Raw genomic sequence first — 57,273 nt, forward strand, 5'->3', positions numbered from 1 at the left:
CTGCTGGACTTTGACTCAGGTGGTTATGAATACCGCCCCGATTTGTCAGAAGAAAACAAACCAGTCTTCGTGCGCCCCTATCAGGCCTGATCCAACATAGATGGGTCATAAGCGACCAGTTCGACCGTATTGCCTTCGGGGTCTTCGGTGAAGATGCCGCGCCAGCCGATCCATCCGAACTGCTCGACGCGGTAGGGCTGGCCAAGGTGGTCATACCATCGCATCACAGCGTCTTGTTCGTCGAATGGCAGCGACAAAGCGATGTGATGCAGAGACGACGCTCCACCCGTCACCGGTTTTTGCGATCCGGTAGGATGCAGCCATGGTCGCGGGGCGGCGGTGTGGTGAAACAGGGCCAGGACCTGCGTATGGCCACCATATCCGGGCGCAATCTGGAAAAAGGTGATCGCGCTGTTGTGGTCACCGCTGAGACGCTTTAATCCGATCACGTTTTCATAAAACGCGACCATGGCGGCCATATCCGCGCAGCGGATGGCAATCTCACCCAGCGCGCGGGGCTGAAATCCACGATCTTCAGACATGTGTTCAATCTAGTCAGCCCGGATTTCCTCTGCAACAACCGGGCAACAATCATCCGGCCTATGGGTCAGAACCATCTGGTGAATCGTCTGCTTTTGCAGCGGTTTGGTCAGGTAGTGATCCAGCCCGGCAGATAAGATTCCCTGATCGTCACCAGCCATCGCATGAGCCGTAAGGGCGACAATAGGAACATGACGGCCAGTCTCAATCTCACGGCGCCGGATTTCGGCTGTGGCCTGTTTGCCGTCCATTTTAGGCATCGAGATATCCATAAAGATAAGGTCTGGGTCAAACTCCTGATACGCCTGCACCGCTTCGATCCCGTTGCCGGCAAAGCGGAGGTCGATGTTCAGATCTTTGACCATCTTCTTAAGGATCAGTTGATTGGTCCGGTTATCTTCGGCCGCCAGAACACGCATGATACGCTGCGTTCCTTCACATGCGGGTTGGTTAGGTGCCTGATTGATCGGTGCGGTCTCCGAAAGCGACTCAACGCCCTGTGGGTGGCCAAGCGCTTTCAGGCGCGCGTATAGCTCAGCCCTGGGGATCGGCTTTTGTAAAACGCCTTCGATCAGGTGGCGCGCGGGGTGGGCGTGAATGACACCGGGATTGGCCGACATCACGACAATCGGCAGAGCGCCCCACCCCCTGTCTTTCAGCAGGACAGCCAGCTCAAGCCCGTCCATGTCGGGCAGGTCATGATCGCACAGCAGAAGGTCCACACTGTCGTCCAGCGCCGTCAGCGCCTCTCGCCCCGACGTGCAAACGGTGCCCTGAACCCCCAGCCGCCCTAGCTGTTTGGACAGGATCGCGCAGTTGGCGGCCAAATCCTCGACGATCATCACATGGCGCAGGCGCCCGTCAAGATCGGGCGGGGCAGGTTGCGGGCCTTCAGCGGTCGGCAGTGAGACACGAAAGCCAAAGCAGGACCCCTGCCCCGGCTCGCTATCCACCCAGATAGCACCGCCCATTAATGTGATCAGTCGCTTGGTAATGGCAAGGCCCAGACCGGTCCCCTCAAAGGCCCTGTTCCGTTCGTCTTCGACCTGATTGAATTCACCAAAAATGTGCCCGATCTTGTCTTCGTCGATGCCGATGCCGGTATCTTCGATTGCAACATGCACGTCGCAGGATTGGGTATCCGGGTTCGGCACACCGGTGACACGGATCAGGACATGGCCCTCGGACGTGAACTTGACTGCATTGCCGACGAGATTGGTCAAAACCTGCCGGACCCGCCCCGGATCGCCGACAAACAATGTGGGCAGGAACAGATCGTAATCCACCAATAGCGTCAGACCTTTATCGCGCACGCTGGGTTGCAGCAGCATCGCGACTTCAAGAATGCAGCGTTCAAAGTCGAACTGTTCCGGGTGCAGGGTCAGCTTGTCCGCCTCGATCTTGGAATAGTCCAGGACGTCGTTGATAATCACCAAAAGCGCTTCGCCCGAATTGCGGATGGTGTTCAAATACAGCCGTTGTTCTTCATCCAAAGGTGTTTCGGTCAGCAATTCGGTCATGCCCACGATACCGTTCATCGGGGTTCGAATTTCATGGCTCATATTGGCCAGAAAGGCCGATTTGGCGCGGTTTGCTGCCTCGGCCCGTTCACGAGCAGCGGTCAATTCGGCCTCATGCCGCACGGATGCGGAGATGTTTAGGGCCAGGCTCACCACATCGCCACCATGACCGCGCTGGTCGATCAGCTTGATATAATGGCCGTTCCACAGCCGGATAACCTCGGGCTGGGGGTGCGGCATCGCCCATCTCTGCAGCATTCTATCGCGCCAGCCGGGCGTCGGCTCGGACCCAAGATCAATCAGCCCCTCGGTCGTCAGGATCTCCAAAATCCTCGGATAGGTCACACCCGGCGCAACCTCTTCCAGCCCGTCAAAGACGCTTAAGTAAGCCGCGTTTGCCCCAATCAGGCGACTTTCCTCGTCAAAGAACGCGAATCCATCCTGAATGGTTTGGATTGAATGCCACAGGCGACGCTCGGCCACCTCGATTTTGGCGTTGGCGACCGTCAGATCGGATTTGACCTTTTCATTCTCACCCCGAACCGTTTCAACCTCGGCCTGGGTTTCACCGATCCGCTTGGTCAATGCCATCGCATGCAGGCCCAGTTTGCGGTTTGCAGCCGACAGCTCTGCCTGTTTCATTTCCAACAACCGCTCGGCCGCCAGACGTGCGCGCCGTTCCTGTGACAGTTTTCCTGCAAGACTCATCTTTGGTGTTTCCGGGACAATCTGCGTCCAGCATCCGGGCAGAGAGTGAAGAACTGTTTAAGCCGTTGCCCAATGATCGAACCTCATGCCACTCTTGCCAAAACGGAGGTGTGATATTCGGTGTTTCTTCGGCGCGTTGTTGGCCTGTGGCGTATTTGCTCATCCTGTGGCGGCGGGCTGCGCAACGGATGGTCAGATCGATCGGTTCGTCGCGGATTACCTCTCAGCTACGCCTACATCTGCCCTTTCGCCTGATGGCACAATGAACGATGCACTGTGTACGAAAGCGCGAATAGTGTACGCATTAGAGCCACATTTAGGGCCGGTCATCGGCTACAAGGCCGGTCTGACCAGCGCGCCGGCACAAGAAAGGTTTGGCGCGTCGGAACCGGTGCAGGGCGTTTTGTTCCGCGACATGATGCTGGATGACGGCGCGACCGTTCCATCAGACTGGGGTGCGCGACCGGTGTTTGAGGCCGATCTGGTGCTGGTTGTGGGCGACGCGGATATCAATCAGGCCACATCGCCAGAGGAGGTGCTGCAAGGCGTCTCAGCCATCCGCCCGTTTATCGAACTACCTGACCTGACCTTTGCCGAGGGTGAACCGATCACCCCGGTCACACTGACAGCAATTAGCGTTGCTCCGAAACTGGGCGTTTTGGGTGTAGAAATCCCTGTGTCCGATCCGGCAGCTATGGTGCAGGCCTTGGCTGATATGACTGTCACCCTCCGTGCCGCAGATGACGAGATTCTGGCGCAGGTACCGGGCACAGCGGTACTGGGGCATCCGGCCAATGCCGCCCTTTGGCTGATGTCCAAAGGGATTGAATTTCAACCGGGGGACTTGATTTCCGTCGGATCATTCGGGCCGTTATTCCCGCCTGTAAAGGGTAAAGGCGGGGCATCAGTGTCCTACGACGGCTTGCCCGGCAATCCCACGGTCAGCGTGGTGTTTGACTGACCTGTCACCGCCCCTCGCGCAGCCAGCCCGCCAAAAGGAACCCGCCCGCCAGCAGCAATACAAGCCAAGGTGGCAATAGCCCGGCCTGCGTCACGTCACGTGTTTCATAGGCGTTGCGCGGGGTCAGACCGATCCATCCGCGCCCTGATGCGGGACGCCCGGCACGTACGTTGCGGATCGACGGCAAACCCTCCTCCAAACGTACCGTACCGCCGCGCAATTCTGCCGTCACAGGTTCCAGTACCTCGGCCGTTGCGATCGTGCGTTCGAATTCCTTGGGGGCAGCAGGGCCCAGCCCGATGACGGTGGATTGTTCCCCTTCCTGCAGGCGGTAGAGGCCAATTTCCGGCCCGAAATACTGTGCTTCGAACCGCCCTGGAGAGACCTCATCGAGGGTAATCTCGACCGTTTCGCCGTTCGGACGAGTTATGGTTACCGGCCCGACCTCATCCCCCAGCGTTTGACGGATGATGCGCATCACCTGACCATTGGCCTCAGCCCACAGAGCCTCTTCCTCAAGCTCCGGCTCTTTCATCATCCAATGCGCCAACCTGCGCAGTAATTCCAGCTGCGGTCCGCCGCCTTCGAATCCCCGGCTCCACAACCAGGCATGGTCCGAGGCCAGCAGCGCTACGCGCCCTTCGCCAACACGGTTGAGCACCAACAGGGGCCGGTCATCCACGCCCGTCATCAACACCTCACCCGTGCGGTGATTGACGTCGATCTGGCGCAGCCAAGCACCCCAATTATCCGAGTCGCCCAGGTCGGTCGTGACCGGATGGCGATGCCCCAGGTCGGTGACCATCGGCACATAGCGCTCCTCGATCACCCGCGCAGTGGGTTGCGCGGGTAGGATCGGTGCCAGGGGTGAGCGGAAGATACTGTCGGCGCTGGCGAAATCCGGTCCGGCGGCAACAAGAACGGCACCACCCTCGTTGATATAGTTGGTGACATTGTCCAGATAGATCGCAGGCAGGATGCCGCGCCGCTTGTAGCGGTCAAAGATGATCAGGTCGAAATCGTTGATCTTTTCCAGAAACAGCTCGCGCGTCGGGAAGGCGATCAGCGAAAGCTCATCCACCGGCACCCCGTCCTGCTTTTCAGGGGGGCGCAGAATGGTGAAATGCACCAGATCCACAGAACTGTCGGATTTCAGCAGGTTGCGCCATGTTCGCCCGCCCGGATGCGGCTCTCCGGACACCAGCAACACGCGCAGCCGGTCGCGGACTCCGTTCATCTGGATCAGCGCCGTGTTGTTGCGATCGGTCAGTTCGCCCTCAGCCTCTGGCACGGTGAACTGAATCACGTTGCGCCCGCCATGGGGCAGCGTGATCGGCAGCTCGACATCAACACCAATGGGAATCGTGAATTGTTCGGCTTCGGCCCCGTCGACCGAAATTTCGAGCGGCGCGGTCGAGGCCCCAGTGGGTGCTGCACCGCTATCCTCAACCCTTAGAGTCAAGGTAACGGGTTCATCAATAATGGCAAAGGCAGGCGCATTGCGGACGATCAGACGGCGATCCCAATCCGTTTTGCGCCCTGTCTGCAAAAGATGCATGGGCGCGGGCAGGTCGGGGGCCTGATCGGCATCATGCACGATGCCGTCCGACACCACCAAAATGCCCGCGATCCGCGCGCGTGGTTCTTCGGCCAACGCTTCGTTCAGCGCCGCCATGACTTGGGTGCCTTCGTCCCCGTCTCCGTCGCCTACGCGAATGCGGCGCAGTTCCGTATTGTCACGGGATTCAATCGCGGCCGCCAATTCCTTTGTGGCCTGTGCAGTCTGATCCGCCCGGTCCGAAAGGGTCTGACTGGCGCTTTCATCCTCGATCATCAGAACGATATCGGTCAGCGGCGCGCGATCCTCGACCTGATAGACCGGACCTGACAGCGCAGCGATCACAACCAGCGCCGCCAAACCGCGCAAAGCCCAGCCAGACAGACCGCGCCACAGGGCCAGAACAACCCCAGCGACAGCAATCGCCACTACGATGGCGAGAATGGGCCAAGGGATCAGCGGATCGAAGATGACGGTTCCTGTCATTGTCCCAACCTGTCCAGCAAGGCAGGCACGTGCACCTGATCTGATTTGTAGTTCCCGGTCAGCACATGCATCACCAGATTGACACCAAAGCGGTTTGCAAGCTCACGCTGCCGCTCACCTGCATACCCGCGGCCAACCGGCAGCAGTGCCTGACCGTTGCGATCAATGGCCCAGGCCGCACCCCAGTCATTGCCGCCGATCACCACTGGCGTCACGTTATCATTGAGGTTGCGGAACGGCATGCCTTCGATCTGTTCGGCATCCATGGGTGCGGCCTCGACCCACACTTCGGTGCCCGCGTAGCGACCCGGAAAATCCTGCAGCAGGTAGAAGGCACGGGTCAGGACATGGTCACGCGGGACAGGCTCTAACGAAGGGATATTCAGCGGAGCCGCAATCTGTTGCAACTTGCGCCCATTCGGGCTGGAGGCCCCGAAGCGGGCTACATCCGCGTCTCGCGTGTCGAACAGAATCATTCCGCCCGAACGCAGGTAAGCGTTGAGCTTGGTATAAGCCTCAGCCGACGGTTGCGGCTGGTCAGGTGAGATCGGCCAATAAAGCAACGGGAAAAACGCCAACTCGTCCCGTTCCAGATCCACGCCAATGGGTTCAGCAGGTTCTACCGACGTTCGGAAAAACAACGTCTGAGCCAATCCCCGCATTCCTGCAGCCGCAATATCGTCAACCTGTTGATCACTCGTCAGAACATGCGCCAGAACCAGTTCCTGTGTGGCGCTCAACGCGAAATCTGTACCTTCGGGCGTTTGCGCCTGTACTTCGGGCACCAGCAAAATCGCCCCCAGTGCGACAGCCGCCGCCCTGGCAAGACCCAGGCGACCGGACAACGCCAGCGAGGCGATGACGTCGATCGTCAGTAACAACAATGCAAGGCTCAGCAGGATACCCCCAATGGGTGTTTCGGTGCTGACCTCCTGGCCCTTTATCGGAACATCCGACGGCCAGACAACTGGGCTGAGAACCGTTTCATCGGTCAGAACATTGCGTGCCAATTTCTGTTTGCCGCTTTCGTAAAGGCCGGGTCGCAGATCGGGACCGATCTGACCGGTCACAAGTTCAACACCATCGACGCCCGGTAGATTTCCGGCATCAAACAGAACACCAAAGCCATCCATAACTTGGATCGGTTCCCACGTGGTGCCTTGCAACTGTGACTCCTGCCGTGATTTCGCCGCTGACGAAACCGCCAGCCGGTCCAGCATTTCAACAAAAAGCCCAGACAAGGGAAGGCTGGACCATTCCGCATCCGCCGTGACATGGAACAGTACCACCTGCCCCAAACCCAACGCTTTGCGGGTCACCAACGGCGTACCATCCGAAAGTGAGGCAATCACCCGGTCCGCCAAATTAGGGTCTGGTTGCGCCATGACTTGCGTGGTCACTGTGACATCTTCCGGCACCTGAAGTCCGTAGAAGGGCGAGTTCTCCGGGAAAGGTGCCAGCCCTTTGGCTTCGCCCCAGCTCATCGCGCCACCGACCGAGCGTCCGCCGCTGCGCAGGCGCACCGGCAAAAGGGTGTCCTCGGCATCCCGGCCAAGATCGCTGGCCGCCATCCGCGGACCGGCAAAGCGCAGCAGCAAACCGCCCTGTTCCACCCATTCGACCAGCGCCGCTTGTTCGGACCCGGCCAGTTTCGCCACATCGGCCAGCACGATCACATCGGGATTGGCGGGCAGGACTTCCAGCAATCCGCCATCGACGAAGTCCGCCGTAGGGGTCAGAACTTGAGTCAGGTAATGCAAAGGCGACAACAGCTCTAACCCTTCGCGGTTCAGCGATCCGGCAATCAGGGCGACTTCGCGCCGCCGCAAGCTATCGTCGGTCAGCGTGACGGCCCCTGCCGAACGCTCACCCTGAATCTCGAACCGGGTGATGCGCGCGCGCAGTTCGGAAGGCAGCGACAGTTCTACCTGCGTCTGTGTCTCACCGCTGGCAAACTCCATCTCGGCCGATTGCAGAACACGCATTGCACCGGCGGGGTCACGCCCCTGAGCCAGAATCGTGATGCGATCTGCAGGACCGGGTTCCGCCCGTTGCGCGGACAATTGAATAACCCCGTCCTGATATGTAGCAGGCAGAATCGCAACCGCAGGCGACGGGGCCTGATAGACTGTCACATCACCGCGCGCGCGCAGGGCAGCCAAAATCGCCTCATGCCCCTCGTAGGTCAGGCGGTCGCTGAACCAATGGGTATCAAACCCTCCGTCCACCTGATCCATGGCAGCCAGCGCCATTTCGACTTGCGCCCGGGTCGGTTGCCACGGTGTCGGGGTCAGCCCGGGTAAACGGCCGCGCCATGCTTCGGCGGCTTGGAAAACGGGGGCTTCAGGTTCGGTCAGGCGCAGGATGGCCACGGTACGACCCGCGCGCCCGGCCTCGGTCAGCTGCACATCGATCTGATCCAGCGTCGTTGACCAGCGGGTCGCCCCGGCCCAGCTGGCATCCAGCACCAGCAGCAACGGACCCGAGCCTGCCTGATCGCGCGAGGGGTTCAGGACCGGTCCGGCCAATCCAATGATAATCGCCGCGGCCGCCAGCATGCGCAGCAACAGCAGCCACCATGGGGTGCGGTCAGAAACGCTTTCGTCATCCCTCAACCCCAGCAGAAGTGTCACGGCCGGGAACAACCGACGGATCGGCGCGGGTGGCACGGCACGCAAGATCAGCCACAGGATCGGCAGGGTCAAAAGACCCATCAACACCCACGGTGCGGTAAAGCCAATGCCCGCCAGAATCGTCATCCCGTACCCCCATCGAGCGCACGATAGAGCCACAACAAAGCTGCTTGCGCACTGTCATTGGTGTGATGCAGCCCCAGTTGCCACCCCGTCGCACGGCACAGCCGTGTCAGCGCATCCTTACGCTTGGCAAGCCGTTCCAGATACCGCTCACGCAGATCTCCGGCCTTTAGGGTTTCATGGCGAACGGAACCGCCGACGCTTTCAAAGATCGTACGACCGCGATAGGGAAAGGTCTCTTCTCCGGGATCAAGAACCTGCAGCACCAAGCCTCGCACCCCACGGTCGGCGGCTTTGGTGAGGGCCAGTTCAACCTCATCCAGTGGACCAAGGAAATCGGAAATGAAAACAGCGCGGGCATGCGGGATCATGGCGCGGTGTTCTGGTGGCGCATAATCGTTTTCGGCGTCTTCGGACCACGCTTCGGCCAGTCGGATGATCTGAGCGTTGCCGCGCCGTGGCGGCAGGGTCGTGCCGGTCAGGCCGACGCGCTCACCCCCGCGTACTAGCAGGATCGCGGTTGCCAGCCCCAGCAGGCGGGCGCGGTCGGCCTTAGTGGACAGGTTCTTGTCGGACGAAAACCGCATCGACGCGCCCTGATCGACCCACAGCATCACCGATTGCGCAATCTGCCACTCACGTTCGCGAACAAATTGCTGATCCCCCCGGGCAGAGCGCCGATGGTCGATCATACGGCGGCTGTCACCGATCTGAGCAGGGCGATATTGCCAGAAGTCATCACCAAGCCCCGAGCGGCGGCGGCCGTGGTCGCCCAGCAGAACGGTTCCGGCCAATTGCTCAGCCCGTGCCAACAACGGCGGCAGCCGGGACGCCTCGGCCTCAGATCTTTCTCGAAGGGTCAGCGCCGCATTCACGCCGCAGCCTCGGTGCGGACAAGACCGGCGGCAGTAGAGTCGATTAGGTCAGCCAAACTGTCACCGCGCGCCCGCGCCGCAAAGTTCAACGCCATCCGGTGGCTGAGCACCGGACGCGCCATGTCCAGCACATCCTCGGAATTTGGGGCCAAACGCCCCTGCAGCATCGCCCGGGCGCGCACCGTCATCATGAGTGCCTGCGCCGCACGGGGACCGGGGCCCCAGGCGACGGTTTCAGCCACCCGTTCGGAAACACCCGCCTCTTCGGGGCGGAAGGCGCGGACAAGATCGAGGATCAGTTCCACAACAGAGTCCCCGACCGGCATACGGCGCAACAGGGTCTGAGCGGCCAACAGCTCTTCCTTGCTGAAAATCTCGTGCGCTTCGTCCTCTTCCACGCCAGTCGTGGCCAGAAGAATATCGCGCTCGGTCTGGCGATCGGGATAATCCACGTCAATTCGAACCAAGAAACGGTCCAGCTGCGCCTCGGGCAGTGGATAAGTACCCTCTTGCTCGATCGGGTTTTGCGTCGCCAATACATGGAATGGTTCACCCAGATCGCGGTCTTCGCCAGCCACAGTCACAGTGCGTTCCTGCATCGCCTGCAACAGCGCTGACTGAGTCCGGGGGCTGGCCCGGTTGATTTCGTCCGCCATCAGCAGCTGACAGAAGATCGGACCGGAAATAAAGCGAAAGTGGCGGCTGCCATCCTCGGCTGTGTCCAGAACCTCGGACCCCAGAATATCGGCGGGCATCAGGTCGGGTGTGAACTGGATGCGGTTACCGTGCAGACCCATCACGGTCGACAGCGTTTCAACCAGCCGCGTCTTGCCAAGCCCAGGCAGGCCGATCAGCAGGGCGTGCCCACCGCACAACAGCGCGGTCAGCGTCAGGTCCACGACCCTTTCCTGTCCGATAAAGCGACGGGTGATCGAGGCCTTGGCCTCTTGCAGTTTAATTTCCAGCGCTTCGATCTCGGACACGAGTTCGGCAGGTTCGGTCATGACTTTCCCTTCCGTGGACTATTATGGTTGAAGTGTATCGCGCGAAAAGGAAATGGCAAAAGCAATGAGCGGACAAAAACCTGTGACCCCCTCTCCGGATGGGCTGGCGGCCTCGGTCAAAGCGGCCAAAACCAGGGGTTTACCCCCTGTTCACCTGTGGAATCCTCCGTTTTGCGGCGATCTGGACATCCATATCGCAAAAGATGGGTCTTGGACTTATTTAGGGTCGCCGATCAACCGGTTCGAGCTTGTGAAGCTTTTTTCCTCAATTCTTAAGAAAGAAGACGGGAAATACTACCTTGTGACGCCGGTGGAAAAGGTGGGAATCACTGTCGAGGATGCGCCCTTTGTGGCCGTGGATTTTGACGCGACAGGCGAGGGTCAGGCCCAAGTACTGACATTTACGACCCGTGTTGGTGATACCGCGATAGCTGGTCCTGATCACCCGATCCGGATTGTCATCGATCCCGAAACAGATGAGCCATCACCTTACGTATTGGTTCGCGCAAATCTTGAGGCGCGCATAGATCGCAAAAGCTTTTATCGTCTTGTGGACATCGCAACGCACAAAGACGGCTGGTTTGGCGTCTGGTCCGGTGGGCAGTTTTTCCCGCTTGTCCGGTCGGACAGCCTGACCGACTAGGCCGGTTTTGCGACCCGACGATCCTGTGCCAGAACAACAGCCATTGCCACGACCCCTGCGCCCAGCGCACGGGTCCAGTTCCACTCTTCGCCCAACACCAGCATGATCAGCATCACGTAGAAAGGGGCGACATTGATGTGAAAGGACGAAAGCGCGACGCCCAGTTTGCCAATCGATGCAACAAACAGGATCTGGCTGAGCGCCATGGAAATCAGCGAATAGATCGCCAGCATTCCAATTTGGCGCGAGTCTATAGAAATGGACGGCACGATATCCATGCCCAGATGATGTGCGCCGGCCATCAGGATGGTTGCCATGAAGAACCCACCAACAAATGTGACTGCTGCGCGCCCGGTCTGGCTTAATTCGGGGAAATCTCGCGAGGTTGCCTGGCTTCCCCAGCAAAACAATGCTGTCGCCGCAACGGCACAGGCCGCGCCCAAACCCAACTGTGCCGGGGCCACCGCGCTGGTGGCGATCAATCCGCCCACTACCGAGATCAGAACCCCAACAGCAAAATTCCACTTGAGTCGCCGAGTACCAGACGCAAGTTCCAGTAGCGTTGCAATCAATGGCGCGCATGAGGCAATGATGGCCGTTGTGACCGGGTCCGTCAGTTTTTGCGCCACGATCAGCAGAAACATCCCCAGACCGATGCCAAACCCGCCGACAACAAACGCATGTCCCCAACGGGCGCGCAGAACCCGTTCCGGGCCATCTATCATGACCCAGATCGGGAGTAGAAACGCAACAGCCATGGCCATGCGCGCAACCAACAGCGCAACTGGCGGCCATGTCTGCAACAGCACCTCGGCCGCCGGAAACCCAGCCGCCCACGTCAGCATGGATGCCACTGCCAAGCCGTTGCCGGACAAGGCCGAATTTTGCCCGGCAGACGCAGAAAGGGCGTTCCCGCGCGCGGGGTCTGGGCTCATCGCCATTATGTTCGAACCTTTTGTTGGCACGGCGTTCTGAAATGATTCGCCGCGTTGCCCCGACCCTCGCTGATTCAGTCAGGCCGATCTGGTCGAATTTCGACAAACTGTCGTTTTCAGTCTCTTTCGTTAAAATCGCCTCGCGGATAAGGTCAGCGCACCAGCTAACCAAAGGCCTCCGATGCCAAAATTCGCCGCCAATATCTCTCTGCTCTTTGCCGAGCTTCCCTACCTGGACCGGTTTCAGGCCGCAGCAGAGGCTGGGTTCAAGGCGGTTGAAATTCTGTTCCCCTACGAACTGGCCGCCAAAGAGACACACCGCGCGTTGCTGGCCAACGGATTGAATCTGGTGCTGATCAATGCGCCCCCACCCAATTACACCGGCGGCGATCCCGGTTATGCCGCTGTTCCCGGTGGTGAAGACCGGTTCCAGTCGGATATCCGCCGCGTTTTGCGCTATGCTCAGGTTCTGCGCCCGGGGCTGATCCACATCATGTCAGGCTATTCCTCGGGACCGGACGCGTTTGAATGCATGGTGCACAACCTGCAATGGGCGGCCGACCTTGCACCACAACAACAATTCACGATTGAACCGCTCAACCCCGTGTCTCAGCCCGATTACTTCCTCAACGATTACAACCTGGCTGCTGACATCCTGGATCGTGTGGATCGCCCGAATGTCGGCCTGCAATATGACAGCTTTCACGCCCATATGATCCACGGAGATGCGCTGCAGGTTTGGGAACAGTTTCATCCAAGGGTCGTACATGCCCAGGTCGGGGCCGCCCCGGACCGCTCTGAACCGGGACGCGGCCCGACGGATTTCTCTCAGCTTTTTAACGCTATGACGGCGTCGGGATATTCCGGTTGGGTTAGCGCCGAATACACACCGTCAACATCCAGAACCGTGCATTCACTGGGCTGGATGTGACGCCAGATACCCTATTCCGTCTGGCAATCAGGGCGAAAATATCTAAAACCGGGGCATCGCGACTTTAAGGATGCCCGAAATGATCCCTGCCCGCTTGGCCCACGCTGTATTCGGACTGATCATGTCCGGCCTCATGTCCTGTATCGTCACTGGCATCGCCACGGTCAAAGCTGTCGGTTTCGGACCGTCCACATTTGGTGACTGGATGAGTTCCTGGGCTTTTTGCTGGCCCATCGCCTTCGCCGTCATCCTGACCCTTGGACCAACAGTAAAACGTATGGTCGAGGGCTGGGTCAGACCGCAGGGCTGACCCGCTGCGAAGAGGGCCTGCCGGGCCTGATGAGCAGCGCCGCCCGCTTGATGAATTTCTAGTGCGCCTCAGCCCAGTTGGCGCCTTGCCCGGCATCCACGCTCAGCTTCACATCCAGCTTCACAGCTGGATCAGATGCGCCTTCCATCACGTCGCGTGCGACATCGATCAAAGGGTCCACCGCATCCTCGGCGACTTCGAACAGCAATTCGTCATGCACCTGCAGCAGCATTTTTGCAGGCAATCCGTTGATCGCATCCGGCATCCGCACCATCGCTCGTCGGATCACATCTGCCGCAGTTCCCTGAATCGGCGCGTTGATTGCTGCGCGGCGCGAGAAACCGGCATGCGGACCCTTGGCATTGATTTCAGGCGTGTGGATTTTGCGACCAAACAGCGTCTGCACATAGCCATGTTCTTTGGCAAAAGCGACGGTGTCGTCCATGTAGCGACGAATACCCGGGAAGCGTTCGAAATAGCGATCGATGAACCCCTGCGCCTCGGCCCGTGGAATGCGCAGGTTGCGCGCCAGACCAAAGCCCGAAATGCCATAGATCACACCAAAGTTGATCGCCTTGGCCTGACGGCGGATATCCGGCGTCATCTCGTCCAGCGGCACATCGAACATCTCGGACGCGGTCATGGCGTGAATGTCCAGCCCGTCGGAAAACGCCTGTTTCAGAGCCGAAATATCAGCGATATGCGCCAGAATGCGCAGCTCGATCTGGCTGTAGTCGAGGCTGACCAGCACATTGCCCGGCTCGGCGATAAACGCCTCGCGTATACGGCGACCTTCCTCGGTGCGCACGGGGATGTTTTGCAGATTCGGATCGGTCGAGGCCAAACGCCCGGTGTTGGCTCCGGTGATTGAATAAGACGTATGCACCCGGCCGGTGTCGGGATTGATATGGGTTTGCAGCGCGTCGGTGTAGGTCGATTTCAGCTTTGACAGCTGCCGCCAATCCAGCACGCGACGCGGCAATTCATGCTCGGTCGCGAGGTCTTCAAGAATATCAGCCCCGGTCGAATATTTCCCGGTTTTCCCCTTTTTGCCACCTTCCAGACCCATCTTGTCGAACAGAATCTCACCCAGTTGAGCGGGGGAACCGACGTTGAAGTTCTCGCCGGCCAACTCGTGGATTTCAGCCTCTAATCCAGCCATTTTCTGGGCAAAAGCATTGGACATCCGGCTCAGCACATCGCGGTCGACCTTGATGCCGTGCATTTCCATCTCGGCCAAAACCGGCACCAATGGACGTTCGAGCGTCTCATATACCGTTGTCACCTGCACCTGATGCAGTTGCGGTTTGAACAGCTTCCACAGGCGCAGAGTTATATCGGCATCTTCAGCCGCATAGGCGGTCGCCTCATCAATCGGCACCTTGTCGAAAGTGATCGCCGATTTACCCGAACCCAGCAGCGGTTTGATCGGGATCGGCGTGTGGTTCAGATAGCGTTCGGACAAGGTATCCATCCCATGCCCATGCTCGCCGCCATGCATCGCGTAGGACATCAGCATTGTGTCATCGATTGGCGCAACATTCACGCCATAGCGGGCGAAAATCTTGGCGTCATACTTCATGTTCTGCCCGATCTTCAGGATCGAAGGATCCTCTAGCATCGGTTTCAGCAGCTTCAGAGCCTCATTTATGGGCATTTGCCCCTCGGCCAGCGCGTCTGAACCGAACAGATCGTCGCTGGCGCTTTCGCGGTGGATCAGCGGGATGTAACACGCCTCGCCCGGCTCAACTGACAGAGAGATGCCGACCAGATCAGCTATCATTTCATTCAGGCCAGTGGTTTCCGTATCCACGGCGATCCAGCCGCGCTCATACGCCTGATCGATCCATTTTTGCAGCGCACCCGCATCCCGTACGCATTCATATTTTGACGCATCAAAGGGGATAGCTTCAGCTTCGACCACCTCAGCAGCCGGCGCAGGCGCATCGGCAATCGCTGGCGCTTCGGCACCCAACTTGTCCGCGATCCGTTTAGTGAGCGTGCGAAACTCCATATCTGCCAGAAAACCCAGCAAGGTGTCAGGTTCGGGATCTTTCACCTCAAGATCGTCCAGCGTGAAATCCAGCGGTGTGTTCTCGTCCAGTTGCACCAGTTTCTTCGACAGCTCGATCTGGTCGCGCTTTTCGATCAGAGTCTGGCGGCGCTTGGGCTGTTTGATCTCTTCCGCTCGGTCCAGCAGTGTTTCCAGATCACCGTATTCGTTGATCAGCAGGGCGGCCGTCTTGACCCCAATGCCTGGAGCCCCGGGAACGTTATCGACGCTGTCGCCCGCCAGTGCCTGCACATCAACCACACGTTCAGGGCCAACGCCGAATTTCTCAATCACACCATCGCGGTCGATGCGCTTGTTCTTCATCGCATCCAGCATTTCGACACCGCCGCCAACCAGCTGCATCAGGTCCTTGTCCGAGCTTACGATTGTCACACGCCCGCCCGCTTCACGCGCCTGCACAGCAAGGGTTGCGATGATGTCGTCGGCCTCGTACCCTTCCAACTCTTTGCAAGCGATGTTGAAGGCTTTCGTTGCTTCGCGTGTCAGGGGCATCTGCGGGCGCAGGTCCTCGGGCATCGCTTCGCGGTTGGCCTTGTAGAGGTCATACATATCGTTGCGGAACGTGTGCGAGCCTTTGTCGAAGATCACCGCCACATGGGTCGGTGCGTCCGGGCCAGCGTTCCCTTCAACATATTTCTGCAACATGTTGCAAAAGCCAGAAACTGCGCCAATCGGCAGTCCGTCCGATTTTCGTGTAAGCGGCGGCAGCGCGTGGTAGGCCCTGAAAATAAAGGCCGATCCGTCAATCAGATGCAGGTGACACCCTTTTCCGAAATTGCTCATGCGCGCGCTCCGTTCTGGTTGGAAACGGTTCTGCCACAGGCCCGCGCGGGTGGCCAGCAAAGAAGGTGGTCAATCCACACAAGAGGCCGGAAAACTGTGCCGGAACGTCAACGCAGGCCGTCAATCACGCGACACGGAATTCCTGCCCGGTTCTGTCCCAGATCAGTCCCACACGCTCGGCGATGCCGTTCATCTGCTTGTGCAGCGACCGGTCGTTCAATCTGCGGCTCAACGTGCGCAAGGGAATTAGATTGCGCTCTCCGTAACCATCGATCAGCAAAAACATCCGGCTTTGATTGCGCAGCCCGTAGACAATGTTGGTCTCGTGAATATCGCGGGCAACAATTTGAAGCTTAAACAGTTTTTTGGCAAAGCTGTTCAATTCATTCAGAACATCTTCGCTCAGCGCTCCATCCTCGCACAGCTTGGCTAGGGGACGTGCGAGCTGTCCGTCATCGGATTCGATCCGTTCCACAATGATCGCCGGGCCAATGTCGGTTTGCGCTATGCCAAAACATCGCGCCAAAGGCAGGTGCTCGATGTCGGTGCCGCTTTTTAACGCCGCCTTCATCTCACCCTCGATTTCCTTCAGCGCATTGCGAAAGACAGAATCGGGCAAGAGCCGTCGGATCAACCGTTTTGCAAAGGATCGGTTGGGCCGTTTACGCGGGCGCGTCACCTTTACCAATAAGTGGGACTGCCCTGGGCAGGCATACACGTCTCGATGTCCGCCACTGGCAATCGGGTCCTGATCGGACACCCGCAAAAGCTGCACTGCAAAAAGCATCCGGCCCCCGAATTTATTGCGCGTTGTGCTCCGACAGTACGTATTTACAATCGCAATACGGGCACTCGACCCAGCCCGTATCTTCGGGGATCTGCAACCAAACGCGCGGGTGGCCCAATGCGCCTTCGCCGCCGTCACAGGCAACACGTGCGGTTTCGACGATCTTGGTTTCCGGTGCATCAAGTGTCACGGCTGGCGATCCTTCATTGGTTGTCGGCCTCGCGGGCATGCATTAGGTGCGTTTATGAGCGATGAGCAAACCGGGGGCAAGGGTCTCATGACCGATGCGGCAATCAGGATCGATGGACTGCGCAAGACCTATCGGGGTGGCAAGGGCCAGCCCGAGAAACAGGCACTGAAGGGCATAGACCTGAGCATTCCACGGGGGTCGGTGTTTGGCCTGCTGGGTCCGAACGGGGCCGGTAAATCGACCCTGATCAACATTCTGGCCGGTCTGGTGGTGAAATCTGCGGGTACAGTGTCGATTTGGGGGTACGATCAGGACCGCAACCCGCGCCAGTCCCGCGCCGCGATTGGCGTGATGCCCCAAGAGCTGAACCTTGACCCGTTTTTCACCCCCCGCGGCGCGTTGGAGGTGCAGGCCGGTTTGTACGGCGTACCCAAGGCCCAACGCCGCAGCGATGAGATCCTTGAACTGGTCGGTCTCAGCGACAAGGCCGAAGCCTATGCCCGCACGCTGTCGGGTGGCATGCGGCGGCGGTTGCTGCTGGCCAAGGCGCTGGTGCATCACCCCAAGATCCTGGTGCTGGATGAACCGACGGCAGGTGTGGATATCGAACTGCGCCAGATGCTCTGGACAAATGTGCGCAAGCTGAACGAACAGGGCATGACCATCATCCTGACCACCCATTACCTGGAAGAAGCGCAGGAAATGTGTGACGAGATTGCCATCATCAACCACGGTGAAAAAATCGCTCAGGACAGCACCGCCAACCTGCTGGGCCGAATGGATAGCCGCACCATGGTCATCGTTCCTGACAGCCCAGTCGTCGATCTGCCCGCAACCGAAGGGGTCGAAGCCGCCTTGCGCGACGATGGTAACCTTGTTCTGCAATATCGCAGCGCCCAAACCAACGCCGAGCAAGTTCTGGAATCCGTCCGCGCAGCCAATATCCGCATTCGCGACGTCCGCACTGAAGAGGCTGATCTAGAGGATGTGTTCCTCGCCTTGACGTCCAGCCGCTCCGAGGACGCCCCGGCGGCTGATCCGGATCAGCCGCGCCGGGGGATGCACAGGGTCAAGCTTTAGTCTCGGTCGATTCGGGCCTGATAGCAGTTGTTTCGCGCAGATCGGACGTGGATATAGGCCACATTTGGTCGGGCAAAGATATCTCTGACTTTTGCACCGATCTGATCCGTGGGCGTGATCGCCCCGGTGCCATAGACGATGCGGTCATCTGCGCCATAGCCCTTAATTAGGTAGTCGGGCGACGAGGTCAGAATCTCGGGCAGGTCTTGCCCTTCGTATCGCTCACAGGGTGCAGCACACAGAAAGATCGGCCCGGTTTCGGCATATGGATGTGTCTCTAAAAAGGGCCTGTGGGCCAAGACCAGCATTTCTTCACCCTCGGGAATATTTTGCAAACAATGGCGACACGGGTTACCGGCACCCGTGGAAACGGTCCGTTCTGGTGTTGCGCCATAAGCATCCGGGTGACCGGCCTGAAGGGCGCGTACGTCGTCGGTGGGTAATGCGGTGATTTTGAACATTTTGGGTCTCCTTTTTCCCGACACTGCCGATCGGACCAAATCCAATCGACCCGTTTCCTGCGCAAAGGACTCGAAAAAGAACAAAACGTGAATATAATATGGAATCGTCATGTATGCCGAGCTGTCGATCACGTCGAATTTCACCTTCCTCACCGGGGCGTCCCACCCCGAGGAGTATATGGAGCGTGCCGTCACCCTGGGCCTGCCCGCCATCGCCATCGCTGATGACAACTCGGTCGCCGGAATCGTGCGCGCCCATACGCAGGCGCGCGAGATCACCCGCAAGGTGCGCGAACGGCTGGAGTGGGAGGCGCAGAACACCTCCATAGGCCCGCCTTGCCCCGATCACATCCCCAAACCGCCCTCGTACCCGATCCACGCGGTGCCCCGTCTGATACCGGCGGCACGACTGATCTTTACCGACGCACCCACGGTTACCGCCCTGCCCCTGAACCGGCAGGGCTGGGCCAACCTATGCCGTATCCTGTCCAAAGGCCGCCTGCGCGCCGAAAAAGGCGACTGCATCCTGCACTTGTCCGACCTGCTGGAGTTTTCCGACGGCCTCCACTTGCTGCTGTGGCCGCAAACGGCCCGGTCTCCGGGCGGCGCGGACGCATGGCGGACACAAGCGCAACAGCTGACGCGCCGCTTTGCCGGGCGGATGCATCTGTTGATGCACCCCCGGTATGATGGCGCAGATAGCGCGTTTTTCTTTTTATTAGAGACTGAATCAAAGCAACTCGGCATCCCCACCCTCGCCAGTGCCACGCCGATGATGCATCACGGGGGCCGCCGCAAGCTGGGGGATGTGCTGACCGCCATCCGCCTGCGCCGCAAGGTCGATGAGTTGGGCCGCGAGGCGCTGGCCAATGGCGAACAACGCCTGCGGTCCGAGGCCGAGATGCTGCGCATCTTCAAAGGTTATGAGGGGGCCGTTGCCCGCGCGCATGAACTCAGCGAACAGCTCACATTCTCGCTGGACGAGCTGCGTTATGAGTACCCCAGCGAGGGCAGCGAGCAGGAAACCCCGACCCAACGCCTGCATCGTCTGGCGCATGAAGGGTTGCAATGGCGCTATCCGGCAGGCGCGTCCGAGAAGGCGAAAAAGATGCTGGCGCATGAGCTCGCCCTGATCGGCAAGCTGAAATACGAACCCTACTTTCTGACAGTCCGCGATATCGTTCATTTCGCCCGCTCGCGCGACATCCTCTGCCAGGGACGCGGCTCGGCGGCCAATTCGGTGGTCTGCTTCTGCCTCGGCATCACCGAGGTCAGCCCTGAGATGGGCACGATGGTCTTCGAACGCTTTGTCTCCGAGGCGCGGGATGAGCCCCCCGATATCGACGTCGATTTCGAACATGAGCGCCGCGAAGAGGTGATCCAGCACATCTATGACCGCTATGGCCGCCATCGCGCCGGCCTTTGCGCAACGGTCGTGCATTATCGCGGCAAACGCGCCATCCGCGAGGTTGGCCGCGCGATGGGCCTGACCGAAGATACGATCTCAGCGCTCTCATCTCAGCTTTGGGGCTTCTTCTCCGCTGCGGGGCTTGAGGCGGAACGGATGCGCGAGATTGGCCTCGACCCCGAAGATCGCCGTCTAAAACAGACTCTAATGCTGGTATATGAGATCGACGGGTTCCCCCGTCACCTGTCTCAGCATGTCGGCGGCTTCATCATCACCGAGGGGCGTCTGGACGAGCTTGTTCCTATCGAGAACGCCACGATGGAGGACCGCACGGTCATCTGCTGGGACAAGGACGATATCGACACGCTGGGCATCCTCAAGGTCGATGTCCTCAGCCTCGGGATGCTGACCTGCATTCGCAAGGCCTTTGACCTGATCGGTCAGCACCATCAGACCAGCTATACGCTGGCGACCCTGCCGCCCGAGGACCCTGTCGTCTACGACATGCTGTGCAAGGCGGACTCGATTGGCGTGTTTCAGGTGGAATCACGAGCACAGATGAACTTTCTGCCCCGGATGCGGCCCCGCAATTTCTATGATCTGGTGATTGAGGTCGCCATCATCCGCCCCGGCCCCATTCAGGGCGACATGGTCCACCCCTATATCCGCCGCCGGAACGGAGAGGAGGAGGTCAGCTTCCCCTCGGACGAGTTGGGCGAGGTGCTGGGTAAAACGCTGGGCGTGCCGCTGTTTCAGGAACAGGCCATGCAGATCGCCATTGTCGGCGCAGGCTTTACCCCGGAACAGGCCGACCGGCTACGCCGGTCTCTGGCAACCTTCAAGAAGCACGGCAATGTCAGCGAATTCCGCGCGCTTTTCTTGCGCGGGATGAAACGCAACGGGTATGAACAGGACTTCGCCGAACGCTGTTTTTCCCAGATCGAAGGCTTCGGCTCTTACGGTTTCCCAGAAAGCCACGCGGCCAGCTTTGCGCTGCTGGTCTATGCCTCGGCCTGGATCAAATGCCACCATCCGGGGATATTTGCCTGCGCCCTGCTGAATTCGCAGCCAATGGGGTTCTATGCCCCCGCCCAGATCGTCCGTGATGCGCGCGAGCATGGGGTTCAAGTGCGCCCGGTCTGCATCAATGCCAGCTTTTGGGACAATGTGATGGAACCTGACGGTCAGGGAGGGCTGGCGCTGCGGCTGGGCTTCCGCCAGATCAAGGGCCTCAGCGAGGAAGATGCCAGCTGGCTGACAGCCGCGCGCGGCAATGGCTACCATCAGGTCGACGATGTCTGGCGCCGTGCCGGTTTGGGACCATCGGTGATCGAACGGCTGGCCGAGGCGGATGCCTTCGCCGCCTGCGACCTGACACGGCGCGAGGCATTGTGGCAGGCCAAAGCGATCGCCACAGCCAAACCCCTGCCGCTGTTCTCGCAAGATCTGGAGGGGGAGGCGCTGTATGAACCCGAGGCCTACCTGCCGAAAATGACCTTGGGCGAGCAGGTGGTCGAGGACTACGTCGCCACCCGCCTAAGCCTACGGGCGCATCCGGTGGCCCTGTTGCGGCATATTCTGACACCGAACCCGCGCGACAAAACCACGCCTGTCGCATGACCGCAGAACGCGATAATGCCCCTGAACAGAGTCGAAATCGGACCATCCTAATGACCAGACCCACCCTGCCCCCACGCTTTCCTGCAACGCCGGACCAGATCAACGCGCAGGTCCGCGCCTTTTACGCCCGCGTGCGCGAGGACACGGTACTGGGACCTGTCTTCAACAAACATGTCCACAACTGGCCCGCCCATGAGGAAAAGATCGCCGCCTTCTGGCGCAACGCGATTTTGTTCGAGCGCAGTTATGACGGCAACCCGCAACGAGTCCATATCGAACGTCCCGACGTAAAGCCCGAGTTCTTCGCCCATTGGCTGGATCTGTTCGAAGAGGTCGCGACGCAGACGCTGCCCCCTGAAACCGCGATACCGTGGGTCGCGCTGGCGCGCCGCATTGGTGTGGGAATGAAGGCCGGTGTTCAATCCGCACGCCAACCCAAGGATGCACCCCCGATCCTGCGGTGATCCCGCGTCATAGCGGCCATGCAATGTTAGCGGTAAATTAAGGGCTATGCGCGCAGCCAAAATGGGTTTACTCAAAGGCAAGCCACCCGCAACATACGCGGTGTGATGGCACAGTCACAACACCGAGACATCACCCGAGGCCACAAAGATGAGCACTCAGAACTCCACCCTTCGGGGACTTGGCTATGCGTTTTTGGGCTTTGCGGTCTTTGCCAGCCATGACGCGCTGATCAAGGCGCTTGGCGGCGTCTACTCGGTGATGCAGATCATCTTTTTTGCCACGCTGTTTTCCTTTGTGCCCATGGCCGTCACGATTCTGACCGACCGGACAACCGGGAACTTCCTGCCCCGCCACCCATGGCTGGTGCTGCTGCGGTCGGGCTTGATGGTCACCGCAATGTCCTGCGCGTTTTACTCCTTTTCCGTATTGCCGCTGGCCGAGGTCTATTCGCTGCTGTTCTCCTTTCCACTGATCGTAACGGTCCTGTCGATCCCCATTCTCGGCGAGGTGGTCCGCGCCCAGCGCTGGGCCGCCGTGGGCGTGGGCTTGATCGGCGTTCTGATTGTCCTGCGTCCGGGCACAACGGATATCACGCTGGGCCATCTGGCCGCCCTGACAGCCGCCTTTTGCAGCGCCTTTGCATCCGTGTTGGTGCGCAAGATCGGGAATGAGGAACGATCGGCCGTGCTGATCTTGTACCCCATGTTGTTGGCCATCGCGGTGATGAGCCTTGCACAGCCTGCCGTCTATCAACCACCATCCCTGCTGCATCTTGCGATGATGGCATTGGTAGGCGTTTTCTCGGTCATCGCCCAGCACCTGATCATTCTGGCCTATCGGGCCGCGCCCGCCGGGGTTATTGCCCCTAGTCAATATAGCCAGATCATCTGGGCCACGATTTTCGGGATGGCTTTCTTTGGTGAACGCCCGGACGTCTGGGTTGCAGTCGGTGCAAGCGTCATTATCGCATCCGGCATCTACGTGGTGTGGCGCGAAAGCAGAACCAACACGACCTCAGCCAACACGCCCGTCTTGCGGGTGCGGTCACCTCGGTCGGATACCGGGGCGTCACGGCCAGGGGAGTAAACGTCAAATTAAAAAACGGCGCACTATTCCGCGCGCCGTTTTCAACCGCATTACGCGGATCGTCTCGTTTTAGAGTCTTAGTAAACAACCACCGACCGAATGCTTTCGCCCTTATGCATCAGGTCGAAGCCGTGATTGATATCGTCCAGACCCATGGTGTGGGTGATCATCGGGTCGATCTCGATCTTACCGTCCATATACCAGTCGACGATCTTGGGCACATCGGTCCGTCCCCGCGCGCCGCCAAAGGCGGTGCCGCGCCACGAACGACCGGTGACCAGCTGGAACGGGCGGGTCGAGATTTCGGCACCGGCAGGTGCCACGCCGATGATGATCGATTCACCCCAACCTTTGTGCGCCGCTTCCAGAGCCGTGCGCATCACGCCGACATTGCCGGTGGCGTCAAATGTGTAATCCGCACCACCTTTGGTCAGATTGACCAGATAAGGCACCAAGTCGCCCTCAACCTCGGATGGGTTGACGAAATCGGTCATGCCGAACCTGGTCGCCATCTCGACTTTTGACGGGTTCAGGTCGACGCCGACGATCTGGTCCGCTCCGGCCAGACGTAGGCCCTGAATGACATTTAGGCCAATGCCGCCCAGACCGAACACGATGGCGCGACTGCCGATCTCGACTTTGGCGGTGTTGATGACCGCGCCGATGCCGGTGGTAACCCCACAGCCGATGTAGCAGATCTTGTCGAAAGGCGCGTCCTCACGCACTTTGGCTAGCGCGATCTCGGGCAGAACCGTGTGGTTGGCAAAGGTCGAGCAGCCCATGTAGTGCAGGATCGGGTCACCATCCAAAGTCGTAAACCGCGAGGTTCCGTCGGGCATCAGGCCCCGGCCTTGGGTTTCGCGGATCGCCTGACACAGGTTGGTCTTGGGGTGCAGACAGTATTCGCACTCACGACATTCAGGGGTGTAGAGCGGGATCACGTGATCGCCCGGTTTCAGACTGGTGACGCCTGGACCGACGTCGACAACCACACCCGCGCCCTCGTGGCCCAGAATGGCCGGGAACAGGCCTTCGGGGTCAGCACCGGACCGGGTGAATTCGTCGGTGTGGCAAAGGCCGGTGGCCTTGATTTCGACCAGAACCTCGCCCGCCTTGGGGCCTTCGAGGTTCACATCCATCACTTCCAAAGGTTTGCCCGCCTGAATGGCGACGGCGGCACGGGTGCGCATGATCGTTGTCTCCCTGTCTTATTTGCCCCGACCCTGCGTCAATTGCAGGGTGTTTTCAACTGCGCTTTGGTGGCAGGTTGGCTAAATGTTTGATATTGCAGTAACGACATTGTCAGATGGAGAAACGCCAATGCACCGATTTATTCCCGCGCTGGTCCTGCTGGCAGGCTGTGCAGAGACGACTGCACCCGTGGAAACACCAGCCTCAACGGACGCGCCGGTTGATCTGGCCTTTTGCCTGGGCGACGATTTTGCCGATTCCATCGGCCAACCGGTTTCGACCATCCAAGCCCAGTTGCCCGAACGGTCGCGTGTTCTGGGTCCTGATGACATTGCCACACAGGATTATCGCATCGACCGGCTGAATGTTTTCGTGAACGGAGCCGGAATCATTCAACGCCTGACCTGCGGGTAAGTGTGGACTCGAGGCATGATTCTACGATAAGAACAAAATGGGAACATTTTGATGTCTGCCAATGCCAAAACGCCGAATACTCTCACTGTGGTTCCCCCGTCTGGGGGCTGAACGGCTGATCCGTGCTGCGCGGGGGCTGCATGTTGGCCCTTTGGCGGTGGTTGCGGAACAGTCGAACATGCAGGTGATCACCTCATTGAACGCAGAAGCGCAGGCCGCAGGTCTGCGTGCGGGGCAGCCCGTGCGTGATGCCCATGCCATGTGCGCGACCCTGATCACACGACACCGCAACGCCCCCGCCGAGGCCGCGTTTCTGACCGCGCTGCGCCGCTGGGCCGGCAAGTTCAGCCCATGGGTGGCTGAAGAGATCTCCGATGGTCTGATCGTCGACCTGTCGGGCTGCACGCATCTGTTCGGCGGGGAGGAGGCGCTGCTGAGCGTCATTGAAACCGATTGCGCTGATATGGGGCTAAGCGTTCAGATGGGTATCGCCGACACGCTGGGCGCAGCCTGGGCGCTGGCGCGTTATGCGGGGCAAGAGGCCACGTCTGACCGCAACGGCGACGCCATCAGCCAAGAGGCACGCGCCACCCGCGCGCGCGCAGGGAAACGGCGGCACTGGACCAAGGGCGGGGCCGCGCCGCAAGTGATGGCTCTGGGCGGTGGCGCGCGGATCGCAGCACCAGGGCAATCTTATGGCGCGCTCAGCCCCCTGCCGATTGCGGCGCTGCGGCTGGAGGATCAGGTAGTCGCGCAACTAAACCGGCTGGGCCTGCGCCGGATCGGCGATCTGCTGGGCCAACCCCGGGCTTCTCTCGCCCGACGGTTCGGGCGCGGGCTGGTGATGAGACTGGACCAAGCGATGGGCAGCGCGCCCGAACCGGTATCCCCCGCGCGTCCGCCGCATCACTTTGCGGTGCGGATGACCCTGCCCAACCCGATCGGGTTGATCGAGGACGTGATGGCCGCCATCGACCGGGTGTTGCCCACGCTGTGCACGAAGCTGGAAGAGAAGGCGCGTGGCGTCCGCACCCTGCGGCTCGAGGCGCATCGCGCCGATCAGGCGGCCGAGATCATCGAGGTTGGTTTGGCTCGGCCCACTTATGACAAATACCGCATTCGCCCTTTGTTAGAGATGAAAATCGATAAGATCGACGCAGGCTATGGCATCGACATGCTGCGGCTTGAGGCGATCCAGACCGAACCCATCCACGCCCGCACAGTGGCCGGTCACGCCGAGGCGCGCCGTGTGGCCCGCGCGCGGTTGGAGGGCAATACCGCCGTCGATGACCTGATCGGCAAACTGGGCGCCCGGGTCGGGTTGGACGTGATCACCCGGCGGCACCCGGCGGCCTCACATATCCCCGAAAAAACCGCGCAGACGTTGGCGGCGGCGTGGTCGGAACCCGCCCGTGACTGGCCTGCCCCGTCGCGCCCGCGCCCGTTGCAGATGTGGCAGCCCGAGCCGGTGATGGCCGCTGAAGCCCCGGATGTTCCAGCCGCCTTTCGGTGGCGCGGGCGCGACTGGCAGTTGGCACAGGCCACCGGTCCGGAACGGATCGCACCCGAATGGTGGCTGGATGACCCCAACTGGCGCAGCGGCGTGCGTGACTACTGGGTGGTGGTCACCGAACAGGGTGAGCGACTGTGGCTGTTTTACGGCCATGGCGGCACGATGTCGGCAGGCTGGTTCTGTCAGGGGCAGTTTGGTTAAAACACCTGATTAGACTCTATTTTCCGCGGTAGATCAGCCAATCCGGCAGGTAATCCAGCAAACGGATCACCCAAGAGAACGGTGCCGGGAAATCGGTGCGGAACCGGCGGCGCGACATCGCCCTGACCACCCGGTCCGCCGCGTCCTCAGGCGTCATCAACATCGGCATCTTGAACGTGTTCTTTTCGGTCAGGCGGGTCTTAATGAAACCTGGATTGACGATCCGAACAGTTACCCCCGTGCCTGCCAGATCAAATCGCATCGTTTCAGCCAATGAGACAAGCGCCGCCTTGCTGGCCGCGTATCCGACAGCAGCCGGAAGCCCGCGATAGCCAGACAAAGACCCGATCAGGGTAATGTCGCCCTGTCCGGCCCGTAGAAACCCTGGCACCGTCTCACCCAACACACGCAGCGCGCCAAGGTAGTTCACGTCTGTCATGGACAGAACAGCTTCGGTATCCCAATCGGCCGATTTCATGGGCTCGTAGGCACCGGCATTGTAGACCAGCCCATCCACCACGCCGACATCTGCAACGGCCCGGCGCACAGCCGCCAGATCGGTCACATCAAACGGCACCGCCCGCGCGTTCGGAAGGGTTTTGCAAATCTCGGCCAATCGCGCCGCATTGCGCGCCGAGAGGATCAGTTTTGCCCCCTGTCGGCTTAGCGCTTGGGCCAAAGATCGGCCAAGCCCCTCACTGGCGCCAACGATCCAATAAGTTTTTCCGTCAAAACTGCTCATGCTTGGGCCATCCGGACTGTCGGGTACATATGGCCCGGACATTGGTTTCGTGTTGTTTCAGACAATTTAAGGATTTTACGGATCGGCAACAAAGCTGGATCACGTTAACGCTCAAAAAACCAGGCAAGACATCACGATGTAACGCACGTTCAAAAAAGTCCAACGTGATTGATCCGTACACGCATCTGATGCGTAATCCTTTTAAATTGCCGAACTAAGGGGATCACATGTTCGACGAACCAAGGGGCGCACGCAAGAAAATCGCAATTGTGGGTGCAGGAATCTCAGGCCTATCCGCAGCTTACTATCTATCCGAAGACAATGATGTAACGGTCTATGAGGCCGAGCCAAGACTGGGCGGCCATGCCCGAACGGTCATGGCTGGCAAAAACGGTGATCAACCGGTCGACACCGGCTTTATCGTGTTCAACTATTCCACCTACCCCAACCTCACCAAGCTGTTCGATGAATTGAACGTTCCCGTGATCAAAAGCGAGATGAGCTTTGGCGCCACGATCGACAATGGTCGCCTTGAATACGGATTGAACAATCTGCGCACCCTGACAGCGCAAAAACGCAACCTGATGCGGCCGGCCTATTACAAGATGATTTCGGACATCCTCCGCTTTGGCAAAGAAGCCCCGGAAGCTGCCAAGAACAATGACACTACGATTGGCGAACTGATCGACGAACTACGTTTGGGCCACTGGTTCCGCCACAACTATCTGATGCCCATGTGCGGGGCGATCTGGTCTACCCCCGTCGAATTCATTGACCGCTTTCCCGCACGTTCGCTGGTGCAGTTCTTTCAAAACCATGCCTTGCTGGCCGGTGATCGGTCAAAGCAGCATCAGTGGTGGACGGTCAAAGGTGGCAGCATTGAGTATGTCCGCCGGATCGAGGCTGCATTGCGCGCCCGCGGTTGCGAAATCCGCGTCGCCTCCCCCGTGCAGCATGTCCAGAGAGATGAACTGGGCGTGACCGTACTCAGCGAAGGCCAGGCTGACCTTTATGATGAGATCATCCTTGCCACCCATTCCGACCAGTCGCTGGCCATTCTGGGCGACAACGCCACATCCGAAGAGATTGCTGCCCTTAGCGCGATCAAATACCAGCCCAACAAGGCCGTCTTGCATTGCGATCCCGGTCAGATGCCCAAAAGACGGGCCTGCTGGTCCAGCTGGACCTATCGTTCGCAGGCCGGAAATGTCGGCGTTACCTACTGGATGAACCGGTTGCAGAACATTCCGGACAATGATCCGATGTTTGTAACGCTCAATGTTGCGGCGGATATTCCCGCAGACAAAATCTATGACGAAGTCGAATTCGCCCATCCGGTTTTTGATCAAGCCGCACTGAAGGCCCAGGGGCAAATTCGCGACATGCAGGGACAGAACAAAACGTGGTTTGCCGGTGCATATAACCGGCATGGTTTTCACGAAGACGGGATTGCCAGCGCGATGCATGTTGTCGCGCAGTTGAATGGCACCCCGCAAACCATCGGAGCTGACAATGGCGTTGCCAAAAATGACCCGGTCATCCCTGTCGCGGCCGAATAGCTCGGTCTGGTGCGTCGCTCTGCTGTCGCTGACCTTGCTGGCCCCAGTCGGGCTGGAAGCGTCAACCGTGTCGAACGAATTGCCGAACGCCGAACTGCGCGGGTCCGCCACGTTCCGTTACCTTGGCCTGCCAATCTATGACGCAAAGCTGTTCACGCCAGGCGGCGCCCCGTTCAGTTGGAGCGATGATTTCGGATTGCAGCTGACCTACCGCAAAAACCTCAAGCAGAAGGCTCTGGTCGAATCCACGCTGGATGAGATGACACGGCAAGGAAACAGCGGGCTGACACAAGCCCAGCTTGAGCAGTGCTTTCAGGCTGTCAGCAAAGGCGACAGCTATCTGGCCATCTCGGAAGGGCCGAACAAGGTTGGTTTCTGGCGGAACGGGCGCAAAACCTGCACTCTGTCCGGGCCAGGCGTCAAAAATACATTCATGTCGATCTTTCTTGGCGACAACACCAGATCTGCAAGTTTTACACGCCAGTTGAAGGGACAGTGATGCTGTATCCCCGGGTCAGCCTCTATGCGCTGATGCTCGCAGCGGCGGGTATTCCCCTCTACATCCACCTGCCGCGTTTTGCTGCGGTTAACCTTGGGATTAGCCTTGGGGTGATTGGAACGGTACTGCTGTTGATCCGGCTTGTGGATCTTGTGCAAGACCCGCTGATAGGCTGGGCGATTGACCGATGGCCGGGCGGTCAATTGCTGTTCGCCGCCATGGCCGCTGTTGGGCTGGCGGTCGGCTTTCCGCTGCTCTTTGCCTTGCCACAGGGCGCAAGCGTGACATCGCTGATCCTGATCCTGATCCTGCTGTTCTCGGCCTACAGCCTCGGGACCATCCTGCTTTACGGGCGCAGCGCAACCCTGGCCAAAACACCAGACGCAAAAGAGTTAATGACACTGGCAGCCTTCCGTGAAGGTGGGCAATTGGCGGGGGTTGTCATTGCCGCGAGCGCGCCTGCACTGTTCGTCGCTTTAGGGGCGAGCGCACAGGGATACCCCGCCTTTGGGCTGTTTCTGGGCGTCCTGTCGATCGCAACCATCGCGCTGACATTTCCAATGTGGCGGCGCACGCCGATTACTGGCGAGGGCCTGTCTTTCGCAGGGCTGGGTCAGGCCGGGGCATTGCGACTATTGGCGCTGGCGCTGGTCAACAGCTTGCCGGTCGCCATTACCTCAACCCTGTTTCTGTTCTTCGTCGAAGACAGGCTGCAATTGCCGGGCAAGGCGGGTCCCTTGTTGATCCTGTTTTTCCTCAGCGCCGGCGCCAGTGTGCCGCTTTGGGCCAAGCTCAGCAATCGCATTGGTCCAAAACAGACCCTAATCATTGCTATGCCGCTGTCTATTGCCAGCTTCATAGGCGCTGCGATGTTGCCGGCGGGTGAGCTTTTGGGCTTTGCTCTGATCTGCCTTGCCTCGGGTGCGGCACTTGGGGCCGATATGGTGGTCCTGCCGGCCATGTTCTCGGTCGTTTTGACCCGCGCCGGCCTGAACGCCTCAGCCGCGTTCGGCATCTGGTCCTTTGCGGGCAAGCTGGGCCTCGCGCTTGCCGCCTTCTTTACATTGCCCCTGCTGGAACGCAGCGGCTTTTCACCTGGCCAATCAAATTCCGCCCAAGCCCTGGAAACACTCAATCTGGCTTATGCGGTACTACCCTGCATCCTGAAACTTGGCGCGTTTGGCATGGTCCTGACGTTGCCCACGGAGGTCTCAGCCAAATGAAAACGCTTGTTGTTTTACTGTTCGCCGCTCTCGCTTTGTTTATTGCCAAGAACCGGTTCCTGAGCTTCCGGTCGCAAACACCGGCCGACTACACCGGCACTGGGCCTGCATTCAAAATGAAAGAGGTACTGAACGGAGAAATCCTGTCCGAGGGGCTGATCTATGGGCCGAACGGCAAGATGTCGAACAGCTTTGTCGCCCGTATGGTTGGGAACTGGGATGGCAACGCCGGCACGTTGTCCGAGCATTTCACCTATTCCAACGGCAAACAGATGACACGTAAATGGTATCTGACGCTGGGCACCAGCAATACGTTCATCGCCACGGCGGATGACATCGTCGGTGAAGGCAAAGGCACGATTTCGGGTTCGACGGTCAAACTAACCTACCGCATTATTCTTCCTGAGGATGCCGGTGGGCACACTTTGGACGTCACCGACTGGATGTACCTGACCGAAAACGGTGTAATCATGAACCGGTCCGAGATGCGCAAGTTCGGCATCAAGGTCGCAGAGCTGATTGCCACGATGCGCCCCGCGCCCGAGGTTAAATCCGCACATGTCCCCAGTTCAAACGGCTATGATGCGGACGCAGAACAAAGGCCGCTGCAATGATCTCGCGTCGGGTCCTTGTTGCGGGCCTGGCAGTCGCCGGACTGGCCGTTCTGACTGCCTGTTCAGCTAAACCGCGCGTTCCCAAGACCTTTCTGTCTGATCGGCAGTTGAACCTTGAAGAGTTTTTTGAGGGCAAGACCGTCGCCTATGGCCAGTTTCAGGATGTTCTGGGCAATATCCCGCGCCGCTTTACGGTGGATATCGACGGAACGTGGGATGGTGAAACCCTGACTCTGGTTGAGGATTTTGTCTATGATGACGGCGCCACCGAGCAGCGTGTCTGGACGCTGACCAAAACGGGCGCGGACACCTGGACTGGCACCGCCCCCGGCGTTCTGGGCACCGCCACAGGGGTCGAACGCGGCGACACGTTCAACTGGACATACAAGATCGACCTGCCGGTCAAAGAGGGCACCATGCGGGTCAACTTTGACGACTGGATGTGGCTGCTGGACGATGACCGTCTGCTGAACCGAGCCTATGTCTCGCGTTATGGCGTCCGGCTGGGCGAGGTCATCCTGTTCTTTGAGAAGAAATAAGCTAGCAAAAGAAAAGGGCAGGCTCGAAGACCTGCCCTTAAACTTTGTAGTTTAGCTCAACTTAGAAGTTGAACTGAGCACCGAAGTCAGCGCGGATGCGCCCGTCCTCGTCACCCGTTTTGATTTCGCCGATACCACCACGCAGCGATGCACCGCCGCCCAGGTCGTAGATGGCGCCAATACCGATATTGCGGGTATCGTTGTCAGCCGAACCGTCACCGTAAGCAAACTGCAGGGTGGTTGCGGCGCCGAGATTGTATGCCAGCGACAGACCGTATGCGGTACCGTTCTCGGCGTCATCAACAACGTCATCGTCCGCAACAAACAAGGTACCCGAGAAGTCACCAAATTCTGCACCCAGGGTCAGAACGGTCAGCGACTGCTTTTCGCTCGCGCTGTTCACGTTCGCCTTGGTCTGACCATAGGCCAGTGCAGCGGTGATGTTGTTGAAGGTGTAAGTTGCACTGACGTCCCAGCGGTCTGCGTCCTGCGCAACACCGTCAAAAGCAATAGTTGCCTGGTCATATGACGCGCCGAATGCGAAATCGCCAACTGCGTACTGGAAGAACACAGCGTTCGCGCCTGAACCGGTCGAAGTGTACTCCAGGAAGCTGTAGTTCACGCCCGAATACTGACCCAGAAACTCTTCCAGGCCCGGTTCGTTACCGAAGTAGTTTGCCAGGTTGTCAAAGGAACCTGCAACGTTGCCGGCGTCAACACGCAGACCACCGTAGATGACCGAGAAGCGTGCGCCGTTCAGGCCCGCGCTGTTCTGTTCGCCGTTGCCGGAATCGTCATCAGCCTGCAGACGCACACGTGCCTGGAACTCAACGCCGCCATCGGTTTCTGCGGTGCCGTCGATGTTCAGGCGGAAACGCGAGACCAGGATGGTGTTGTCGGTGTCGACGTTCGCGGTGCCATCAGCAACGATGTCGCCGTTTGCATCCGTGGTAAAGTTGTTAACAGTGCCGGTGCGATCTTCTTGGTAGCCAATACCAAAACGACCGTAGCCGCTGAATTTAACGTCGGCCGCTGCAACGCTTGCAGTTGCAATCAGAGCCGTCGATGCAATGAGAAGATTTTTCATGGTAAACCCACAAGTTTTGAGAGGAGTGCAGCCGCCAAGGCGACTGCTGGCCTACTCGAACAAATTCCGAGCGTGCGCAATGGTTTCGCTGCATTTCATTCTGGGCAAGGTTGGTATTTGTTGCATCTTTGCAAATGCAGAATACCGCACGAAACCCGATTTCCTGAGTATTTACGTATGTTTCGCGATCAGCAGTGTTTCGTTACAAAAAGTTGATCAAAGAAATGCGACGATGCCCCTTTAAATGCCAAAAAACGTACATGTTTGCAATTGAGACTTCCCGGGGGCTGACCCCACCTTCCGAAAATGGGCAGATTCGGGCAAAATCCCGCTCAAAACAGGTTCTGTGATGGGTAAATCGGATGATGAAACCCACCAATCAATTGCTGGTGTAGAAGAAAGACAGCTTGCGGCTGACCCCACCTGGCGGCAGCGGAAAGGGCGAAGCCGCCTGCACTTGCGCCCTTGCGGCCCGGTCAACATCGGACGACCCTGAACTGTCAATGACATCGACCCAGGCCAGCGTGCCATCGGGATTGATTTCGAAAAACACCTTGGCGAATCCCCGGGCAGCAACAAATACCGGGGGTGCGCGGTTCAGGTGGACCAAGACCTCACCCGCATAATTGGTAGTGTCCGAATTGCCGGGGCCACGCCCGCCCGAACGGCTGCCACTACTGCCAGACGTGAAGGCATCCAACCCTTCCCGCCGATAGGCGTAAAGGGGCGATTCAACCACCTCTGACGGAAACTGCAACTCGCTGAAGTCCCGCGCACCATTCAGCACGCCCCGCCGTTCCGGCGTCGGTTGGCGTTCAGGGCGCTGCGGCCGGATCGAAGACGTCACGGCCAGTTCTGTCACGTCTTCATTTGCATCCTGTTCGGTTGGATCAACCGGATCATCCGGCTCAATCGCCTCGGACTCCAACGGTACAACAGGGATCGCGGCCTCGGGCGACGGGTTGACCGGCAGCGCCGCCAGCTCTTGCGGTTGGGGCGATACGGGCTGGACCTCGGTCGCGACCTCTGGCTCGACCGCGACTGCCTCGGGGATTCCTTCGGGCACATCGGTCGCTGTTTCCGCCTCGACCGGCGGGGTTTCGTCGACATCTTCGCTGGCGGCGGCATCGCCTTCGGATGTGTTTTCGGTCTCTGCCACATCAGGCTCAACCGGTTCCGTGGCAGTCGGCTGGACCACTTCGGCTTCACCGATATCAGGCGCGTAAACCTCCTGCGGGTTCTCAGACGCCACAAGCGCCTCACTGACCGGGATTTCCGGTTCCTCAGGCAGCCTTTCAACCGGTGGCTCTGGTGCCTCGGCCGGTTCAGGTTCAATCGGTTCGGCGACAACCTCGGCAAGATCCTCGAATGTCGTGCTTAGCTCAATTGATTCAGGCGCTTGGCCGCCTGGCGCGTCTTCTGCAAGCCGCTGCCCGGTCACGCTTAACCCCATCAGGTGCAAAAACAGCGACACCAGAATGGCCACCACCGCAATCATAACCGACCGGCGGATCATTCCAGCGCCTTCTCGGTCACAACAAAGACGGATGACGCGCCCAGACGGCGTAAAGCACCGGTCACCTCGATCAGACGCGGGCCCGGTGCGTTTCGGTCGGGCACGATGCGCACGGCTTCGTCCCCTTGGCCACGCATATGCGTTTCGGGATCTGTAGGCGTTCCACGATAGCTCAACGTGCCGTCGGCGTGCAGGATCAGCGCATCAGGTGGCTCGCGCCCTTCAAGGTCTGCGGTGTTCACGAGCTCAAGATCCGGATCCAACGGCGGGGCCAGCGTGCCGGTGAGCAGGAAAAAGATTAGCATCAGGAAAACGACGTTTATCAGCGCAATCGTCGAGTCGCGTCTGCGTTTGGGGCGCCTGTACTTGATCATTCCAGCACCAGAACGCTTAACCCGTCACGCCCGCGCAGCCGAACCAATACGTCGATGACACGCTGCGCCGTTGTATCCGGGTCCAAACTGACCAGAACCTGCCCGGCCTCCAATTGCGTTTCCAGATCATTGAGAGAGACCGTTTGCCCGTTCAGCACCAGCCGTTCCGCCCCCAACTGCAGGAACAACCGCTCGGTCGGTGTCGCCGAAGTCGTACTGCCGCCCACTGCATTGCTCAGCTCGATCTCGCCATATTTGGCAAAGGTCGAGGTCAACATGAAGAACAGCAACAGCAGGAAAATCACGTCGATGAGCGGAGTCATCGACATGGGACGCCGTACGAAGGGTGCGGTGTTACGCATGTCCGGGGGCGGTCGCCACAGCCCGCACATCGTCGGCCTGCGCAACAGCCTGCCCCGGCACCAGAATTGTGCGCAGCGCCTTGTCCGCAAAGACCCGTTCGCGCGCCGTGCGACTTTCGAACCAGGACAACAGCATCGAGGTCGGCATCGCCACGGCAAGCCCCACAGCCGTTGTCAGCAGGGCAACCCAGATACCTCCGGCAAGCAGGGATGGGTCGACAGACGACCCAGCGGATTGCAGGCTGCGAAACGCCTCAATCATCCCCAGGACCGTGCCGAACAGACCCAGAAGCGGCGCAAGCTGCGCCACGGTGTCCAGCAGTCGGAAGCCGCGTTCAAGCCCGGCAAGCGCCAGACCGGCCTCGGCATCCAGCCGTTGGTCCAGACCCGGCGTGTCTGAGGCATTCATCGCAACCCGTACCAGGGGGGCAAGGTAACTGCGGCTTTTGTCCAGACGGGCGTGGGCGGTTTGCGGATCGCCAGCATCCCAGGCCGCCAGCGCCTCGGACAACACCCGGTGACGCCCGACGCCAGATGCTGCGAATTGCCAGAGTTTGTAAAGCGTGACCGCAACAGTCACCACCGACATCGCGATCAGGATCGCAACAACAGGCCCGCCCAGATCAAGGATTTCGCGCAATGCATCAAAGGGGCTCATCCAATCAACTCCACATCTGTTCGGCTTTGCAGTTTCAAGGCCTCATGACAGACCTGACTGTCCGATCCGGCAACAACGCAGGTATTTGCACCGTTGATCAAGGCTCTACCAACAGCGCCGCATGTCATGCCGGGAAGATCGAACTGGCGTACGCGTGGTCGATCGACAGGCAGATCACGAAAATTGAATAATGATAGGCTGACCACACTACCAGAGGCATCGAAAATTACGGTTTCATAGCTAACAGCATCAATTGCTGCGCCTGTTTTGTTTTCGATCACAAAGGTCAACCTACATGCCTGGCCAACATCCTGAACCGTATTGAGTTCCATGATCAAACCGGTCGGTTTGTTTTCCTCTGACTGGGCCAATGCTGCTACTGGCAAAGAGCAAAAGCTAAGAAAAACAAGTGCCGAACGGAGAAACAACATTGACACGCTCCTAGTTAATCAATGCGGAAATCTATAGACGGCAAGGCTCCGCTGGTGCTGGAGTACACATAGTCAAGACAGCAAGAGTGTCAAAGGGTTTCAACAGCTTTTCAAAGGCCCACGATCCGGTGCTCCGAGAACTTAGGTTTTATTGCGTGGGTCAGTCAGGCAGAGTTGCAAAGGCACAGGCCACCAGCCATTCCATCGCATTCGACTTGATCCCATGTTCGGCCGCGATTGCAATACTGCGGCTTTCAAAAATCTGTGTGTAGATAGGCCAGGCTTCCTGATTGGGTGGGTAGAACGCTCCGGCGGTCTTACGCTGTTCCCATTCATACAACTTCCCCCCCGCTACGCCGAAACTGATCTGTCCGGGGATTTTTTTGCCACTGAGTTCGTCCGTAAAGAGCGGGTCAGAAAATTCCCGATGCCCAAGCCCTTGCACGAAACTCACGTTGGCGGGGTTACATCCCAGTCCGAACCACATTCCCTCAACTGCAGCGTTACGCACTTCCGTGGTCGCCACACCTTCTGACGCGAAATACATTGCCATTTGCCCCGCCCGCCAGTTCGAACCGGGGCCAAAGCGTAGCCATCCCAGGCCCCAGGGATAAGCGGCAGTGTTGTGCAGCCCGAAGTCGCGCCCCATGCGCTTACCGTTCAGGGTGCGCTGCTTGATCCACCCTTCGATGGCTCCAACGATCGCGGTATTAACCTCTCGACCCTCGCGCGCGGCTCGCACATACTCAAGATAAGCGGCCGGAAACACTTCTTTTTTCAATGAAGAGTCTGGCTTCTCGGCTTGCGGCACGAAAGGGTTTTGGTCTTCAAATACCTTGCGCGCTTGAGGATCTCCGCTAGCTCGGTAGACAGTTGCGGCCGCGGCGATACGGATCTGGTTAACTCTACTAAGTGCAGAGTCAGAAAACCCGTCGGTTGGCTGTTGTTCGGCCCAATGCCAAGCGCGTGTTGCCTCAGCGACGATGGCACTTCCTAGAACGGTATCGCCGCAGACATGATGGATCACATGGCCCAGCTTTGCAGCCCCATAAGCAAAACGATAAGCAGCCCAATCCTCTGGGCCATATGCATATGCTTTCTGAACAGGGTTCCATGATACTGAGCCCAGAATTCCGCTGATGGAATACTCGACCCCTCCGATAATCGCACCATTTTCGTGCTGAGTTCGACGCCACAGCGATGCCCCCCAAAGTGCCTCGTGGATCAGATCAGGCAGAACGGTTTCGCCGTCACCCCTATCGTCATCGTCTTTGCGCGATGCGACATCTGCGTGCGAGAAGGTTTTTTTGCTTTCCGGAAGGTTCAGGTTCAGACTGCGACAATGGGGGAAGGTCTCGACGATATCGGCCATGTGGAAGACGACATCCATATGTTGAATGCGCCGATCCCAATCCCCGGCATCATGCCAACCGCCCCAAGCTTTGGGGTTGGCCTTCATAGATGAGCGCTCGGGTGCCGTGTCTGACCCGCCCAGAGTGTTTACATTTTCTGACAGCGCTTTTGGGGCCCGCACCTTGCCGTAGCCATCCCTCATATTCCCAAGCTTCAAATCCGTCTGCCAGACCGTCAGCCCATCTGCCGGATGCCCGTTGCGGGGACGGGTTCGGCCCTCACCATAAGGTGCGGCGATCTCACAGCCAGACCTTTGATGGAAATACCATCGGGCAGCCAGGCGGAGCGCTTCATCATAGGCCGCTAGGGATACGTTGAACGGGAATGACCGCCCTAATCCAGATACCTGAATCTGGTATTCACCATCAAGTTCAAGGTCGGAGAAGTCGGCCTCATAAATACTGCAACCATTGAAGTTAAGGCCATTCCGATGTGGTTCTTCGGAGGGTTTGGCCAAGGTCAAACGACCCGATCGAACAACGGCGCCATTTTGCGTAGATACCAAGCTCCATTCAGTTGCGGGTGACAACAATGCATCAGTGCTGCCATTTTTGCCGACCTGATCCTGTCCCAGCCAACTGCCGACATAAGCCTTTTTGGGCCCTGTCAAAGGATAGCCCGCCTGACACACATGGATGGATTCACTGAATACGTCTGGGTCTTTTACATATTCAGTCTCGGCAAAGGATGGACCCGTGATGCTCAGAACAGCACCTTGAGGAATGGCGCGGTCAAGTTCAAATGTCACCAAATGCCGCTTGGTGCTTTCCCACCGACGATCAGCAACGGCTAGCGTGCGAATGGGCGAAGACTTGCGCCAGAGACCGACAATGCCCGCTGGCTGTCCGTCAATCAGAACACGCCAGTTGTCGGTTCGATCCGCCGCTGCCTGCGGCTGAATCGCAGAGTTACCGATGCGAAAACCGTCCTTCCGACTTTGCTCCTGAACCTTAGGCCAGGCAGTAAATATTTGCGGCGCTGTGGTATGCGCATCGCCCGAGAAATAGCCCGGCAATCCGTTCAGCTTGCCGGACGCACCAAACCCGTTTGCCGGGTCCGGTGACCAGCGAACCCGGTCGGAACGCAACACTTCGACCGGGGTCGACATGTCCAACATCGTGTCTATCACCGTCAATTGGAACCCATTCTCTCCGACATATCCAATATCGGCCTTGTCGGCGGCGGCCGCTGTAAAACTGGGCGCTAGCGTAACCACAATTGGCGCGGCGGCCACCGCCGTGCCCCGCAACAAAAATGCCCGCCGTGAAAGTTGCATTTGCCCCATCCCCTCCATAGGCGCGAGAAAGCCCCTAGCCTAAGCTTACACCCTTCGATCCAAACTGCGCATGAACCTATAGATCAGTTTTGGGCGAAACAGGCTGTCAGGATACATAAACATCCCACAGACGCCCTCCAACAGCGCTAGCGGTTTGCGCCCATACTGATATTGGTTCCGAACCCCGGACCAGAAGATATCAATCTTCCGCGCACGCAGCAGGAATCGCAACCGCGACCCGAAGGCTTGCCGCATTGCCGGGTTGGCTGAAACCTTTTCGATGCACGGCACTCGCCGGGCAAAAGCGGGATCACGGGCTCTGAAGTTCGCTCCGCTGGCCACCTGCCGATAATACAAAAGTGGCGGTCCTTCGACTACGGCGAACCCTCCGATCAAAGCGACACGGCACCAGAACTCCCAATCCTCGCCATACACGAGGTCTTCTTCATAACCGCCGGACTGCCGCGCTGCATCGGCTTTCATCGCAAGCGCACCGCCATTCACCACGTAGTTTTTACGCAACAACACAGCCAATTGGTCCTTGCTAGGAACAAGTAAGCGGTTGTCCGCGCCATTCATCTCCTGACCCACGGTGTTGATCCGTTGAACACCGGCGATGGCTGCAACGGCGTCGGACGTTGCCAGCACATCCGAGTATCTTTGCAACGCTTCAGGGTGCAGCAAATCGTCCGCATCCAAAAACAGCACGAACTTTCCGAGCGCTAAACTCAAACCTAGGTTGCGGGCCGCACCGACACCTTTGGCCCGGCCAGTCACTGGGGTAAAACGCACGTCGCGCATAGCGAAACGCTCCAAGATCTCACGGGTGTCGTCTGTCGAGCCATCGTCAATACACAAAACTTCGAATTCCGTCATTGTTTGCCGGCATACGCTTTGTAGCGTTTCCTCGACATAGCGCTCCATATTCCGAGCGGGAATGATGATCGAAAACTCAGGTTTTGAGTTGTCCATATCAGCCCCCTCCTGCTCGGTCCAAGCGGACGGCAGCTGTATTGTATTCGTCGAAACGGATCTGCAAAAAGGCCGCCAACATCCCGGCCCCACGATAAATTTCGAGCGCTCCTTTACAGCATCTTGCCTTTGACCCGAAACCAAGGAAAACGCACATCACAAGCCCCCAACCTATAGCCGCAAAACCTTTTACCACACGTATCGGTATTCCCTTGCGACGAATTTGAGCTATCCGCGCCAGTGTATGCCCCATGCGAAACCAACGACGCCTGAGCCAATGCATCGTCGCCCGGTGAGCTGGGATATGATCCCAGACCAGAGCCTGCGCAGCAGCGCGGATAGTTCCGCCCGATTCGATCCGAAGTCGCGAAAAAAACTCCTCATCCTCTCCGCCAGTGGTGTTAAAGCGGGCGTCGAACCTCATGGTCTGTTTTCTAATGATGGCAGCATCCGCCATTGAATTGTTGGTGGCAGCTGATGGAAGTTCAGCCCCCTGCTCATAGGGACCCATTCGGAACAGGTTCAGTTGTTCGACCCAAGCGGGTGGGGCTTCGTCGTAACGCGGTTCGACAGCTCCCTGAACCGCAACAGTGTTTGGTAAAATCATGGTTCCTAATAACTCTGCCAACCAGTTTTCAGAGGCGGTTTCATCATCATCAAGAAATGCAAAATAGTCCGCATCCGGAGGGGCCTCGGCCAATGTCCGGTTGCGCGCCGATACAATCCCGCGTTCGTGTTCCAGAACGTAAATCACTGGCCAACATGACAAATCCTGAATTTCGCCCAGAACCGAACGGGCCGTCGTAGCTGGAGCGTTGTCTGCAATCACGAGCGTTACGCGCACATCGCGGGCGCCAAGCTGCTGATCGTTCAGGCTGTCAATCAATGCCCGCAATCCCTGTGGACGTTTATAGGTCGCTATACAGATCGCAACGTGGGTTCCCGCCTGAGATCGTGCGTCAACGCTCATAACCGACCATCTCTAGCGCATGCCCTGCTATTCTGTCGAACCTCGCCTTTTTTCCGTCTGACCATGATGCCCAGCGCTTGATCGGGTTGAAATCCACTGACTTGGTCTCTGGTTGCCAGCGCTCTTGATCCGAAGCCTTCGAGCGGGACGATCCACGAATGGGCATCTTGTCGATTTCATCCCAAGGGAACACGGCTTCATCCAACCCAATATGATACAAGGTTTTTCTTACGTATTCATGCGTATCGGCAAGGATATCTTCGTAGCGGACGACCATTGTATCGTCGTTACGGTTCAGGCCACCTTCGGCAAATGTCATGATGGCCTCGGCACCCAAACGCCATTCATCCGCCAGTTGGCGGAAATTTTTGCTCGTAAGTGAAAACCGAGAAAATGTCTTGAGCGAAGAGTCAACGACATCACGCCCGTCCCGAATGCACAGGATGATCTTTGCATCGGGAAAGATGTACCGCGCCAGTGACAGGTCATGAACGTGGGGGCATTTCAGCAATATGTTCTTACCATCAACCTGCGCTTGCAGTTCTCTGAACCAGCTGCCAGCAAGCATAGCCAGCACGTCATACTGGCCCAAGACTTCTTCGTTTCTTGGGAAGTATCGCAAGAAATCCCGAGTAAAAGCCGCAGCATCCCCAGCCGCGTGCAATAGAGGGAACTCATATAGACGACCCGGATCAGCCCCAACATCAGGGTGCATTGCGATGAGGTCGCGCAAGAAATTGGTGCCTGATCGCGGCATCACACCAAGCACTAAAACCGGAGTCTCGATGCTGCCACGCGCTTTTCGAGCTAATGCGGCAAGCTTCTCCCCTTTCTCCGGAGAGATAACCGGCAGAAAATCCTCGCTATCCAGAAAGCGCGCGCCCAGCAAACGCCGGGACATCCGCACCACTTGGTTCAAGCGCATATCTCCAGCCATGTTCAAAGTGTTTGATACGCTCATAATTCACTCATTCGCTGCAGAATTGACAAAACTCATATCGCGCCAGGTCGGCCAGGGTAGAACCGCACGCCCAGTAAGTTGCGCCACATACTTAACATCTGATCGGAAATGCTCGACCAGCATCTCCCGCATTTCTGGCGTCGGAGGTGCTACCTTCGTCTTCAAGTGTTGCTTGTTCATCGAAATAGCCTGCTTGAGCCCAGGCGCTTTTTTGAGGTTTTTCACCAGATCCTGCATCCCCAGCGAACGCATCGCATCCCCTCCGTAGCGCAGCGTTTTTTGAACTACTGGGTAAAGGTAAGTTACGTTTTCGTGATGCCGTTCTGTGAGTGACGCTGGGTGCCGTTTGGGTTCAACACCAAGATGACCACACACTTGCTCATAAATTACATTTGGATTCGACGCGATGTCCTCGGAAAACAAAACCAGCAGAGCATCGCGATCGAAATTCGCCAGCCAGATCTCTAGAACAGCCTTGTATTGGCTTTGTAGTGAATATGCAGGATTTCGTTTCCATGCGGCTTCGAATGTTGTTTCTGGTGGGATATGGCCTTTGCGGATCTCGTGCATATGGTTCGAAAATGCCCGTTCGATTGGGTCTCGCAATATGCATATAAGCTTCAGATCCGGGCTATACTGGGCTGCGCGTTCAGCGGCGTCACGACTAAAGAAGTAAGTCGGCGAGCACTCACCCTTGATCGCATTTTCAGAACTGCCACGGAAATAGCTCTCGTACCATGTGTATCCACGGTCATAATTCGCCGTAAAAAAATTAAGCTCCTTGGGCTCGCTGGTCGCAATCAATGGATGCTCTGAGAGAACATGATGCAACCAAGTGGTTGCAGCTTTCTGCGCGCCAATTCCTATGAAATCCACTTTCGACACATGAATTCCCTTCTGAACAACTCAACCCACTAACAAGACAAGGGAAAAAGCCCCGAGCCTTTTTAACAATTCACTTTAACTTCAAAATATCTTTCTTAAGAACCACGCTGATCGTATGGGGGTACCTGCGAAAATGCCTCTTTCGAATGTGACCGGGGCCAGTCGCGGTACGGTGAAGCCATTCCAATCCGATTTTTTGCATCCAAACAGGCGCGCGCGCATAATCTCCGACCACATAATGAAAGCAACCGCCGCATGTCACGATCCAAGCGCAATGCTCCAGACGAGGCGTAATTTCGAGTGAAAAGAGTTGCTCCTTTGGCTTACCCAACCCAACCCAAAGAACATCGGCCTTACTGTCATTGATGTCAGCGACAACCGCGTCAACTTCAGACTCGTCAAAATAGCCGTTCCTCCGACCTGCTATGGTCAAGCCAGGATGAAGCTCAATCAGCTTTTCAGCGCAGGAACGGTTGATCTCTTCCGTGCCACCCAACAGATAGTAACTGATATCATGCTTAACGGCAGGTCCGGCTGCTGTGTGGATGAAATCTGTTGTCGCCGTGCGCTCTGGTATTGGCTTCGAACCTCGCGCAAATTTGGAAGCCCAGACAACGATCTGACCATCCGCATGCACTATGTCCGCAGAATTAATTGCCTTGGCAAATTGCGGGTCCTTTTCGTACAGCGAGATACCGTATGCATTAGCATCGAAAACAGTCAATGCGCGTTGAGCCTCACCGCTTCGCCGGCGTTTGACATCTTCGACCATCGCTGAGCTAAGTTCGGTATCGCTGACAAGCGCAACTGGCATCCCACTTACAATCACATGTGGCAAGCGCATCTTCAGAACTCGCTCCATCGTTACTCACTCTCAAAACAAATAGTACAAATACTTCTAACTTGAGCAACACTATCAAAGACCGCATTTTTTTTGAAACTAAAATTGCTCTCTGATCCCGTATTGATCTTGGATGCGCTGACAAGGTCAGCAATCAAAGCCGGCACTTTTCGATTTTGGCTTCAATATGAGCGATTCCGATACATTGTTTTTGGTAAATACAGTTTTTTCTGTTGCCGTCGCCCGTAAACCCTTATTGTCCAGTTATCGTTGTTTGAGATTGTTTATTGTTATGACTGATCAGTACCGAAAAGTTTTGGACGCAGAGCTTTCCGGTTTAGGCGTTGCTCCGGCAGGAGACCCTGAACTGCGAGTGATTTCGAGTATTGCTTGGGCGATCAGACGCTCGATCGGTTGGATTTTCCTGGCAGCCTTTGCAGTCGCGTTTGCCGCCTATGTTCTGACCTACACTTCCGATACCAAATACACCTCGAGTGCGAAGGTGATGATCGACACCCGCGTCCAAACCGAGACGCAGTTCACGACGCAAGTGTCCGGACTTCCATTGTCATTGACCTCTTTGGAGAGTGAGCTTGAACTGCTGCGCTCCACCGACATCATCGAAAGCGTTGTTGATCGTCTGCAATTGCAAGACGACCCCGAGTTTTCGGGCGCGGAAGCTGGGTTTTCCCTAAACCCAATCTCGTGGGCCCGCAGCTTGAAAGATGTGATTGTGAACGCGATCGGCGGAGACAATGGTGCGGCAGGCGATCTAGAACCCGAGGAACTGCGTGAAATTCAGCGCGCGGCAACTGTTGAAAAACTTCTTGAATCCAGGCAGGTAGAGCAGATCGGGGAGATATCAGCGGTTTACAGGATTAGCGTCACTTCAAAGTCCCCGCAAAAAGCAGCAAGTATCGCAAACTACCTGGCCTCTGAATACTTGACTGTTCTTACGCGAATGAAGCGCGATGACCTTGACCAGGCACAGCAATGGTTGTCGACACGGATTAACCAGATTCGCGAGGATCTTAATGTTCTAAGCTCCGAACTGGAGTCGCATTCGATCGAGACGCCGTTCTCGCCTGAGGAATATGCAACGATCAAAGCGCAACGCATCAAATCAGAGAAACGGGCGCAGCTGGTTGACGCAGAGATCGTCGCGCAGGACGGGCACCTCAGTACCATTCAAAACCTGATCAACGAGGGAAAAACACAGGAAGCCATTTATTTTGCTTCCGAAGTCGGTTTGATATTCCCCTCTGAAGCAATGGACACACCGGAGGAACAGGCCGAAGTGCTGGACACCGGAGTCAAGGCTCTGGAAACCAAACTAGAGGTCCTCAACGGCCAGAAGGTAACCCTCGAAAAGAGCATTGAAACCTTCAAGGAACAGCAGGTGCGTCAGGTCCAGCACGCTTCGATCACGAAGAGGATAGAAAATGAGATCCTTGTCGTTGAGACAATCTACAGGGACTTTGTTGCCCAACTTGGTCGCAGAGCCGAGCAAAGGAATTACCTTGATGCGGGAGCCCATATTATTGAACGGGCTCGCGTGTCCGTTGACCCATCTGCCCCCAAGAGGTCGTCCGTCGCTCTAACGACCATGTTTGCAGTTATCTTCTTGGGCCTCGGTTTTACCGTGGTTCGCGAACTGCTGCAAAAACGCCTGAGAACCACGTTTGAATTGGAGAACACAACGGGAGTAAAGCTTTCGGCGATCATTCCGGAGGTCAAAAACGAACCGCCGTTCGAAACTTTCTTTATGAACAACGGAAAGCTTGATCCGACGTTGATGCACTACGGCCGAAAACTTTTGGCCAGCAGCGCCATCGGCCTGCGAACAATGCGACCCGATGACGAAACTGCGACACCGCAGTCGGCCGATTTATTTGCCAAAAACTCGGACAACAAGCATAGAAAGCGGGTCGCCGAAGAAGGATGTACTATCTTATCTGGTGCAGCGGCTTTGCCAGATGAGGGAAATACCTCAACTCTTCTTCTGATCGGATCGGTGTGTGCGCAAGCAGGATATCGAACGCTAATCATCGATTGTGATACATTAACGTCCACTTATCGCGACCTGTCTCAGATGACAGCAGAGTCGCTGAAACTTGCGACAACTCATCCTCTTTCACTGGAAAACTATATCGTTGGAACACCTCAGGATGGTCTGGACATCCTTCCCTTGATCGGTGCCCAAGAGAACGAAGGTCAAATAAAGTCCGTGGAGGACTTTCTGTGTTCTACAGCTTTTGTTAGCCTACTCCGTTCACTTTCCGGAACCTACAATACCATCCTTCTGGATACGCCGCCGCTGTTGAGCGCAGTGGAATCAGGCTATCTATCGCAGCTCTCTGATCGAGTGATCCTGTTTGTTCGATGGAACGACACGCGGCGAAAGTCCATCCTTCAAGCCATGCGTGAACTTGAGAACGCCGGTGTACGACCCTCAGCCTTAGTCGCTACACGCGTAGACATGAAACGCGTCAAGCTCTACGGGGATCCAATTCTTGGGTAATCGCATTTAATGGTATTGCTGGGCACGCAGTTCACTAAAGTTTTTTGATATGGTTAGCGAAAGATCTGGCGCTCGCCAATCAGCACACTAATTTGCGAACTGTTGTCTGATCTCGGAATGCCACCGTCGACGCCATTCCTCATTGATGCGCTCGAAGCCTTCCAGCCGTTGCAGGGCAGCATCCCGCAGCATTTCACGAGTTTCATCGGGCATAAACATCTTCTTACCCTTAAAAACCCTAGGCGGTGCGTCGACTGCCGCGATCCGCTTCACAGCACCCTTCGCCGGGTCAACGAAGCTGACAATGCGGCTAAGTACTTCCGCCGGGTCCGCGCTCAGGCTTTCCAAGTAATCTATAATCACATTATCGCGGCCATAGGCGTTCTGCCACCTTTCAACCAGATCGACATAGCGCCGGCAAATATTCATCTGATACTCGACTTTTTCCCTGTAAAATGCGACCTCATCATCGATTCTGACAGCACGAGTGGACATTCGACAATGCGACCACAATTGCTCAAAAGGGTTTCGCAGAAGGATCACTATTTTCAAGTTCGGTAAATGTTTTTTGAGGTTTTGAACCTCGTCGTCGTCAAGCATATGGTAACAAGGCGAGATGTCACCGCTTATTCGGTTCTTTGGAAAAAGGTTAAGATACCAGTCCAGGTCCCGCTGAGCGGTAGCAAAACTGACAGCCCAGTTTAAGCGCTTTAGATCCTCTTTCCCTGTTGCAACTTGTTTGGCTATCTGAGCAACTGCGCGGCGCTCTTGACGGGCCGCCCAGTGTTTCGAGAACAGAAAGTTCCTGAGACCCCCATCGTAGCCGATTTTATTGTGCGCAAAAAATTTGATTTCTTTTACAGGTGACACGTAAATCTCGGTACGTTCCTTAAATAGAACCTGCAGGGTCGATGTACCGCATTTTGGCATCCCGATGCACAGAAAATCGGGTCCGCGCCGAGACCTGATCGTCGCACTCATGTTTGTTTCATAACCCATTTCAGACGCCTACTGCCGTATGACGTCGCATACCCGTCAGGTTTATCCGAACGTCAGTCCAACAAATTGGGGCACCGGGTTGCTGAACTCTCGGGCCAAAATACGCAGGAGGAATTGTACACAAATGCATAAACTTAACTCGTCAACTTTGAACTCATAAAATTTGGATTTGATGATCTACTAACTCACGTTCTATGGGGCATTACGTAGCCAGAATCTCGCTACGCTCACTCGGTAAGTGGCGCATCTTCGGTGATTTCCTGAACAGAAATCTCCAGACTGTCACCCGGTCGCAATTGCGTCAGTTTGTCTGCGACAAGTTGCTGAAGCTGGCCGTCTTCGGTTCGAAAAATTGTGACCGTATAGTCGATATCGGTTATGAGGCTTTCCGTTCCAATCTCATTGGATGCACCTGCCAAGTATTTCGAAATTGTGTCCAATTGATGCTTGGCGTCGCGTACGGATAGGCTTGCAACCCGGCGCTCTTGCAGCAATCTCAACGTCCGTTCTTGTTCGAATTGTTCCTCATCGCGGATTAGCCGGGTCAAAATGAGACTGGTTCCCGCCAGATCTTCTTCAACTTCCAGCAGGCGCGTCGCGGACAACACCGTTGTACGACGCGTATCCGCGAGCCGCGATCCGGGTGCTAATCCTTTGTCGACCAAACTGACCACGCGAGCCTCTTCTTCTTCATCAGCTTCCAACGCCTTCGCCAGTTCAGTTATTTGCTCTTCCAGAATTCTGACTCTCTCGGCCGCCTGCTGTCTCGCATCTTCAAAGAACTCGCGTTCACCGGCCTCGTTTTCCTGGTTGATACTGCGGATCCTGATTTGCTCAGCGATCAATTCGGCCAGAACACTAGGCGATACTGTGACGGACTCGGGAACTGGCGGCTCAAGATCCATGTCCTGTGCGAGTTCACTCGAGCTGCGCCAAGATTGGACAAGCGCTTGCGCATGTTGCAGGGCAGCCTGACCATACGCAGTCTGCCAGCGCAGCAACTGGATTGGGTCGATTGTCACATCATCGGCCAGCAACATGCTGCGGACCCCACCCGCCAAGGCGACAGCCTCGCGCACGGTTATTGCTGGTCTGTAGTCTATTTCGCCGGTTCGAGCGACGTCGCCGCCGATTATGATGGGCCGGTATCCATTTCGAGCAATCTCAATCTCATCACCAGCGAGCTGGATTATGTAGATGTCGCCGTTAAGGTCGTACTGTTTGACGATTTTACCTGCGGCATCTTGCCGGACGAGCAGTTCCAGTCTCTCCAGAGATAGCCCTTGCGCACGAAATTGCCCCAGCCATTTCAGGTTTACATCGCCATGAGCGTCTATTGTGGCGTCAAAGGACAGGTCATCCAGCCCCGTTAGCGAAACGCTGACTTGATCTCCTGGTTCAAGGTCAAAGTCCGCCATCGCCGCTGTGGCTAGCATAAGGCAGGACAAACCAAGTGCGCATGCTGTGAATAGCTTCGACAAGTACCGGATCGGTTCAAGCATCCCAAACCACCTTTGCTACTTAATCTTCTCACCCATTAAGCCAAAATAAGCTCAGTCAAGGGCTCCGAATTCACTGTCCTGTTCCGTTGCACACCACACCAATGGTTCGAAACAAAATCTTAAGGTCGAACCAGAAGCCGACTTTTCGCACATACTCACTGTCGAAGATTGCGCGATGAGCAAACTCGACATCGTTGCGTTCGGACACCTGCCATGGACCGGTAATTCCTGGCTTCATCAGGGTGTAATCCCCGCCCGGATACAACTTCCGCTGCTCCGGCATCATCGGCCGCGGGCCAACAAGGCTCATGTCGCCGATCAAGACATTCCAAAGTTGAGGCAGCTCATCCAAAGACGTCGCTCTAATAAAACGGCCAAATTTTGTAATGCGGGGATCGTTGTCCAGCTTCTGCTTTGTTTCCCATTCGACAACAGCAGATTCATTTTCAGCCAAATGTTGCCGCATAATTTCATCCGCGTCTTCGACCATCGAGCGGAATTTCAGGAAATCAAATTCGTCACCACCGATACCAATTCGTTTCTGGCGGTAGATTGCAGGACCGCCATCAAGCCTAACCAAAAATCCAATGGCAAGCATGAGCGGCAAAACAAAAGGAGCGCCGATCAATACCAGCGCAAGATCAAGCAGGCGCTTACCTTTCAACGCGTAGAAGCCCTTTAGCCTTTGGCTGACATCACTCTTTACGCTAGATGTCTGATTTTTATTATAAATTCTAGGTTCTTCAAATCTAAACGAACCGGGAATATCACTCATATTAACCCCCTAACACGCAGGACAGCGACGTCCCCACACTAATAACTCGCGAATGGCCAAATAACGCTGTGACCTAAAATGAGGCCAGAACGCTGCTGCCTAACTATTTTCTACTCAATAGACTTGGACCTGTAACCGCCTTAAACAGCCACCCACCCATAGTTATTAATCCGATTCGCACAAAAAACCGTACCGGAATTGCCCTGGCGACGAGCATCGCACTAAAGGCAACGTGAAACAACTTTTTTGTTGCTGAGGCTGAGCCCGCGAATACGCAATCGCACAAAAATTGTTCACAGGTCCACCATGCCCTTCCCTGCGTTGCTATCTCCTAAAGCAGCAGGGACGAGGCGGCAAATAAATGTGAATTCACCACCAAGTCGGCACGTTCCGGCAATTTTGACTAGCTACCGGATTTCAAAGGGAGCTTACCTGCAAGTTTCAAGCGTAGCTTGCTTCCCCACAAGACCTTGAGCCCCATGATCAGAAGAGGCGTGCACATCCCGATCAAAAAACCAAAAAGCAAAGCTGAGCTGACCCCCATGCCGTTGAGGATGAACGCCACAAAACACAATGCGGCGACCAAAGGTCCGGACAGTAAGTAAACAATGACCATGTTCAGTGTTTGCTCTCAGTGTTTGTCATTTAGCCGGTACTTATCGATGCTCAGTCCAATTTGTGGTCTTTTTAAGGCAACCCCAGTGTTGTTGCTGTCGCGACGTCTTTTTGGTCGAACACAGCAAGGCGACACGCACTCGATTACCATCGATCGCCTACATAGTATTGACGCGCCCTGACTACGACAGGTCTGACGAAGAAACCAAATCCACTCGGCAAAAATATGCCAGAATTGCAACACCCAGTCTGCTTTAGGGTGTCCACCTGTCGCTGGGATTGAGCTACTTGGACGAAGGAAATCCACCGATCAGCAAGCGCCGCTTTAGCTTTCGCACGACCGCCAATGCGGCGGTCTGGCCGACACACAGTAATGCAACGAACATTATCGTCAGGCCAAGGGCCAAGATCGCAAATTGCTGCATCAAGCCCGTCGATGCGTTCGCCCACAACCCTAAGGGCGCAAATGCAACTAAGCCCGCAAGTGCTTTGCCAAATTCTGCCAACGGGATGCTGATACGGTCAATCCGGCGCCCGTATTGAAAATAGACCAGAAAGCTCAGAATTGCACTCACAAGAAATGCATATGCCGCTCCTTTCGCGCCCAGCCAATATATGAACAGATACGATATCGCCGCATGACCAAGCAGCGTTGTCACCGAGATAATCAACTGCAGGACCGTCTTCTTTGATCGTGTAAACGCGAAACTAAGGTAGGCACCCTGTAGTCCAAACACAAATGATGAGAGTGTCAGGATACGAATGTATCCGGCGGTCTGGTCTGCAAAGGCAGGCTCGAACAGAAGATTGGCAAAAACGTCCGCCGAAAATATCAACACGGCAAGGATCGGCATTGAGATCAGCATCAAAAACGAGAAGTACCGGTAGAGAACCGCATCTGACGAGGCTTTCCCCTGAACTTCTTGGGCCTCGAAGACCGATGGGCCAATCACACGTGACAGCGTTCCCATTGGCAGGCGAAGTGTCCGTGCCGCAAGGGATTGTGCAGCGGCGAAGTATCCAACCGACTCCATCCCCGCCAAAATCGCCAATATCGACTGAGAAAACATCGCGAAGAATGTCGCGCTGGAGGACACAATGGCCAAAGGGAAGCCGAATGAGAGGTATGTTTTCAATTCGGCTAATTTGGGAACAACGATGCCTGAACGCCGAAACGCGATGAGCAAGGCGTAACCTCCGGTCACAGCAGCCCCAATCGACATTCCAATCACGGCACTTTCGTAGCCCCCTCCGTTCAGGATAAAGCCAACCGCCAGCGCGACTCCTAGTGCGTGTCGCAACAAAGTCACCGCAGCATATTTTGGACCTTCGTGATACTGGCGCAGGCAAGCTGCCCCAAGCTCATGCATCCCGTGGCTGATACAAAAAATCGCCGCAAATTTTAGGTTTTCGACCCATTCTCCGGGCAAAACCAGCGTTACGAGGCTGGACAAAACTACAAGAATAAATGCCAGCACAACCGATGCCCCCATAACGGTGGCAATTGTCCTACCCTCAAACTCCTTGGCGTGATGAAACCGGGCGATCGCAATAACCAGCCACAAAAACGAAAATGAAAACAGGATCGTTCCGACCAAAAGTGTTAAGTTGTATCGTCCAAACTCTGCCGGGCCCAAAACTTTCGTCATAACCATCAAAATGGCTATCGCAAAAACCGCAGACAGAACTCGAGGGACAAAAAACCAGGTCATTTCAGAACGCCTTACAAGAAAAAAACTTTAAACATAGCTAGATACAATCGCCCATTTCGGAGCAACCAGGAGAATTGAATCGGCACAAATCGTTGGACCGGTAATCGTGAACGACAAACGCGGACCGTTCGTCGCAATGCCCTATGCGTGATCTGAGTGTATAACATCCGAGTTTTTAATCTTACATTTGGGATTAACTGGTCACTATTGTCTATGGGAACGATATCTGAGCCTACGACCGTGCAGCGAAGCGGTGCTTGTAGACAAGCGTCCGCCATCTTTGTACGGTTTTGTGGCTTCAGCAGCCCTCTTCTGCTGAGTGATCCTTTTTTGTGAACGTCTCTTTCATCGACCAGTTTTTGCCATGAAACCTGTTACCCGCAGCTTACCGTATCAATATCACGCAGGAACATCGTTTAACCACCTTGTGCTTGCTTTTTGCCTGTGTGTTCTGGTGGTGATTGGCACTCACTTTCTGGCAATCGTGTTCTGGCAGAAAGGCATCGCAAACAAGATCGGAGTTCTACTGCTAGTTCCTGTACTTACGATCACCCTATTGTATTTTCGGCACCTTATCCGCGGTGCGGTTTCATCCCCCGAAATCACACTGCTAGTTATTTTTGCATTTTTTTCAGTGCTTTGGAGCGACTTTCCCAGACATTCTTTCGAGCGCGCGGTTCCATTGGTCGTAACAACCGCGCTTGGACTAGTGCTGGCCAGTGTTATGTCCTTACGGGGATTGCTTTTGTTTTTGGCGACATTCTATGGCATCGTGATTTTGCTGGCTATGGTGGCCATCATAGCCTTGCCCCAAGCACGAGGCATTCCACCGTGGGGGAATACATGGAACGGGATTTTCCTGCATAAGAACGGCCTGGGAACTGCGGGGATGTTCGCGTTGCTAACGTGTTCCTATGCATCTGGACAATTCACTGGCAAACTAAAGACTGTCTTTGTTGCGACGGCAATTTTGGGACTATTCCTATTGATTGCCTCAGAATCACGGTCATCTCAGATCATCGCCCTGTTCTCTGTGACAGCGCTGTATGTTAGCAAAATTATGCCTCGAATGGAGACAATTTGGGGCATAGGATACATACTGTTCTCAATGATCTTTGTAGGCATGGTCGCATTTGTACTTGCCTCGACACTTGCAGAGCCTCTGTTTTCACTGATCGGACGAAAGCCCACGTTGTCGGCCCGGATTCCAATTTGGGAATTGGTCTGGCCCAATATTATGGATCGGTTCTGGGTCGGCTACGGATATGCCGCCCACTGGTATGAAAATGCTTCGCACCTGAGTGTGTATTCGAGCAAGGCCAATTTGGGCTTCCTGCCCCACTATTCCCACAATGGGTTGCTTGAAACATTTCTTAATGTGGGCATTGTGGGAATTTCTCTTTTGCTTCTAGGGTTGTTTCGCTTTTTCTTCTCGATGTTTTATGGGCTACGCTTCATCCCGGACCGTGAACCCATAGTCTTCGTTTTCATTTTGGGGATGGTGTTCATCTTCTCAAACATCACTGAGAGCATGGTGATGGAAAGGATGAGCGCCAGCTGGATTTTCTTCGTTGCATACACCACAAAGATGAACCTTGTCGCGAAAGCGCTAAGGGCCTCGGCGCGGGCGAACTATGCCGCCGCGCATTAGTTTCGGTTTATGTGGGCGGACCAAAACCTGCGATTTTCTGCGACCGTTTCTTTAACGACAACCATTTCAGCAATATTTGGATCCAAGCGAGATTGACAGCTACGGCTGAGTGGTATGGAATTTAGGCATTATCTTTTTAAGCCTTAACGAGTTCCTATTCGGTGGGAGACCCACATGAAAACAGCTATTTTTGCAGGCGGCAAGGGCTCGCGCCTAATCGAAGAAACACGGGTTCGTCCCAAACCACTGGTTGAGATCGCGAACCGCCCGATTTTATGGCACATCATGCAGCACTACTCGACCTATGGGCATCACGATTTCGTACTGGCCCTGGGGTACATGGGCGATCTGATTAAACAGTACATATCGGATCTTTGTCAGCATGACGGAAATCTGCGCGTCGATTTCGCCAAGCGCGAACTGTTTGGCGAGCCAGAGTATCGGAATTCGGCCATAGACACCCAGATGCCGCCCTGGACTGTCGATCTTATTGACACGGGCACCGAAACGATGACCGGGGGTCGGCTGGCCCGTTTGCAACCTTATCTTGGCAATGACACGTTCATGTTGACTTACGGCGACGGGGTTTCGAATGTTGATCTGGACGCGTTATTGGCTTTCCACAAATCTCATGGCAAACTGGCAACCATAACCATGGTCCGGCCGCTAACGACCTTCGGTCACCTTCAGGTGCGCGAAGATGGGCTTGTGGAAGGTTTCATGGAAAAACCAGAAGTAGCGACTGACTGGATCAATGGCGGCTTCTTCGTGCTCGAACCCGAAGTTTTCGACGCGGTTGCAAGCGTCAATGGCGACGACATCATGTGGGAAGAGGGGCCTCTTCCTAAATTGATGGAGCTGGGCGAATTGATGGCCTATCGCCATTCCGGTTTCTGGTACTGCATGGACCACCTAGCAGACAAAAGACGGTTAGAAGAAATGTGGAAAAGCGGGAACCGTCCGTGGGCGACTTGGGAAGAAAAAAATGGCGCTCGGGACGATGTGTCGGGGCAGAATGGAGACAGACACCGGCTGGGTATTGGTCGTGGCGCGCATCCCGGTGATTGGGTGCGATATAAATCACTTTAGTGCCACCTGCCCTCGGGCTGCACAATGCTTCAAGTGGTTTCACTTATGCCTGAAACCCATTGCTGCCTGCGGTACAGTCTGGATGATCACTCGTCATTGAGCGTCGTTTCGGACGGGTGAGAGATTTGTTAATTTTGTGTTTAGTAGGAGTATTAGGTTGACGAGTTCTATGAATTTCAAACAAGCCCGACGAGATGTCTTGATTTTCTCTCAACGCAAGTTGAACACAGGTATTTCACGCTGCTCTGGGTACGAATTCGAAGATGTGGTCGCTCAGGTCGAGGGCGCGGATATCTTGATGCCAGCCCGCGCCCAACAAACGCGCGTTCAGGTTAATCCCAAAAGATGGCTGTCTAAACATACGGGTCTTTTCAAATATTGGACATCTGGCGTGCCGAAGACACGGCTTGAAAAAGACTATGATGTCTTTGTTTGCAATGTTCAAAAACCAATTGAGCTGCTTGCCTTGGATGCCATCCCGAATTGGCGCGAAAGAACGGGTGTAGCAATCTGCGTTCTCGAAGAGGTCTGGGCTGCTGACGTCGCTCTTTATTCCCCTTTGATTAAATCCTTGTCCGAATTTGATCTGATAACCTGCGCGTTTGCTGAAACTTGCGAACTACTGCACCGCTTGACGGGTAAGCCCGTTATCCAAATGCCTGCAGCTGTAGACATGGTGCGATTTGCACCGGCTGCGTCACGTGTTGAAAGGCCTGTTGACGTCTATTCAATGGGTAGAAGGCGTCCAGAGCTGCATGAGAAGCTGGTAAAAGCAATGAAAGCCCGTGGCGGCTTCTACCTGTACGACACGGCGACAAAACCTCCGGTCACCGAGCAGCAATCCGCGCACCGCGAACTACTGGCCAGTATCATCCAACACAGTAAACTTTTCGTAGTAGACATCGCAAAATTTGGCCACAAGGACCAATGCTCAGGACATCTCGCATGGGGGCCCCGACAAATCGAAGGAATGGCGGGCGGTGCAGTTCAGGTTGGATACGCCCCAGAAACACCTGACTACTATCAGTACTTTGATTGGCCCGAAGCAGTGTTCCGTTTGCCTGAAGACTCGGACGAGGCCTTGGAAAGCCTTCTGGCGTTGCTGGACAACCCAGCTGAACAACACCGTAGGCGGAAAATAAACTTCGCGAATTCGCTGCAAAGGCACGACTGGGTGCACCGCTGGGCCAATGTATTGGAGTATTTGGATCTGCCGGAAACCGTAGCCATGATAGATCGCCTCAGTCGCCTGAATGACATGTCCCGACAGCTAGGTATAAGCCAGTCAGAACAGCCCGGCCTCGAAACGATTTCCTAAAACGACTTCAAGCCAAGCAGTTTCGGGCGTTTATTCACGATCCAAACTGTGGACCACTTTGCGTTCTAGGCAATAAGTACGGCCATATACCCTTGGGAACCCTCTTGCGCTCTCCACTCTCTCTGGATCGTTTGTCCGGCCAGGTCGCCTTCGGACGTTTGGGCGATCAGCGCACCAAACCCTGCAACCCAATTCCTTCGTAATTCGCGACACTGTCTTTCGGGATCATCCGACGTCCGTCGATGACCAGCGGTTGTGGGACAAACGTTTTGACCAATTCGGGCAATTTTGAAAACTCGGGCCATCGGGTCACTATCATCAACGCGTCCGCACCTTCGATCGCCCGGCTCAGTTCGTCCTCATAAGCAATTGAGTCGCTAAAATGAGCTTCAGCTTCGTGGCGCGCAACCGGATCATAGGCGACGACCTCAGCCTGTTCGGTCAGCAACTTGTGGACAATGGTCAAAGCTGGGCTTTCTCGGATATCATCAGTTCCCGGTTTAAAAGCCAGGCCCAAGACAGCAATCCGCTTGCCGCGAAGGTCAGGGAAATGAGATTTCAATCGGTCCAGCATCTGGCCGGGTTGTTTATTATTGGTCTGCATTACTGCATTCAGCAAAGGCATCGGAGATCCGGCGTTTTCTCCATACGCAATCAGCGCCTTTACATCTTTGGGGAAACAGCTGCCACCAAAACCGCAACCGGCCGCCAGATAAGTTATGAAACCGGGCCAGATGCGCTCCGCGTTCTCCGGTAGGATAGGAGTAAACCGTTTGTCCAGATGCATACCCTCCATCGCCTCGACTACATCAACTCCCACTTTGGCGCAGAGATTTCCGATCTCATTCGAGAATGAGATCAAAGTCGCCAACAAAGAGTTCGCGGTGTATTTTATCATTTCCGCGGTAGCAGGGTTTGTCCTTACGATATCAACATTAGGAAAAACGGAGTAAAGCTCGTCCATCGCGGCTATCGCACGGTCATCACCTCCGCCGATAACGATGCGGTCAGGATGCATGAAGTCCGTGATGGCTTCGCCCTCTTTGAGAAACTCGGGGTTCATGCCAATACCGAAATCTTGGCCCGCTCTTTTGCCCGAAGCCTCCTCCAGAATTGGCGTGACAACCGTGTCGGTTGTTCCCGGAACGACTGTGCTTTTTACCACTACGACGTGATAGGCATCCTTGTCCTTGATTACCTCACCAATCTGGCGCGACACGTCGCGGATATACCTCAGGTCGATTTCGTTGCCATCGAACGGCGTGCCAACAGCAATCAGCGAAATGTCCGAATTCAAAACCGCATCGCGCAGATCTGTCGTTCCGTGCAGCGTTTGGCCTACAGTCTGGCACAAGAGATCTGCCAACCCGTCTTCGTGAATAGGTGGCGTGCAGGCGTTGATCTGACCTATTTTCTGCTGAACCGTATCGACACAGACCACGTCGTGACCCTTCATTGCCAGACAAGCGCCCGAGACCAACCCAACATATCCCGTTCCTATGACTGATACACGCATCACATATCCTCTGCGTCTCGATTGCCGCTGTACCAAATCATTGCGCGACGCAGCCCCTCGTCCACTCCGATCTCAGGGTCGTAGCCAATATCGGACCGGGCTTTAGCGATGACCGGGCAGCGACGATTGGGATTGTCGACAAGGTAGTCTTTG

General features: G+C 56.5%; 51 protein-coding genes (2 of these 51 only partly in view). 20 read left to right on the plus strand and 31 right to left on the minus strand.

What is annotated here, in order from left to right:
• Positions 1–90 carry the end of a peroxide stress protein YaaA gene (yaaA, locus tag AC2FJE_RS04915; protein WP_496755400.1) on the plus strand. 681 nt of this gene lie to the left of the window's left edge, so 90 of the gene's 771 nt are visible here — the last part of the coding sequence; its start codon lies off the left edge, out of view; it ends in the stop codon at positions 88–90.
• On the opposite strand, the gene AC2FJE_RS04920 is transcribed toward yaaA, so the two are convergent.
• Both AC2FJE_RS04920 and AC2FJE_RS04925 read right to left on the minus strand, forming a co-directional pair.
• A complete protein-coding gene (locus tag AC2FJE_RS04920) occupies positions 81–542 on the minus strand; it encodes a VOC family protein (RefSeq protein WP_496755401.1) in 462 nt (153 codons plus the stop codon). The two genes, yaaA and AC2FJE_RS04920, sit on opposite strands and share 10 nt — an antisense overlap.
• 9 nt (positions 543–551) lie before the next feature.
• Positions 552–2,768 (minus strand): response regulator, encoded by a 2,217-nt coding sequence (locus tag AC2FJE_RS04925; RefSeq protein ID WP_496760705.1) that lies wholly within the window; start codon positions 2,766–2,768, stop codon positions 552–554.
• An 85-nt stretch (positions 2,769–2,853) separates the two neighbouring features.
• Between AC2FJE_RS04925 and AC2FJE_RS04930 the strand changes: the two genes are divergently transcribed.
• Positions 2,854–3,729, plus strand: coding sequence for a 2-keto-4-pentenoate hydratase (locus AC2FJE_RS04930; protein ID WP_496760706.1), 876 nt, complete (start codon positions 2,854–2,856; stop codon positions 3,727–3,729).
• A 4-nt stretch (positions 3,730–3,733) separates the two neighbouring features.
• Here AC2FJE_RS04930 and AC2FJE_RS04935 read toward each other — a convergent pair whose 3' ends face one another.
• From AC2FJE_RS04935 to AC2FJE_RS04950, 4 genes are read right to left on the minus strand one after another with little or no spacing between them, the layout of a single operon-like run.
• On the minus strand, positions 3,734–5,773 hold the full coding sequence (locus AC2FJE_RS04935) for a hypothetical protein (protein ID WP_496755404.1): 2,040 nt from the start codon (positions 5,771–5,773) through the stop codon (positions 3,734–3,736).
• Positions 5,770–8,532, minus strand: coding sequence for a DUF4159 domain-containing protein (locus AC2FJE_RS04940; protein WP_496760707.1), 2,763 nt, complete (start codon positions 8,530–8,532; stop codon positions 5,770–5,772). The genes AC2FJE_RS04935 and AC2FJE_RS04940 overlap by 4 nt, the downstream gene beginning before the upstream one ends.
• A complete protein-coding gene (locus AC2FJE_RS04945; RefSeq protein ID WP_496755406.1) occupies positions 8,529–9,404 on the minus strand; it encodes a DUF58 domain-containing protein in 876 nt (291 codons plus the stop codon). The genes AC2FJE_RS04940 and AC2FJE_RS04945 overlap by 4 nt, the downstream gene beginning before the upstream one ends.
• Positions 9,401–10,408 (minus strand): AAA family ATPase, encoded by a 1,008-nt coding sequence (locus AC2FJE_RS04950; protein ID WP_496755407.1) that lies wholly within the window; start codon positions 10,406–10,408, stop codon positions 9,401–9,403. Before AC2FJE_RS04950 ends, AC2FJE_RS04945 begins: the two co-directional genes overlap by 4 nt.
• A gap of 64 nt (positions 10,409–10,472) precedes the next feature.
• Here AC2FJE_RS04950 and AC2FJE_RS04955 point away from each other — a divergent pair, with 64 nt between their 5' ends.
• Positions 10,473–11,051 carry a DUF1285 domain-containing protein gene (locus AC2FJE_RS04955; protein ID WP_199913491.1) on the plus strand — a complete coding sequence of 193 codons (579 nt, stop codon included), beginning with the start codon at positions 10,473–10,475 and terminating at the stop codon, positions 11,049–11,051.
• Here AC2FJE_RS04955 and AC2FJE_RS04960 read toward each other — a convergent pair.
• Positions 11,048–11,992, minus strand: a complete 945-nt coding sequence (locus AC2FJE_RS04960) for a DMT family transporter (protein WP_496755408.1) — start codon at positions 11,990–11,992, stop codon at positions 11,048–11,050. The genes AC2FJE_RS04955 and AC2FJE_RS04960 overlap by 4 nt on opposite strands.
• A gap of 175 nt (positions 11,993–12,167) precedes the next feature.
• Between AC2FJE_RS04960 and AC2FJE_RS04965 the strand changes: the two genes are divergently transcribed.
• Both AC2FJE_RS04965 and AC2FJE_RS04970 read left to right on the plus strand, forming a co-directional pair.
• On the plus strand, positions 12,168–12,917 hold the full coding sequence (locus AC2FJE_RS04965) for a hydroxypyruvate isomerase family protein (protein ID WP_496755409.1): 750 nt from the start codon (positions 12,168–12,170) through the stop codon (positions 12,915–12,917).
• A 79-nt stretch (positions 12,918–12,996) separates the two neighbouring features.
• Positions 12,997–13,227, plus strand: a complete 231-nt coding sequence (locus AC2FJE_RS04970) for a DUF2798 domain-containing protein (protein WP_282170127.1) — start codon at positions 12,997–12,999, stop codon at positions 13,225–13,227.
• Positions 13,228–13,285: 58 nt separating this feature from the next.
• On the opposite strand, the gene polA is transcribed toward AC2FJE_RS04970, so the two are convergent.
• From polA to AC2FJE_RS04985, 3 genes are all read right to left on the minus strand, one after another.
• Positions 13,286–16,084 carry a DNA polymerase I gene (gene polA / locus AC2FJE_RS04975; protein ID WP_496755410.1) on the minus strand — a complete coding sequence of 933 codons (2,799 nt, stop codon included), beginning with the start codon at positions 16,082–16,084 and terminating at the stop codon, positions 13,286–13,288.
• 124 nt (positions 16,085–16,208) lie between these two features.
• Positions 16,209–16,871, minus strand: a complete 663-nt coding sequence (locus AC2FJE_RS04980) for a YrbL family protein (RefSeq protein ID WP_496760708.1) — start codon at positions 16,869–16,871, stop codon at positions 16,209–16,211.
• A 13-nt stretch (positions 16,872–16,884) separates the two neighbouring features.
• Positions 16,885–17,061 carry a zinc-finger domain-containing protein gene (locus tag AC2FJE_RS04985; protein WP_082649241.1) on the minus strand — a complete coding sequence of 59 codons (177 nt, stop codon included), beginning with the start codon at positions 17,059–17,061 and terminating at the stop codon, positions 16,885–16,887.
• An 87-nt stretch (positions 17,062–17,148) separates the two neighbouring features.
• Here AC2FJE_RS04985 and AC2FJE_RS04990 point away from each other — a divergent pair, with 87 nt between their 5' ends.
• Positions 17,149–18,141, plus strand: a complete 993-nt coding sequence (locus tag AC2FJE_RS04990; protein WP_496705706.1) for an ABC transporter ATP-binding protein — start codon at positions 17,149–17,151, stop codon at positions 18,139–18,141.
• Here the strand turns inward: AC2FJE_RS04990 and AC2FJE_RS04995 are convergent.
• Positions 18,138–18,602 carry a DUF1203 domain-containing protein gene (locus AC2FJE_RS04995; protein ID WP_496755411.1) on the minus strand — a complete coding sequence of 155 codons (465 nt, stop codon included), beginning with the start codon at positions 18,600–18,602 and terminating at the stop codon, positions 18,138–18,140. The genes AC2FJE_RS04990 and AC2FJE_RS04995 overlap by 4 nt on opposite strands.
• Positions 18,603–18,711: 109 nt before the next feature.
• Between AC2FJE_RS04995 and AC2FJE_RS05000 the strand changes: the two genes are divergently transcribed.
• The 3 genes from AC2FJE_RS05000 (at position 18,712) to AC2FJE_RS05010 (ending at position 23,181) form a co-directional block, all read left to right on the plus strand.
• Positions 18,712–21,630, plus strand: a complete 2,919-nt coding sequence (locus AC2FJE_RS05000; protein ID WP_496755412.1) for an error-prone DNA polymerase — start codon at positions 18,712–18,714, stop codon at positions 21,628–21,630.
• Positions 21,631–21,680: 50 nt separating this feature from the next.
• A complete protein-coding gene (locus AC2FJE_RS05005) occupies positions 21,681–22,094 on the plus strand; it encodes a group III truncated hemoglobin (RefSeq protein ID WP_108859981.1) in 414 nt (137 codons plus the stop codon).
• 148 nt (positions 22,095–22,242) lie between these two features.
• Positions 22,243–23,181, plus strand: coding sequence for a DMT family transporter (locus tag AC2FJE_RS05010; protein ID WP_496760709.1), 939 nt, complete (start codon positions 22,243–22,245; stop codon positions 23,179–23,181).
• Positions 23,182–23,258: 77 nt separating this feature from the next.
• On the opposite strand, the gene AC2FJE_RS05015 is transcribed toward AC2FJE_RS05010, so the two are convergent.
• Positions 23,259–24,371, minus strand: a complete 1,113-nt coding sequence (locus AC2FJE_RS05015) for an S-(hydroxymethyl)glutathione dehydrogenase/class III alcohol dehydrogenase (protein ID WP_058272862.1) — start codon at positions 24,369–24,371, stop codon at positions 23,259–23,261.
• 85 nt (positions 24,372–24,456) lie between these two features.
• Between AC2FJE_RS05015 and AC2FJE_RS05020 the strand changes: the two genes are divergently transcribed.
• Both AC2FJE_RS05020 and AC2FJE_RS05025 read left to right on the plus strand, forming a co-directional pair.
• Positions 24,457–24,786 carry an I78 family peptidase inhibitor gene (locus AC2FJE_RS05020; protein WP_261307832.1) on the plus strand — a complete coding sequence of 110 codons (330 nt, stop codon included), beginning with the start codon at positions 24,457–24,459 and terminating at the stop codon, positions 24,784–24,786.
• A 61-nt stretch (positions 24,787–24,847) separates the two neighbouring features.
• Positions 24,848–26,500, plus strand: a complete 1,653-nt coding sequence (locus AC2FJE_RS05025; protein WP_496755414.1) for a DUF6504 family protein — start codon at positions 24,848–24,850, stop codon at positions 26,498–26,500.
• Between the two features lie 16 nt (positions 26,501–26,516).
• Here the strand turns inward: AC2FJE_RS05025 and AC2FJE_RS05030 are convergent, their stop codons facing one another.
• Positions 26,517–27,242: an SDR family NAD(P)-dependent oxidoreductase gene (locus tag AC2FJE_RS05030; RefSeq protein ID WP_109313690.1), complete on the minus strand. Its 726-nt coding sequence runs from the start codon at positions 27,240–27,242 to the stop codon at positions 26,517–26,519.
• 227 nt (positions 27,243–27,469) lie between these two features.
• Here AC2FJE_RS05030 and AC2FJE_RS05035 point away from each other — a divergent pair, with 227 nt between their 5' ends.
• From AC2FJE_RS05035 to AC2FJE_RS05055, 5 genes are read left to right on the plus strand one after another with little or no spacing between them, the layout of a single operon-like run.
• A complete protein-coding gene (locus AC2FJE_RS05035; protein ID WP_496755415.1) occupies positions 27,470–28,801 on the plus strand; it encodes an NAD(P)/FAD-dependent oxidoreductase in 1,332 nt (443 codons plus the stop codon).
• Positions 28,755–29,300: a hypothetical protein gene (locus tag AC2FJE_RS05040; RefSeq protein WP_282119663.1), complete on the plus strand. Its 546-nt coding sequence runs from the start codon at positions 28,755–28,757 to the stop codon at positions 29,298–29,300. Before AC2FJE_RS05035 ends, AC2FJE_RS05040 begins: the two co-directional genes overlap by 47 nt.
• A complete protein-coding gene (locus AC2FJE_RS05045) occupies positions 29,300–30,523 on the plus strand; it encodes an MFS transporter (protein WP_496755416.1) in 1,224 nt (407 codons plus the stop codon). The genes AC2FJE_RS05040 and AC2FJE_RS05045 overlap by 1 nt, the downstream gene beginning before the upstream one ends.
• Positions 30,520–31,137 carry a DUF3833 domain-containing protein gene (locus tag AC2FJE_RS05050; RefSeq protein ID WP_496755417.1) on the plus strand — a complete coding sequence of 206 codons (618 nt, stop codon included), beginning with the start codon at positions 30,520–30,522 and terminating at the stop codon, positions 31,135–31,137. Before AC2FJE_RS05045 ends, AC2FJE_RS05050 begins: the two co-directional genes overlap by 4 nt.
• Positions 31,134–31,676, plus strand: coding sequence for a DUF3833 family protein (locus tag AC2FJE_RS05055; RefSeq protein WP_496760710.1), 543 nt, complete (start codon positions 31,134–31,136; stop codon positions 31,674–31,676). Before AC2FJE_RS05050 ends, AC2FJE_RS05055 begins: the two co-directional genes overlap by 4 nt.
• Before the next feature lie 61 nt (positions 31,677–31,737).
• Here the strand turns inward: AC2FJE_RS05055 and AC2FJE_RS05060 are convergent, their stop codons facing one another.
• The 12 genes from AC2FJE_RS05060 to AC2FJE_RS05115 all read right to left on the minus strand — a co-directional run bounded on the left by AC2FJE_RS05060 (position 31,738) and on the right by AC2FJE_RS05115 (position 43,443).
• Complete coding sequence (locus tag AC2FJE_RS05060; protein ID WP_113791010.1) at positions 31,738–32,763, minus strand: porin; 1,026 nt, start codon at positions 32,761–32,763, stop codon at positions 31,738–31,740.
• Positions 32,764–33,142: 379 nt separating this feature from the next.
• Positions 33,143–34,279, minus strand: coding sequence for an energy transducer TonB family protein (locus tag AC2FJE_RS05065; protein ID WP_496755419.1), 1,137 nt, complete (start codon positions 34,277–34,279; stop codon positions 33,143–33,145).
• Positions 34,276–34,653, minus strand: coding sequence for an ExbD/TolR family protein (locus tag AC2FJE_RS05070; protein ID WP_058272852.1), 378 nt, complete (start codon positions 34,651–34,653; stop codon positions 34,276–34,278). The genes AC2FJE_RS05065 and AC2FJE_RS05070 overlap by 4 nt, the downstream gene beginning before the upstream one ends.
• On the minus strand, positions 34,650–34,976 hold the full coding sequence (locus AC2FJE_RS05075) for an ExbD/TolR family protein (RefSeq protein ID WP_472722620.1): 327 nt from the start codon (positions 34,974–34,976) through the stop codon (positions 34,650–34,652). The genes AC2FJE_RS05070 and AC2FJE_RS05075 overlap by 4 nt, the downstream gene beginning before the upstream one ends.
• Before the next feature lie 31 nt (positions 34,977–35,007).
• A complete protein-coding gene (locus tag AC2FJE_RS05080) occupies positions 35,008–35,673 on the minus strand; it encodes a MotA/TolQ/ExbB proton channel family protein (protein WP_496755420.1) in 666 nt (221 codons plus the stop codon).
• Entirely contained in the window at positions 35,670–36,104 is a 435-nt protein-coding gene (locus AC2FJE_RS05085) for a hypothetical protein (protein WP_496697375.1), read from the minus strand. The genes AC2FJE_RS05080 and AC2FJE_RS05085 overlap by 4 nt, the downstream gene beginning before the upstream one ends.
• Before the next feature lie 160 nt (positions 36,105–36,264).
• Positions 36,265–38,793 carry a cellulase N-terminal Ig-like domain-containing protein gene (locus tag AC2FJE_RS05090; protein WP_496755421.1) on the minus strand — a complete coding sequence of 843 codons (2,529 nt, stop codon included), beginning with the start codon at positions 38,791–38,793 and terminating at the stop codon, positions 36,265–36,267.
• 45 nt (positions 38,794–38,838) lie between these two features.
• On the minus strand, positions 38,839–39,765 hold the full coding sequence (locus AC2FJE_RS05095) for a glycosyltransferase family 2 protein (RefSeq protein WP_496705483.1): 927 nt from the start codon (positions 39,763–39,765) through the stop codon (positions 38,839–38,841).
• Position 39,766: 1 nt separating this feature from the next.
• Positions 39,767–40,735 carry a glycosyltransferase family 2 protein gene (locus AC2FJE_RS05100; RefSeq protein WP_282170109.1) on the minus strand — a complete coding sequence of 323 codons (969 nt, stop codon included), beginning with the start codon at positions 40,733–40,735 and terminating at the stop codon, positions 39,767–39,769.
• Positions 40,725–41,696, minus strand: coding sequence for a sulfotransferase family protein (locus AC2FJE_RS05105; protein ID WP_496760711.1), 972 nt, complete (start codon positions 41,694–41,696; stop codon positions 40,725–40,727). The genes AC2FJE_RS05100 and AC2FJE_RS05105 overlap by 11 nt, the downstream gene beginning before the upstream one ends.
• 3 nt (positions 41,697–41,699) lie before the next feature.
• Complete coding sequence (locus tag AC2FJE_RS05110) at positions 41,700–42,581, minus strand: sulfotransferase family protein (protein ID WP_496760712.1); 882 nt, start codon at positions 42,579–42,581, stop codon at positions 41,700–41,702.
• Between the two features lie 70 nt (positions 42,582–42,651).
• Positions 42,652–43,443 (minus strand): WecB/TagA/CpsF family glycosyltransferase, encoded by a 792-nt coding sequence (locus AC2FJE_RS05115; protein ID WP_282170106.1) that lies wholly within the window; start codon positions 43,441–43,443, stop codon positions 42,652–42,654.
• A 166-nt stretch (positions 43,444–43,609) separates the two neighbouring features.
• On the opposite strand from AC2FJE_RS05115, the gene AC2FJE_RS05120 reads away from it, so the two are divergent.
• Positions 43,610–45,943, plus strand: a complete 2,334-nt coding sequence (locus tag AC2FJE_RS05120) for an exopolysaccharide transport family protein (RefSeq protein ID WP_496697386.1) — start codon at positions 43,610–43,612, stop codon at positions 45,941–45,943.
• 87 nt (positions 45,944–46,030) lie between these two features.
• Here AC2FJE_RS05120 and AC2FJE_RS05125 read toward each other — a convergent pair whose 3' ends face one another.
• From AC2FJE_RS05125 to AC2FJE_RS05140, 4 genes are all read right to left on the minus strand, one after another.
• Positions 46,031–46,942: a sulfotransferase gene (locus tag AC2FJE_RS05125; protein ID WP_496760713.1), complete on the minus strand. Its 912-nt coding sequence runs from the start codon at positions 46,940–46,942 to the stop codon at positions 46,031–46,033.
• A gap of 227 nt (positions 46,943–47,169) precedes the next feature.
• Positions 47,170–48,444: a polysaccharide biosynthesis/export family protein gene (locus AC2FJE_RS05130; RefSeq protein ID WP_282170103.1), complete on the minus strand. Its 1,275-nt coding sequence runs from the start codon at positions 48,442–48,444 to the stop codon at positions 47,170–47,172.
• Positions 48,445–48,514: 70 nt separating this feature from the next.
• Entirely contained in the window at positions 48,515–49,219 is a 705-nt protein-coding gene (locus AC2FJE_RS05135) for a sugar transferase (RefSeq protein ID WP_282170102.1), read from the minus strand.
• 899 nt (positions 49,220–50,118) lie between these two features.
• The gene (locus AC2FJE_RS05140; RefSeq protein WP_496760714.1) at positions 50,119–51,546 is read right to left on the minus strand and encodes an oligosaccharide flippase family protein; all 1,428 of its coding nucleotides are present in this window, start codon (positions 51,544–51,546) and stop codon (positions 50,119–50,121) included.
• A gap of 364 nt (positions 51,547–51,910) precedes the next feature.
• Between AC2FJE_RS05140 and AC2FJE_RS05145 the strand changes: the two genes are divergently transcribed.
• The 3 genes from AC2FJE_RS05145 to AC2FJE_RS05155 all read left to right on the plus strand — a co-directional run bounded on the left by AC2FJE_RS05145 (position 51,911) and on the right by AC2FJE_RS05155 (position 55,604).
• Positions 51,911–53,197 carry an O-antigen ligase family protein gene (locus AC2FJE_RS05145; protein WP_496755423.1) on the plus strand — a complete coding sequence of 429 codons (1,287 nt, stop codon included), beginning with the start codon at positions 51,911–51,913 and terminating at the stop codon, positions 53,195–53,197.
• 174 nt (positions 53,198–53,371) lie between these two features.
• Positions 53,372–54,286: a sugar phosphate nucleotidyltransferase gene (locus AC2FJE_RS05150; protein WP_282170098.1), complete on the plus strand. Its 915-nt coding sequence runs from the start codon at positions 53,372–53,374 to the stop codon at positions 54,284–54,286.
• Positions 54,287–54,455: 169 nt separating this feature from the next.
• A complete protein-coding gene (locus AC2FJE_RS05155; protein WP_496755425.1) occupies positions 54,456–55,604 on the plus strand; it encodes a glycosyltransferase family protein in 1,149 nt (382 codons plus the stop codon).
• Between the two features lie 166 nt (positions 55,605–55,770).
• On the opposite strand, the gene AC2FJE_RS05160 is transcribed toward AC2FJE_RS05155, so the two are convergent.
• Together AC2FJE_RS05160 and AC2FJE_RS05165 are read right to left on the minus strand one after the other, a co-directional pair.
• Positions 55,771–57,120, minus strand: coding sequence for a UDP-glucose dehydrogenase family protein (locus AC2FJE_RS05160; RefSeq protein ID WP_496755426.1), 1,350 nt, complete (start codon positions 57,118–57,120; stop codon positions 55,771–55,773).
• A protein-coding gene (locus tag AC2FJE_RS05165) for an NAD-dependent epimerase/dehydratase family protein (RefSeq protein ID WP_496755427.1) crosses the window boundary here: on the minus strand, positions 57,120–57,273 show its end. It continues 956 nt past the right edge of the window; only the last 154 of its 1,110 coding nucleotides appear in the window; its start codon lies off the right edge, out of view; its stop codon occupies positions 57,120–57,122. Before AC2FJE_RS05165 ends, AC2FJE_RS05160 begins: the two co-directional genes overlap by 1 nt.

The organism is Ruegeria sp. CDSC002 (genome assembly GCF_059610905.1).

What these genes read in the sequence shown, in the direction of transcription:
- AC2FJE_RS05030 (WP_109313690.1), bottom strand. Translation starts at nt 27,242, where the DNA reads ATGAGCAGTTTTGACGGAAAAACTTATTGGATCGTTGGCGCCAGTGAG.
- AC2FJE_RS04970 (WP_282170127.1), top strand. Translation starts at nt 12,997, where the DNA reads ATGATCCCTGCCCGCTTGGCCCACGCTGTATTCGGACTGATCATGTCC.
- AC2FJE_RS04955 (WP_199913491.1), top strand. Translation starts at nt 10,473, where the DNA reads ATGAGCGGACAAAAACCTGTGACCCCCTCTCCGGATGGGCTGGCGGCC.
- AC2FJE_RS05035 (WP_496755415.1), top strand. Translation starts at nt 27,470, where the DNA reads ATGTTCGACGAACCAAGGGGCGCACGCAAGAAAATCGCAATTGTGGGT.
- AC2FJE_RS05065 (WP_496755419.1), bottom strand. Translation starts at nt 34,279, where the DNA reads ATGATCCGCCGGTCGGTTATGATTGCGGTGGTGGCCATTCTGGTGTCG.
- AC2FJE_RS05060 (WP_113791010.1), bottom strand. Translation starts at nt 32,763, where the DNA reads ATGAAAAATCTTCTCATTGCATCGACGGCTCTGATTGCAACTGCAAGC.
- AC2FJE_RS05020 (WP_261307832.1), top strand. Translation starts at nt 24,457, where the DNA reads ATGTTTGATATTGCAGTAACGACATTGTCAGATGGAGAAACGCCAATG.
- AC2FJE_RS05120 (WP_496697386.1), top strand. Translation starts at nt 43,610, where the DNA reads ATGAGCGATTCCGATACATTGTTTTTGGTAAATACAGTTTTTTCTGTT.
- AC2FJE_RS05000 (WP_496755412.1), top strand. Translation starts at nt 18,712, where the DNA reads ATGTATGCCGAGCTGTCGATCACGTCGAATTTCACCTTCCTCACCGGG.
- AC2FJE_RS05105 (WP_496760711.1), bottom strand. Translation starts at nt 41,696, where the DNA reads ATGAGCGTATCAAACACTTTGAACATGGCTGGAGATATGCGCTTGAAC.
- AC2FJE_RS05005 (WP_108859981.1), top strand. Translation starts at nt 21,681, where the DNA reads ATGACCAGACCCACCCTGCCCCCACGCTTTCCTGCAACGCCGGACCAG.
- AC2FJE_RS05125 (WP_496760713.1), bottom strand. Translation starts at nt 46,942, where the DNA reads ATGGGTTATGAAACAAACATGAGTGCGACGATCAGGTCTCGGCGCGGA.
- AC2FJE_RS05055 (WP_496760710.1), top strand. Translation starts at nt 31,134, where the DNA reads ATGATCTCGCGTCGGGTCCTTGTTGCGGGCCTGGCAGTCGCCGGACTG.
- AC2FJE_RS05045 (WP_496755416.1), top strand. Translation starts at nt 29,300, where the DNA reads ATGCTGTATCCCCGGGTCAGCCTCTATGCGCTGATGCTCGCAGCGGCG.
- AC2FJE_RS04930 (WP_496760706.1), top strand. Translation starts at nt 2,854, where the DNA reads ATGCCACTCTTGCCAAAACGGAGGTGTGATATTCGGTGTTTCTTCGGC.
- AC2FJE_RS04980 (WP_496760708.1), bottom strand. Translation starts at nt 16,871, where the DNA reads ATGCTTTTTGCAGTGCAGCTTTTGCGGGTGTCCGATCAGGACCCGATT.
- AC2FJE_RS04925 (WP_496760705.1), bottom strand. Translation starts at nt 2,768, where the DNA reads ATGAGTCTTGCAGGAAAACTGTCACAGGAACGGCGCGCACGTCTGGCG.
- AC2FJE_RS05050 (WP_496755417.1), top strand. Translation starts at nt 30,520, where the DNA reads ATGAAAACGCTTGTTGTTTTACTGTTCGCCGCTCTCGCTTTGTTTATT.
- AC2FJE_RS04965 (WP_496755409.1), top strand. Translation starts at nt 12,168, where the DNA reads ATGCCAAAATTCGCCGCCAATATCTCTCTGCTCTTTGCCGAGCTTCCC.
- AC2FJE_RS04940 (WP_496760707.1), bottom strand. Translation starts at nt 8,532, where the DNA reads ATGACGATTCTGGCGGGCATTGGCTTTACCGCACCGTGGGTGTTGATG.
- AC2FJE_RS05070 (WP_058272852.1), bottom strand. Translation starts at nt 34,653, where the DNA reads ATGATCAAGTACAGGCGCCCCAAACGCAGACGCGACTCGACGATTGCG.
- AC2FJE_RS05130 (WP_282170103.1), bottom strand. Translation starts at nt 48,444, where the DNA reads ATGCTTGAACCGATCCGGTACTTGTCGAAGCTATTCACAGCATGCGCA.
- AC2FJE_RS05090 (WP_496755421.1), bottom strand. Translation starts at nt 38,793, where the DNA reads ATGCAACTTTCACGGCGGGCATTTTTGTTGCGGGGCACGGCGGTGGCC.
- AC2FJE_RS04920 (WP_496755401.1), bottom strand. Translation starts at nt 542, where the DNA reads ATGTCTGAAGATCGTGGATTTCAGCCCCGCGCGCTGGGTGAGATTGCC.
- AC2FJE_RS04960 (WP_496755408.1), bottom strand. Translation starts at nt 11,992, where the DNA reads ATGGCGATGAGCCCAGACCCCGCGCGCGGGAACGCCCTTTCTGCGTCT.
- AC2FJE_RS05015 (WP_058272862.1), bottom strand. Translation starts at nt 24,371, where the DNA reads ATGCGCACCCGTGCCGCCGTCGCCATTCAGGCGGGCAAACCTTTGGAA.
- AC2FJE_RS05150 (WP_282170098.1), top strand. Translation starts at nt 53,372, where the DNA reads ATGAAAACAGCTATTTTTGCAGGCGGCAAGGGCTCGCGCCTAATCGAA.
- AC2FJE_RS04950 (WP_496755407.1), bottom strand. Translation starts at nt 10,408, where the DNA reads ATGACCGAACCTGCCGAACTCGTGTCCGAGATCGAAGCGCTGGAAATT.
- AC2FJE_RS05040 (WP_282119663.1), top strand. Translation starts at nt 28,755, where the DNA reads ATGGCGTTGCCAAAAATGACCCGGTCATCCCTGTCGCGGCCGAATAGC.
- AC2FJE_RS04990 (WP_496705706.1), top strand. Translation starts at nt 17,149, where the DNA reads ATGACCGATGCGGCAATCAGGATCGATGGACTGCGCAAGACCTATCGG.
- AC2FJE_RS05010 (WP_496760709.1), top strand. Translation starts at nt 22,243, where the DNA reads ATGAGCACTCAGAACTCCACCCTTCGGGGACTTGGCTATGCGTTTTTG.
- AC2FJE_RS05080 (WP_496755420.1), bottom strand. Translation starts at nt 35,673, where the DNA reads ATGAGCCCCTTTGATGCATTGCGCGAAATCCTTGATCTGGGCGGGCCT.
- AC2FJE_RS05140 (WP_496760714.1), bottom strand. Translation starts at nt 51,546, where the DNA reads ATGACCTGGTTTTTTGTCCCTCGAGTTCTGTCTGCGGTTTTTGCGATA.
- AC2FJE_RS04995 (WP_496755411.1), bottom strand. Translation starts at nt 18,602, where the DNA reads ATGTTCAAAATCACCGCATTACCCACCGACGACGTACGCGCCCTTCAG.
- AC2FJE_RS05085 (WP_496697375.1), bottom strand. Translation starts at nt 36,104, where the DNA reads ATGTTGTTTCTCCGTTCGGCACTTGTTTTTCTTAGCTTTTGCTCTTTG.
- polA (WP_496755410.1), bottom strand. Translation starts at nt 16,084, where the DNA reads ATGAGCAATTTCGGAAAAGGGTGTCACCTGCATCTGATTGACGGATCG.
- AC2FJE_RS05025 (WP_496755414.1), top strand. Translation starts at nt 24,848, where the DNA reads ATGCCAAAACGCCGAATACTCTCACTGTGGTTCCCCCGTCTGGGGGCT.
- AC2FJE_RS05135 (WP_282170102.1), bottom strand. Translation starts at nt 49,219, where the DNA reads ATGAGTGATATTCCCGGTTCGTTTAGATTTGAAGAACCTAGAATTTAT.
- AC2FJE_RS05155 (WP_496755425.1), top strand. Translation starts at nt 54,456, where the DNA reads ATGAATTTCAAACAAGCCCGACGAGATGTCTTGATTTTCTCTCAACGC.
- AC2FJE_RS04935 (WP_496755404.1), bottom strand. Translation starts at nt 5,773, where the DNA reads ATGACAGGAACCGTCATCTTCGATCCGCTGATCCCTTGGCCCATTCTC.
- AC2FJE_RS05145 (WP_496755423.1), top strand. Translation starts at nt 51,911, where the DNA reads ATGAAACCTGTTACCCGCAGCTTACCGTATCAATATCACGCAGGAACA.
- AC2FJE_RS05100 (WP_282170109.1), bottom strand. Translation starts at nt 40,735, where the DNA reads ATGAGCGTTGACGCACGATCTCAGGCGGGAACCCACGTTGCGATCTGT.
- AC2FJE_RS05115 (WP_282170106.1), bottom strand. Translation starts at nt 43,443, where the DNA reads ATGGAGCGAGTTCTGAAGATGCGCTTGCCACATGTGATTGTAAGTGGG.
- AC2FJE_RS05160 (WP_496755426.1), bottom strand. Translation starts at nt 57,120, where the DNA reads ATGCGTGTATCAGTCATAGGAACGGGATATGTTGGGTTGGTCTCGGGC.
- AC2FJE_RS05075 (WP_472722620.1), bottom strand. Translation starts at nt 34,976, where the DNA reads ATGACTCCGCTCATCGACGTGATTTTCCTGCTGTTGCTGTTCTTCATG.
- AC2FJE_RS05095 (WP_496705483.1), bottom strand. Translation starts at nt 39,765, where the DNA reads ATGGACAACTCAAAACCTGAGTTTTCGATCATCATTCCCGCTCGGAAT.